At 44.9% G+C, this 57,671-nt stretch carries 54 protein-coding genes, 9 tRNA genes, 1 rRNA gene, 1 riboswitch and 1 other annotated feature; of the genes, 50 read left to right on the top strand and 14 right to left on the bottom strand.

The genetic code is table 11. The annotated features are described in order from the left end of the window. Window positions 1–71: 71 nt before the first annotated feature. From nikB to M3234_RS24545, 9 genes are all read left to right on the top strand, one after another. Entirely contained in the window at window positions 72–1,013 is a 942-nt protein-coding gene (nikB, locus tag M3234_RS24585; RefSeq protein WP_066321538.1) for a nickel ABC transporter permease, read from the top strand. 16 nt (window positions 1,014–1,029) lie between these two features. Beyond that, on the top strand, window positions 1,030–1,926 hold the full coding sequence (locus M3234_RS24580) for an ABC transporter permease (protein ID WP_262307233.1): 897 nt from the start codon (window positions 1,030–1,032) through the stop codon (window positions 1,924–1,926). A 60-nt stretch (window positions 1,927–1,986) separates the two neighbouring features. Beyond that, window positions 1,987–3,546, top strand: coding sequence for an ABC transporter substrate-binding protein (locus M3234_RS24575; protein WP_262307232.1), 1,560 nt, complete (start codon window positions 1,987–1,989; stop codon window positions 3,544–3,546). Between the two features lie 9 nt (window positions 3,547–3,555). After that, entirely contained in the window at window positions 3,556–4,533 is a 978-nt protein-coding gene (locus M3234_RS24570) for an ABC transporter ATP-binding protein (RefSeq protein ID WP_262307231.1), read from the top strand. Next, a complete protein-coding gene (locus M3234_RS24565; RefSeq protein ID WP_262307230.1) occupies window positions 4,533–5,558 on the top strand; it encodes an ABC transporter ATP-binding protein in 1,026 nt (341 codons plus the stop codon). The genes M3234_RS24570 and M3234_RS24565 overlap by 1 nt, the downstream gene beginning before the upstream one ends. Window positions 5,559–5,663: 105 nt before the next feature. Beyond that, window positions 5,664–7,268 (top strand): gamma-glutamyltransferase family protein, encoded by a 1,605-nt coding sequence (locus M3234_RS24560; RefSeq protein ID WP_262307229.1) that lies wholly within the window; start codon window positions 5,664–5,666, stop codon window positions 7,266–7,268. Next, the gene (locus M3234_RS24555; RefSeq protein WP_285858660.1) at window positions 7,262–7,873 is read left to right on the top strand and encodes a chromate transporter; all 612 of its coding nucleotides are present in this window, start codon (window positions 7,262–7,264) and stop codon (window positions 7,871–7,873) included. Before M3234_RS24560 ends, M3234_RS24555 begins: the two co-directional genes overlap by 7 nt. Further along, a complete protein-coding gene (locus M3234_RS24550; RefSeq protein ID WP_262307228.1) occupies window positions 7,870–8,400 on the top strand; it encodes a chromate transporter in 531 nt (176 codons plus the stop codon). Before M3234_RS24555 ends, M3234_RS24550 begins: the two co-directional genes overlap by 4 nt. A 267-nt stretch (window positions 8,401–8,667) precedes the next feature. Then, window positions 8,668–8,985, top strand: coding sequence for a hypothetical protein (locus M3234_RS24545; RefSeq protein WP_262307227.1), 318 nt, complete (start codon window positions 8,668–8,670; stop codon window positions 8,983–8,985). A 48-nt stretch (window positions 8,986–9,033) separates the two neighbouring features. Here the strand turns inward: M3234_RS24545 and M3234_RS24540 are convergent, their stop codons facing one another. Continuing rightward, window positions 9,034–9,876: an alpha/beta hydrolase gene (locus tag M3234_RS24540; RefSeq protein ID WP_262307226.1), complete on the bottom strand. Its 843-nt coding sequence runs from the start codon at window positions 9,874–9,876 to the stop codon at window positions 9,034–9,036. A gap of 748 nt (window positions 9,877–10,624) precedes the next feature. Next, entirely contained in the window at window positions 10,625–11,464 is an 840-nt protein-coding gene (locus M3234_RS24535) for a nuclease-related domain-containing protein (RefSeq protein WP_262307225.1), read from the bottom strand. A gap of 243 nt (window positions 11,465–11,707) precedes the next feature. Here M3234_RS24535 and M3234_RS24530 point away from each other — a divergent pair, with 243 nt between their 5' ends. From M3234_RS24530 to M3234_RS24495, 8 genes are all read left to right on the top strand, one after another. Continuing rightward, the gene (locus M3234_RS24530) at window positions 11,708–12,256 is read left to right on the top strand and encodes a DJ-1/PfpI family protein (RefSeq protein WP_262307224.1); all 549 of its coding nucleotides are present in this window, start codon (window positions 11,708–11,710) and stop codon (window positions 12,254–12,256) included. A gap of 116 nt (window positions 12,257–12,372) precedes the next feature. After that, a complete protein-coding gene (locus M3234_RS24525) occupies window positions 12,373–12,849 on the top strand; it encodes an SRPBCC family protein (RefSeq protein WP_262307223.1) in 477 nt (158 codons plus the stop codon). Window positions 12,850–13,056: 207 nt separating this feature from the next. Continuing rightward, window positions 13,057–14,124: a pyruvate dehydrogenase (acetyl-transferring) E1 component subunit alpha gene (gene pdhA / locus M3234_RS24520; protein ID WP_262307222.1), complete on the top strand. Its 1,068-nt coding sequence runs from the start codon at window positions 13,057–13,059 to the stop codon at window positions 14,122–14,124. Then, on the top strand, window positions 14,121–15,101 hold the full coding sequence (locus M3234_RS24515; protein ID WP_262307221.1) for an alpha-ketoacid dehydrogenase subunit beta: 981 nt from the start codon (window positions 14,121–14,123) through the stop codon (window positions 15,099–15,101). The genes pdhA and M3234_RS24515 overlap by 4 nt, the downstream gene beginning before the upstream one ends. A 66-nt stretch (window positions 15,102–15,167) precedes the next feature. After that, window positions 15,168–16,484 carry a dihydrolipoamide acetyltransferase family protein gene (locus M3234_RS24510; protein ID WP_262307220.1) on the top strand — a complete coding sequence of 439 codons (1,317 nt, stop codon included), beginning with the start codon at window positions 15,168–15,170 and terminating at the stop codon, window positions 16,482–16,484. A gap of 186 nt (window positions 16,485–16,670) precedes the next feature. Beyond that, entirely contained in the window at window positions 16,671–18,053 is a 1,383-nt protein-coding gene (locus M3234_RS24505; protein WP_262307219.1) for an FAD-binding oxidoreductase, read from the top strand. A 206-nt stretch (window positions 18,054–18,259) separates the two neighbouring features. Further along, window positions 18,260–19,177: a class I SAM-dependent methyltransferase gene (locus tag M3234_RS24500; protein ID WP_262307218.1), complete on the top strand. Its 918-nt coding sequence runs from the start codon at window positions 18,260–18,262 to the stop codon at window positions 19,175–19,177. Between the two features lie 100 nt (window positions 19,178–19,277). Beyond that, window positions 19,278–20,468, top strand: a complete 1,191-nt coding sequence (locus M3234_RS24495; RefSeq protein WP_262307217.1) for a M14 family metallopeptidase — start codon at window positions 19,278–19,280, stop codon at window positions 20,466–20,468. Window positions 20,469–20,896: 428 nt separating this feature from the next. On the opposite strand, the gene M3234_RS24490 is transcribed toward M3234_RS24495, so the two are convergent. Beyond that, window positions 20,897–21,814 carry a nuclease-related domain-containing protein gene (locus tag M3234_RS24490; RefSeq protein WP_262307216.1) on the bottom strand — a complete coding sequence of 306 codons (918 nt, stop codon included), beginning with the start codon at window positions 21,812–21,814 and terminating at the stop codon, window positions 20,897–20,899. Between the two features lie 170 nt (window positions 21,815–21,984). On the opposite strand from M3234_RS24490, the gene M3234_RS24485 reads away from it, so the two are divergent. Genes M3234_RS24485 through M3234_RS24475 form a run of 3 tightly spaced genes read left to right on the top strand, consistent with a single transcriptional unit; the run spans window position 21,985 to window position 24,551 of the window. After that, the gene (locus tag M3234_RS24485) at window positions 21,985–22,962 is read left to right on the top strand and encodes an ABC transporter ATP-binding protein (protein WP_262307215.1); all 978 of its coding nucleotides are present in this window, start codon (window positions 21,985–21,987) and stop codon (window positions 22,960–22,962) included. After that, window positions 22,959–23,762, top strand: a complete 804-nt coding sequence (locus M3234_RS24480; protein ID WP_262307214.1) for an ABC transporter permease — start codon at window positions 22,959–22,961, stop codon at window positions 23,760–23,762. The genes M3234_RS24485 and M3234_RS24480 overlap by 4 nt, the downstream gene beginning before the upstream one ends. A gap of 6 nt (window positions 23,763–23,768) precedes the next feature. After that, window positions 23,769–24,551 carry an ABC transporter permease gene (locus M3234_RS24475; RefSeq protein ID WP_262307213.1) on the top strand — a complete coding sequence of 261 codons (783 nt, stop codon included), beginning with the start codon at window positions 23,769–23,771 and terminating at the stop codon, window positions 24,549–24,551. Window positions 24,552–24,861: 310 nt separating this feature from the next. Here M3234_RS24475 and M3234_RS24470 read toward each other — a convergent pair whose 3' ends face one another. Further along, window positions 24,862–25,440: an undecaprenyl-diphosphatase gene (locus M3234_RS24470; protein ID WP_262307212.1), complete on the bottom strand. Its 579-nt coding sequence runs from the start codon at window positions 25,438–25,440 to the stop codon at window positions 24,862–24,864. A gap of 171 nt (window positions 25,441–25,611) precedes the next feature. Between M3234_RS24470 and M3234_RS24465 the strand changes: the two genes are divergently transcribed. Together M3234_RS24465 and M3234_RS24460 are read left to right on the top strand one after the other, a co-directional pair. Next, entirely contained in the window at window positions 25,612–26,478 is an 867-nt protein-coding gene (locus tag M3234_RS24465; protein ID WP_262307211.1) for an SPFH domain-containing protein, read from the top strand. An 11-nt stretch (window positions 26,479–26,489) separates the two neighbouring features. Further along, entirely contained in the window at window positions 26,490–26,672 is a 183-nt protein-coding gene (locus M3234_RS24460; RefSeq protein WP_262307210.1) for a type II toxin-antitoxin system antitoxin, read from the top strand. Window positions 26,673–26,714: 42 nt separating this feature from the next. Here M3234_RS24460 and M3234_RS24455 read toward each other — a convergent pair whose 3' ends face one another. From M3234_RS24455 to M3234_RS24440, 4 genes are all read right to left on the bottom strand, one after another. Beyond that, window positions 26,715–27,815, bottom strand: coding sequence for a GerAB/ArcD/ProY family transporter (locus M3234_RS24455; protein ID WP_262307209.1), 1,101 nt, complete (start codon window positions 27,813–27,815; stop codon window positions 26,715–26,717). Continuing rightward, window positions 27,812–29,002 (bottom strand): Ger(x)C family spore germination protein, encoded by a 1,191-nt coding sequence (locus tag M3234_RS24450; protein ID WP_262307208.1) that lies wholly within the window; start codon window positions 29,000–29,002, stop codon window positions 27,812–27,814. Before M3234_RS24450 ends, M3234_RS24455 begins: the two co-directional genes overlap by 4 nt. Next, window positions 28,999–30,516 carry a spore germination protein gene (locus M3234_RS24445; RefSeq protein ID WP_262307259.1) on the bottom strand — a complete coding sequence of 506 codons (1,518 nt, stop codon included), beginning with the start codon at window positions 30,514–30,516 and terminating at the stop codon, window positions 28,999–29,001. Before M3234_RS24445 ends, M3234_RS24450 begins: the two co-directional genes overlap by 4 nt. A gap of 205 nt (window positions 30,517–30,721) precedes the next feature. Beyond that, window positions 30,722–30,976, bottom strand: coding sequence for an alpha/beta-type small acid-soluble spore protein (locus M3234_RS24440; RefSeq protein WP_262307207.1), 255 nt, complete (start codon window positions 30,974–30,976; stop codon window positions 30,722–30,724). A gap of 108 nt (window positions 30,977–31,084) precedes the next feature. Next, window positions 31,085–31,299, top strand: a binding site (T-box leader). A 49-nt stretch (window positions 31,300–31,348) separates the two neighbouring features. Between M3234_RS24440 and argS the strand changes: the two genes are divergently transcribed. From argS to M3234_RS24415, 5 genes are all read left to right on the top strand, one after another. Further along, window positions 31,349–33,043, top strand: coding sequence for an arginine--tRNA ligase (gene argS, locus M3234_RS24435; RefSeq protein WP_262307206.1), 1,695 nt, complete (start codon window positions 31,349–31,351; stop codon window positions 33,041–33,043). 69 nt (window positions 33,044–33,112) lie between these two features. Further along, entirely contained in the window at window positions 33,113–33,580 is a 468-nt protein-coding gene (locus M3234_RS24430; protein WP_262307205.1) for a DinB family protein, read from the top strand. A 105-nt stretch (window positions 33,581–33,685) separates the two neighbouring features. Beyond that, the gene (locus tag M3234_RS24425; RefSeq protein WP_262307204.1) at window positions 33,686–34,870 is read left to right on the top strand and encodes an MFS transporter; all 1,185 of its coding nucleotides are present in this window, start codon (window positions 33,686–33,688) and stop codon (window positions 34,868–34,870) included. A 59-nt stretch (window positions 34,871–34,929) separates the two neighbouring features. Continuing rightward, window positions 34,930–35,083, top strand: a riboswitch (guanidine-I (ykkC/yxkD leader). 233 nt (window positions 35,084–35,316) lie between these two features. After that, complete coding sequence (locus tag M3234_RS24420) at window positions 35,317–35,658, top strand: DMT family transporter (protein WP_262307203.1); 342 nt, start codon at window positions 35,317–35,319, stop codon at window positions 35,656–35,658. Next, window positions 35,658–35,972, top strand: coding sequence for a DMT family transporter (locus M3234_RS24415; RefSeq protein ID WP_262307202.1), 315 nt, complete (start codon window positions 35,658–35,660; stop codon window positions 35,970–35,972). Before M3234_RS24420 ends, M3234_RS24415 begins: the two co-directional genes overlap by 1 nt. Before the next feature lie 94 nt (window positions 35,973–36,066). Here M3234_RS24415 and uptA read toward each other — a convergent pair whose 3' ends face one another. The 3 genes from uptA to mgtE all read right to left on the bottom strand — a co-directional run bounded on the left by uptA (window position 36,067) and on the right by mgtE (window position 39,516). Then, complete coding sequence (gene uptA, locus M3234_RS24410; RefSeq protein WP_262307201.1) at window positions 36,067–36,660, bottom strand: undecaprenyl phosphate transporter UptA; 594 nt, start codon at window positions 36,658–36,660, stop codon at window positions 36,067–36,069. A 176-nt stretch (window positions 36,661–36,836) separates the two neighbouring features. Next, window positions 36,837–38,021: an FtsW/RodA/SpoVE family cell cycle protein gene (locus M3234_RS24405; protein WP_262307200.1), complete on the bottom strand. Its 1,185-nt coding sequence runs from the start codon at window positions 38,019–38,021 to the stop codon at window positions 36,837–36,839. A gap of 136 nt (window positions 38,022–38,157) precedes the next feature. After that, window positions 38,158–39,516, bottom strand: a complete 1,359-nt coding sequence (gene mgtE / locus M3234_RS24400; protein ID WP_262307199.1) for a magnesium transporter — start codon at window positions 39,514–39,516, stop codon at window positions 38,158–38,160. A gap of 283 nt (window positions 39,517–39,799) precedes the next feature. On the opposite strand from mgtE, the gene M3234_RS24395 reads away from it, so the two are divergent. Further along, the gene (locus M3234_RS24395) at window positions 39,800–40,576 is read left to right on the top strand and encodes a hypothetical protein (protein ID WP_262307198.1); all 777 of its coding nucleotides are present in this window, start codon (window positions 39,800–39,802) and stop codon (window positions 40,574–40,576) included. A 38-nt stretch (window positions 40,577–40,614) separates the two neighbouring features. Here the strand turns inward: M3234_RS24395 and M3234_RS24390 are convergent, their stop codons facing one another. Beyond that, complete coding sequence (locus tag M3234_RS24390; protein ID WP_262307197.1) at window positions 40,615–41,277, bottom strand: sulfite exporter TauE/SafE family protein; 663 nt, start codon at window positions 41,275–41,277, stop codon at window positions 40,615–40,617. Between the two features lie 216 nt (window positions 41,278–41,493). Here M3234_RS24390 and M3234_RS24385 point away from each other — a divergent pair, with 216 nt between their 5' ends. From M3234_RS24385 to M3234_RS24365, 5 genes are all read left to right on the top strand, one after another. Continuing rightward, on the top strand, window positions 41,494–42,573 hold the full coding sequence (locus M3234_RS24385; protein WP_262307196.1) for a D-alanine--D-alanine ligase: 1,080 nt from the start codon (window positions 41,494–41,496) through the stop codon (window positions 42,571–42,573). A gap of 60 nt (window positions 42,574–42,633) precedes the next feature. Next, the gene (locus M3234_RS24380) at window positions 42,634–44,010 is read left to right on the top strand and encodes a UDP-N-acetylmuramoyl-tripeptide--D-alanyl-D-alanine ligase (RefSeq protein ID WP_262307195.1); all 1,377 of its coding nucleotides are present in this window, start codon (window positions 42,634–42,636) and stop codon (window positions 44,008–44,010) included. Between the two features lie 361 nt (window positions 44,011–44,371). Next, on the top strand, window positions 44,372–45,868 hold the full coding sequence (locus M3234_RS24375; RefSeq protein ID WP_262307194.1) for a degradosome RNA helicase CshA: 1,497 nt from the start codon (window positions 44,372–44,374) through the stop codon (window positions 45,866–45,868). A gap of 579 nt (window positions 45,869–46,447) precedes the next feature. After that, window positions 46,448–46,927 (top strand): PH domain-containing protein, encoded by a 480-nt coding sequence (locus M3234_RS24370; RefSeq protein ID WP_262307193.1) that lies wholly within the window; start codon window positions 46,448–46,450, stop codon window positions 46,925–46,927. Next, on the top strand, window positions 46,920–48,371 hold the full coding sequence (locus M3234_RS24365) for a PH domain-containing protein (RefSeq protein ID WP_262307192.1): 1,452 nt from the start codon (window positions 46,920–46,922) through the stop codon (window positions 48,369–48,371). The genes M3234_RS24370 and M3234_RS24365 overlap by 8 nt, the downstream gene beginning before the upstream one ends. Here the strand turns inward: M3234_RS24365 and M3234_RS24360 are convergent. Further along, complete coding sequence (locus M3234_RS24360; RefSeq protein WP_262307191.1) at window positions 48,368–48,964, bottom strand: rhomboid family intramembrane serine protease; 597 nt, start codon at window positions 48,962–48,964, stop codon at window positions 48,368–48,370. The genes M3234_RS24365 and M3234_RS24360 overlap by 4 nt on opposite strands. 91 nt (window positions 48,965–49,055) lie before the next feature. Here M3234_RS24360 and acpS point away from each other — a divergent pair, with 91 nt between their 5' ends. The 6 genes from acpS to M3234_RS24330 all read left to right on the top strand — a co-directional run bounded on the left by acpS (window position 49,056) and on the right by M3234_RS24330 (window position 55,552). After that, window positions 49,056–49,403 (top strand): holo-ACP synthase, encoded by a 348-nt coding sequence (acpS, locus tag M3234_RS24355; RefSeq protein ID WP_262307190.1) that lies wholly within the window; start codon window positions 49,056–49,058, stop codon window positions 49,401–49,403. 166 nt (window positions 49,404–49,569) lie between these two features. Continuing rightward, window positions 49,570–50,586 carry a LolA family protein gene (locus M3234_RS24350; protein ID WP_262307189.1) on the top strand — a complete coding sequence of 339 codons (1,017 nt, stop codon included), beginning with the start codon at window positions 49,570–49,572 and terminating at the stop codon, window positions 50,584–50,586. Window positions 50,587–50,712: 126 nt separating this feature from the next. Continuing rightward, the gene (gene alr, locus M3234_RS24345) at window positions 50,713–51,870 is read left to right on the top strand and encodes an alanine racemase (protein ID WP_262307188.1); all 1,158 of its coding nucleotides are present in this window, start codon (window positions 50,713–50,715) and stop codon (window positions 51,868–51,870) included. A 270-nt stretch (window positions 51,871–52,140) separates the two neighbouring features. Continuing rightward, on the top strand, window positions 52,141–52,422 hold the full coding sequence (locus M3234_RS24340) for a CopG family ribbon-helix-helix protein (RefSeq protein WP_066321588.1): 282 nt from the start codon (window positions 52,141–52,143) through the stop codon (window positions 52,420–52,422). A gap of 4 nt (window positions 52,423–52,426) precedes the next feature. Continuing rightward, on the top strand, window positions 52,427–52,777 hold the full coding sequence (ndoA, locus tag M3234_RS24335) for a type II toxin-antitoxin system endoribonuclease NdoA (protein WP_019156408.1): 351 nt from the start codon (window positions 52,427–52,429) through the stop codon (window positions 52,775–52,777). A 603-nt stretch (window positions 52,778–53,380) separates the two neighbouring features. Further along, window positions 53,381–55,552 carry a Tex family protein gene (locus tag M3234_RS24330; RefSeq protein ID WP_262307187.1) on the top strand — a complete coding sequence of 724 codons (2,172 nt, stop codon included), beginning with the start codon at window positions 53,381–53,383 and terminating at the stop codon, window positions 55,550–55,552. Between the two features lie 171 nt (window positions 55,553–55,723). Here the strand turns inward: M3234_RS24330 and cmpA are convergent, their stop codons facing one another. Further along, on the bottom strand, window positions 55,724–55,837 hold the full coding sequence (gene cmpA / locus M3234_RS24325) for a cortex morphogenetic protein CmpA (protein WP_156431412.1): 114 nt from the start codon (window positions 55,835–55,837) through the stop codon (window positions 55,724–55,726). A gap of 97 nt (window positions 55,838–55,934) precedes the next feature. Here cmpA and M3234_RS24320 point away from each other — a divergent pair, with 97 nt between their 5' ends. The 11 genes from M3234_RS24320 to M3234_RS24270 form a co-directional block, all read left to right on the top strand. Then, window positions 55,935–56,408, top strand: a complete 474-nt coding sequence (locus M3234_RS24320) for a SprT family protein (RefSeq protein WP_262307186.1) — start codon at window positions 55,935–55,937, stop codon at window positions 56,406–56,408. A 121-nt stretch (window positions 56,409–56,529) separates the two neighbouring features. Continuing rightward, a tRNA-Asn gene (locus M3234_RS24315) sits at window positions 56,530–56,604 on the top strand. 3 nt (window positions 56,605–56,607) lie between these two features. Beyond that, window positions 56,608–56,698, top strand: a tRNA-Ser gene (locus M3234_RS24310). Window positions 56,699–56,712: 14 nt separating this feature from the next. Next, window positions 56,713–56,784, top strand: a tRNA-Glu gene (locus M3234_RS24305). Between the two features lie 59 nt (window positions 56,785–56,843). Beyond that, window positions 56,844–56,918, top strand: a tRNA-Gln gene (locus M3234_RS24300). A gap of 8 nt (window positions 56,919–56,926) precedes the next feature. Further along, a tRNA-Leu gene (locus tag M3234_RS24295) sits at window positions 56,927–57,011 on the top strand. A 72-nt stretch (window positions 57,012–57,083) separates the two neighbouring features. After that, window positions 57,084–57,169, top strand: a tRNA-Leu gene (locus tag M3234_RS24290). Between the two features lie 58 nt (window positions 57,170–57,227). After that, window positions 57,228–57,304 (top strand) — tRNA-Arg (locus tag M3234_RS24285). A 15-nt stretch (window positions 57,305–57,319) separates the two neighbouring features. After that, window positions 57,320–57,396 (top strand) — tRNA-Pro (locus tag M3234_RS24280). A gap of 28 nt (window positions 57,397–57,424) precedes the next feature. Further along, window positions 57,425–57,498 (top strand) — tRNA-Gly (locus M3234_RS24275). Between the two features lie 105 nt (window positions 57,499–57,603). Continuing rightward, window positions 57,604–57,671 (top strand): 16S ribosomal RNA (locus M3234_RS24270); the annotation flags it as partial.

Raw genomic sequence — 57,671 nt, 5'->3', positions numbered from 1 at the left:
TATTATTCAGAACATTAAGTAATCAAAAATTAAAAATTGATTAACAAATGTCGTAAGGAGGAGGGTGCATAGTGATTTCAATGATTGTCCGCAGGTTCTTTCAGTTAATATTCCTCTTGTTTGGAATATCGTTTTTGGTTTTCTCATCCATGTATCTCGCTCCCGGGGACCCCGCAGCGATGGTTGGAGGACCTACAGCTACAGCGTCTGATTTGGAAGCAATTCGAGACAATTTGGGCTTGAATGATCCTTTCTTGGTCCAATACGGAAGTTACTTGGCTAATATTGCCCAGGGGGATTTTGGTTTTTCCTACCAAACCCGCCAGCCTGTTGCTGAAGCAATCGCTGTTCGCTTTCCAAACACTTTGAAATTGGCAGTCGCCAGTATGATTGTTGCGGTAATCATCGGGATATTCGCCGGTCTGATTTCAGCTCTTAGACATAACAGCTGGCTGGATGTAACCTCCACTACGTTTGCATTGGCAGGGATTTCAATTCCAAACTTTTGGCTGGGGGCATTGTTGATTTTAGTTTTTTCCGTCAATCTTCAGTGGCTGCCTGTAGCGGGATTATCAAATTCCTGGTTTACCGTTGAAGGGATGAAAGAAATGATCCTTCCGGCTATTACGTTAGGAACAAGTTCCGCCGCGATGATTGCCCGAATGGTAAGGTCATCGATGCTGGAGGTTGTCAGGGCGGATTTTGTCAGAACGGCCAGAGCAAAAGGGGTAAAAGAACGAAATGTCATTTGGATTCACACCTTAAAAAATGCGATGATTCCGGTTATCACCGTGATCGGCCTTAATTTTGGAGGGCTCTTGGGCGGAACCATCATTACCGAGAAGGTTTTCGCCATTAACGGGGTGGGCCGGTTGATGATTGATGCAATCGCGGCACGTGACTTTCCAATGGTGCAAGGATCCGTCCTGTTGGTGGCCACCTTGTTTGTACTAGTGAATTTAGTTGTTGACATTGTCTATACCTATATTGATCCAAGAATCAAATATCAATAAGAAAGGAGGGGGCACGATGGCGGAAACAGCAACAGTGGCGGCGGCCAATGTGAAAAAAGCACCAAGTAAAGAAAAAACGTATCAGGTCGTTGCAAAACGATTATTGAAAAACAAACTGGCGGTGATTGGCTTAATTATTATCGTCCTGCAAATTGGCATGGCCATTTTTGCACCGCTAATTACCTCCTATGATCCGGTAAAACAAAATTTAGATGCAAGTGAATTGCCGGTGTTTAGCGAGGGACATTGGCTGGGTACCGATAACTATGGCCGCGACGTATGGAGCAGAATTGTTTTTGGGGCCCGCATCTCATTGGTAGTTGGAATTGTCGCGGTTACCCTGGGCCTGTTAGGAGGCGTGACCCTAGGTTTGCTTGGCGGCTACTATAAAAAATTAGATGGCGTGATTATGAGAATAGTAGATTTGCTGTTCTCTTTCCCTGGCATCCTTCTAGCAATGCTGATTATTGCCATTTTAGGTACAAGCCTGATCAATGTCGCAATCGCGATTAGCATCTGGTCGATTCCGTCATGTGCGAGAATTGTCAGAGGCTCCGTTCTTTCCATTAAGGAAAAGGAATACATCATGGCGATGAAATCACTCGGTGCCTCAGATTTTCGAATTATGGTCAAGCATATCTTGCCAAATGCCTTTGCGCCAATCATCGTATTTGCGACGATGAGGATGGCAACCGCGATTCTTTCAACAGCATCGCTAAGTTATCTTGGCTTGGGGGCGCAGCCGCCGACACCCGAATGGGGTGCGATGATTTCACAAGGGCAGGCCTTCATGTGGAGCTCGCCGCACTTAACGGTCGTACCTGGTATCGCCATTATGCTGACAGTATTTGCTTTTAACGTTGTCGGCGATGGATTGCGCGATGCAATCGATCCAAATATGGATATTCAATAAGAAAAGCTACAAGCGCCTAGGCGCTGGAGCTGGACAAATAAAAACGAGGGGGAAATAATTATGAAGAAAAATTTGCTGTTGTTATTCACCATTATCACGGCGCTACTACTTGCGGCCTGTGGCGGAGGCTCAGCTTCCAAATCAAGCAATGAAGGAACTGACACTAACAAAGGAAAAGAAAAGAAAGAAGCGATTGAATCGTTTACCTATGCTTCACTTACCGATGCGGTTGGCTTATCTCCAATCATGACGAACGATTCCGCATCATCGAATGTAACCGAACATGTCTATGAAACACTGTTTAAGAGAAATGCAGATAGCAAGATTGAACCATTATTGGCAGAATCCTATGAAAACCCGGATGAAAATACATGGGTTATTAAATTGAAAAAGGGAATTAAGTTCCACGATGGCACAGATTTTAATGCTGAAGCCGTTAAATATACGTTCGATAAACTTCGTGACCCAGCAACTGCTGCACCGCGCGCAAGCTTGATGGCTCCTGTTGATACCATCAATGTCGTTGATGAAAATACAGTTGAAATCAAAACAAAATATCCATATGGACCGTTCTTGGCTGCTTTATCACACTCCAATGCGGCAATTGTAAGCCCAACAGCAGATAAGAAACAAGACTTAATGAAAGAGCCTGTTGGTACCGGACCGTTCAAATTTGTCAGCTGGACTCCTGGTGATCAAGTTGTTTTAGAATCAAATCCTGACTATCGTGACGGTGCTCCTGCCATCAAAAAGCTAGTTTTTAAAGTGGTTCCGGAAGTATCTACAGCGATTTCCATGCTCCAGGCAGGTGAAGTGCAATTTATTGACAGTATTCAGGCAGAGCAATTAAGCCGTGTTGAAGCGTTGAAAAATGTAGGAGTAGAAAAGATTCAAGGAACACCTCAATATTTCTTAACAGTGAATCATTCAAAACCGGAATTTGCTAATCCTGAATTCAAAAAGGCTCTCGCAAGTGCCATTAACCGAGATGCCATTGTGAAAAAATTAAATGGACTGGGCGTAAGAAGCGACAGCGTCATCGGACCAAAAGTATTTGGCCATAAAGATTCTGCCGATAAAGGCGGCACATCTTATAATTTAGAAAAAGCAAAAGAGTTAGTGAAGAAAAACGGCTATGGCGACAAAACCATCAAGCTGTTGGCAGCAAACCGCGGCACCTATCCATTAATGGCTGAACTGGTTCAAGCGCAACTGACGGAAGCTGGCTTTAAAGTAGAAATTGAATCAATGGAATGGGCAGCGTTTCTGGATACAGCACGCGCCGGAAAGTTTGACCTTACGTTCTTAAGCTGGTCGAATGTTACCGGTGATGGTTCCGAATTGTTATATCCTAACTTCCATAGTGCAAACGTCGGTTCTTCCAACATGACCCAATTAAAGGATCCTGAATTGGATAAATTGATTGAGCAATCAAGAACAACAACCGATCAAAAAGTACGGGAAGACTATTTGAATCAAGCCAACGAATTAATGCTGAAGAACGATTCAGTCGTTATTATGTACCATGGTGTTGTCACTGCAGCATTGAATAATGAATTCACAGGCCTTGAACTCTATCCGACTGGAAAATGGGATTTATCGGGCGTTACAAGAAAGTAGGGTTGAAAAATGGGAGAGACATTACTTGAAGTCAAAAACATTGTGACTGAATTCCGCACAGCAGACGGGCAGCTGCCTGCTGTGCGTGATGTCTCCTTTTCTATTAAAAAAGGGGAAACACTCTGCATTGTCGGTGAATCGGGGTGTGGGAAAAGTATCACTTCTCTCTCGGTTATGGGTCTATTGCCAAGCAACGGAAAAATTACTAGCGGTGAAGTCCTGTTTGAGGGGGCGCCGATTCATAACTTGCCGCAGGAAAAAATGCGGCAAATCCGCGGCAATAAAATTTCGATGATCTTCCAAGAGCCAATGACGGCGTTAAATCCTGTGTTGACAATCGGCTACCAAATTCGCGAGCCGTTAATGCTCCATCATAACCTGTCAAAGAGCGAAGCAACGAAACAAGGGATTGAGCTTTTAAAACAGGTCGGAATTCCCTATCCGGAAAAAAGAATGAATCAATATCCTCATGAGTTGAGCGGCGGGATGCGCCAGCGGGTAATGATTGCCATTGCTTTATCTTGTAATCCCGGACTGTTAATTGCCGATGAACCTACAACCGCCCTTGATGTTACCATTCAGGCACAAATCTTGGATTTGATTAACGATTTGAAAGAAAAATATAACATGGGTGTCATGTTAATTACCCACGATATGGGTGTTGTCGCTGAGGTGGCCGATCGTGTCATGGTCATGTATGCGGGCAAGAAGGTAGAAGAAGGAAGTGTGGAGGAAATCTTCAATAATCCGAAACATCCGTATACGATCGGACTGTTAAATTCAGTTCCTAATGTTGATGACCCTGACTTTGAACTAGAACCTATCCCTGGATCGCTGCCAAGCTTACATGAGCAGATTTCCGGCTGCCGCTTTCATGACAGATGCAAATTTGCGACAGACCGCTGCCGAACGAAAGAACCACAGGCAGCAAACGTCTCTGGCACACATAAGGTCAGCTGCTGGCTAATTGAGGAGGAGGTGCACTGATGGCCGTTTCAACAGAACAAATCGCTTCAAGCAAGAAGACAGAACCAAAGGTGCTCCTGGAACTTCAAGGTATTAAAAAATATTTCCCTATTAAAGGAGGAATCCTCCAGCGGAAACAAAGCGACGTCAAAGCAGTCGAAAATGTTTCCTTACAGCTTTATGAAGGCGAGAGTTTAGGGGTTGTAGGCGAATCCGGCTGCGGTAAATCCACTCTGGGGAGAGCCATTTTGGGATTGGAAGAATTAACAGCCGGAAAAGTGATTTTCCAGGATACGGAAATTCAGGATTTAAAGAGAAAAGAAAAGTTGAAATTTGTGAAGCAGATGCAAATGATTTTTCAGGATCCGTTTGCCTCATTAAATCCACGCCAGCGAATTGGTCACGCGCTTGAAGAGGTATTCACAATGCATACCAATATGTCGGCCAAGGAAAAACGGGAAACGGTCATTAGCCTATTGGAGGAAGTAGGCTTAAAAGAGGAGCATTTTTATAAATACCCTCATGAGTTTAGCGGCGGCCAGCGGCAGCGAATTGGCATTGCCCGTGCCATCGCCCTTCATCCTTCGTTTGTCATCTGTGATGAAGCCGTTTCCGCCCTTGACGTTTCCGTGCAGGCGCAAGTTTTAAAACTACTAAAATCCTTGCAGCAAAAATATAACCTTTCCTATCTATTTATCTCGCATGATTTAGGGGTTGTCCGCTACTTTTGCGATCGGGTTTTGGTTATGTATCTCGGGAATACGGTCGAGTTGGCTTCCGTAGGGGACCTATTTGAGCGGCCGTTGCATCCTTACACCCAGGCGCTGCTATCAGCCATTCCAAGACCCTCCGTCAATCGAAACCGGACCAGGGTTCGATTGCAGGGAGATCTGCCAAATCCGGCAAATCCCCCAAGCGGCTGTCCATTTCATACAAGATGCCCGATCGCAACTGACCGGTGTTCAGCAGAAAAACCGGAGTGGAAGGAATACGAACCGAATCATTTTGCTGCCTGCCATTTCGCCGGACAGTCCATACATCAATAAAATTCATCCTCCTACCTACTAAGTAGGGGGAATCTTGCTTTTCAGCAAATCGTAGACTAACACAAGAACTCTAACGGAATCCGAGAGTGTCGAGGAGGAAGACAAATGGATTATTTATATCACCCTTTTGCGTCAAAACGCCATACTGTTTTTGCCAAAAAAGGCATGGTCGCCACATCACAGCCATTGGCTGCTCAAGCAGGGCTTGAGATCTTGCAAAAGGGAGGAAATGCCATAGATGCAGCAATTGCAACTGCGGCTGCCCTGACTGTAGTGGAGCCGACCTCAAATGGAATTGGCGGAGATGCATTTGCTTTAGTTTGGGTAAAGGATGAATTATTTGGATTGAATTCATCTGGACCTGCACCCCAATCCATTTCTGTTGAAGCGTTAAAAAAATTAGGGCATGAGAAAATGCCTATTCATGGCGTCATCCCGGTAACAGTACCTGGTGTTCCCGCCGCATGGGCCGCATTATCAAAACGATTTGGCAAATTATCTTTGCTGGAGGCGCTCCAGCCTGCCATCCGTTATGCAGAGGAAGGATACCCGCTCACCCCGATTTTAGGGAAGTATTGGAAGCTCGCCTATAATAAATTTAAGGCGAACTTCACGACAGAAGAGTTCGAAGCGTGGTTTGAAACCTTCGCACCGGGGGGGGAAGCGCCTGAGATTGGCGAAGTCTGGAAGTCTCCGGATCATGCAGCAACTTTAAAGTCAATTGGCGAAAGTGAAGCACGTTCATTTTATGAAGGAGAGCTTGCCGAAAAAATCGATGCCTTCATGAAAAAGCACAATGGCTACCTTTCTAAATCCGATTTAAGCAAATATGAGCCAAAATGGGTAACGCCGATTTCAACGAATTACAGGGGGTATGATGTTTGGGAAATTCCGCCAAATGGCCAAGGAATGGTTGCCTTAATGGCACTGAATATTTTCGAAAAATTGTCTCCTCCTGCCTGGCAGAGCGCGGAAACGCTCCATCAGCAAATCGAAGCGATGAAACTGGCGTTTACCGATGGTCAAGCGTTCATCACAGAACCGGAAGATATGCCGATTTTGGCAGAGGTATTGCTGTCTGACGAGTTTGCCGAAGAGCGCAGCAAAGTGATTACCGATACAGCCTCTGACCCTGTTCCATATGAACTTCCTAAAGGCGGTACCGTTTATTTGGCGGCTGCGGACGAGGAAGGAAATATGGTGTCGTTTATTCAAAGTAATTATATGGGGTTTGGTTCTGGGATTGTCATTCCTGGCACGGGAATTGCCTTGCAGAATCGCGGCGCTGACTTCTCCCTCGATGAGTCGCATCCAAATGTACTAAAACCAGGGAAAAGAACGTATCATACCATTATACCGGGATTTTTAACAAAGGATGGCCAAGCGGTTGGTCCATTCGGGGTAATGGGAGGTTACATGCAGCCACAAGGACATTTTCAGGTGATTACAAATACGATTGATTATTTATTGAATCCACAGGCGGCATTAGACATGCCGAGATGGCAGTGGATGAAGGGAAAATCGGTTCACGTTGAACCGGAATTTCCTAACTATTTAGTCCAGGCGCTAGCCCGCAAAGGTCATGAAGTACATGTAACTCCAGAAGGGGGAAGCTTCGGGCGTGGTCAAATTATCTGGAGAGACAATAAAACAGGTGTGCTTCAGGGTGGCACGGAATCACGGACGGACGGAGCTATCGCGGCTTGGTAAATGCACTAGCGAAGGAAAAAACGTCTGATTCTTCATCCAATCCACGCCCGTATTGGAGAAGAAATTGGGATGTGATCGCAGCGTTTTTTCGCGTTGGCATGTTAGGTTTTGGCGGGGGACCATCCTCCATTCCACTTGTCCATCAAGAAGCAGTAAAGAAATATAAGTGGATGACAGAAGAGGAATTCGCGGATACCCTGGCGATTGCGAATACTATGCCTGGTCCCATTGCGACAAAAATGGGTGGCTATATTGGATATCGGGTTTGCGGTGTTATGGGCTGTATTGGTGCCCTGCTGGCGACTGTGGCCCCAACGGCATTGATGATGATTTTCTTGCTGCAATTATTGCAGAAATACAAAGATGTGCCTTGGGTTCAGCATATGTCGATGTCGGTCGTACCAGTGGTGGCGGTCATGTTGGCTACCATGACCTGGGATTTCACCAAGAAGTCGGGAAAAACACTTGGCTGGACAAAAGGAATTGCCATCATTATTGGGTCTCTCATTTTAACGGAAGGCTTCCAAGTACACCCGGCCATTCTGATTTTAGTCTTGATCATTTACGTATTTTTGCCTTTTGGAAATAGGAGGTCCGACTCATGATTTACTGGCAGATTTTCATGGCCTTCTTTATTCCGGGGATATTAGGATATGGCGGCGGGCCTGCCTCGATCCCATTAATTGAAAATGAAGTGGTCGGGAACTATGGCTGGATGTCAAGACAGGAATTCAGTGAAGTGCTGGCGGTAGGCAATTCTTTGCCTGGCCCTATCGCTACAAAACTGGCTGCCTATATTGGTTACACAGAAGGCGGTGTCATCGGAAGCTTGGTTGCGCTGTTTGCCTCCGTTGCCCCGTCCATCATTCTGATGCTCGTCTTGATGGCGGTATTGTTGAAATATAAGGACAAACCGCAGGTCAAAAACATCTCCAGCATTGTACGGCCAATCATCGCCGTTCTGCTTGGCGTCATGACATACCAATTTGCCAAGGACTCTTTCATCGGCCTCGGTCCCGTCTACACAATTGTCCTATTGATCGGAAGTTATTTGATGCTGGAAAAACTCAAGTGGCACCCGGCGCTCGTCATCGTCATTGCCTTGGCGGTCGGCGCTGTTACGGGGATTTGATATTCTCGAGATACTGTAGCGGGGGAAATGTCTATTTTATGAAGAAAACGGTTTAGGGGAGCGAAACCCTTCAAAATGATCCACCTTTATGTGATAATAAAGGTGGATATATTTTTTGATAGAAATAATTGTGCATGTTTAGGTGGAGTCTGTCGCTGTGGGATTAGTATGCCCTTGTGTGGCAGGCTCCTTATTACTTGGGGATGGGTACAAGTCATATATGAAGAGAGGGGCGAGACTGTAAATAAATAAAGGAGGAAGATAAAAATGAGTATCCAGTTAGCCATCGCTGGATTGACTTATTTCATTATTTTAGTTTTGGCCTATACGATTATTATTTTTACAAACCTCGGAGAAGAAAAAAGTGAGGAAATTATCAAGAGGGCATTTAATAATGCCTATTCGATTCTTGCCTTTGGGCTGCTTGTTATTTATGCCCTGATTGTACTCCCGCATATCACCGTAGACTATCAAACCACTTCCTATCTAATTCTGGCGAGCAAATTTATCTCTGTATTTACACTCGGTGGCAGTCTCTTTATTTTCACAAGAAAGAGATGCAGCCCAAAAACAGAGAGATTCTAAACTAATCAAAAACACGCGGCTCGATTTTCGACCGCGTGTTTTTGATTATTAGAAATTAACATTATGCAAAAAATCGGCCACGGCCTTTGTCATGTTTTTGGCTTCTTCCGGAGCATTCCCCGAGCCGAGCAGTTTTTTAATCTCCCCATGTGATAATGAATGAATTTCAAAAGTTGTGGCCTTATCACCGGTCCTTTCTATAAATGAAGATATAGAAGGCCTTTTGGGTGAAACAAGCAATATCGGCGGTGAATTTTGTTCGGTCGCATAGGTAATAGGAGATGCCTTTGTCCAGACTTGATCATCCTCACCAAAAACAGTTTTATATTTGCTGTTTCGTTGAAGAAATTCCGCCAGATCAATTGGTCCGTCCAAGTTTACGATTGAATGAATCGTACCTGGAGGCAGCCCGGCCTGTTCCAAATAGTTTTGGTTGGTGCCAATTAGGCTGACCAGATGCCCTCCGGCCGAATGCCCCATTAAATTAATTCGCCTTATATCAATTTGATACTGTTCGGCATGGTCAAAGACCCATTTCACCGCTGTCGCGACATCTGTGGCCATTTCTTCGTAGGCCGCATTTGGAAAAAGCCGATAATTAACAGAAACAAATACATAACCTTTATCGGTAAAAAAAGCGGGTTTATCCCCAACATCGGCTTTATCCCCCCGCATCCAGCCCCCGCCATGGACATAAATGATAACCGGGTTATCTCTGTTGTTTTTCGGCACATACAAGTCCAAAGCCTGTTTAACATCTGATCCGTATTTCATGTTCTTTTGATTCAGGTCCTGCCCGCTTGTATATTGTGTAAAGGACGCTGTAAAAGCAAGCAGCAGCAAAAAAAAGAATCCAACATACCGTGCCCCTTTATACCCTAACCATTTCAAGTGCATCACCTTTATCTTTTAAAAAATAGAGTACCCTTTATAAAAAGAATATATTGGATTTATTTCTGTATCAATGTAATAAATGTCAAAAATGTAATTTGTAAATTTATATTTTCAGAATATAGCCGGATGTACTGGCGAATGGCTGCTTGTAGGAGGTAAAAAGGCGAGGCGAATATATTTTGGAGCAGGGAAAAAATTCGGGTACGACTACAAGAATAAAGGTGATAGGTGTAGTGGAAGGGGAAAAATCCAGGTTCGACTACGCCAATAAAGGTTATAGGAGTAGTGGTCGGGGGAAAATCCAGGTTCGACTACGCCAATAAAGGTTATAGGAGTAGTGGTCGGGGGAAATCCAGGTTCGACTACGCCAATAAAGGTTATAGGAGCAGTGGGAGGTGAAAAATCCAGGTTCCACTACGCCAATAAAGGTTATAGGTGCAGTGGAAGGCGAAAAAACCGGGTTCGACTACGCCAATAAAGGTTATAGGTGCAGTGGAAGGCGGGAAAAACGGGTTCGACTACACCAATAAAGGTTATAGAAGCAGTGGAAAGCGAAAAAACCAGGTCTGACTACACCAATAAAGGTTATAGGAGTAGTGAAAGGCGAGAAAACCGGGTTCCACTACGCCAATATGATAAACCTGCACCACAAAAAAATGCGCCAACCTATTGGCGCACGAAAACATTATTTATACGCCCTCAATAGGGAACGAGCAAAATAAAAAATGTATCATCACTCGCCAACTCACTCGTAAAAGCACCATTTTCCATATCCCGTCGCCTTAAAGTGCTTCTTCAAAACATTTCTAATTACCCATTTTGACCAAACCCCACCACACCACTCATAAACCACATTAACCGTAATTTTCATTTCTGGAAAAAGCAGTTTAATCTCCCCAATGCCACGCAAAATCGCTGATTCTACCGTCTCCTGATGCCCGCAATTGTTACACGTCAAAATTCTGTCATTAAGCGTAATAGAAAACGACTGACACCGCCCGCAATTGTTACCTTTTCTCAGAGAATCAAAATCATATGCCGGTGAAAGATCATAAGGTGATTCAACGATATGAAGAGAAATTAATTTGTCGGCCAGCCGCCGATGCCAATCGTTCAATTTTAACTGGTTATTGTTCAATTTTTTTCGTAAGCTGTTTAATTGTGATGGAAAAATAATTGGATAGGTCCGAGGTACTTGGAATAAGGTGAATTCGGGGTTCACATGGACAACATAGGCCTCAATAGTCCCCTTGTATCCGAGGCTATAAAGCAATTGGCGGAAATGGGATACACATCGCTCCAACTGAACGAGCGGGTCATCTCGTTCGCTTCCATTTATGGCGTAGAACCGGCCCTCTTCGTAATAATATTCTCCTTGAAAGTTTTTAACATCAAAAAGCTTAATCGTGTCTTTAAAAATAATCGTTGTATCAATCTGAAAATAAGTATTATTAAATTTCAACAGCAAGTCGTTTATAACAAGACCTTCACACTCAAGTGGTTCGGTCACCACTTGGTCGAAAAACACTTCCCCTTCAAAGCCCTTTTTCTTGCCTTCAAAATACCTCTTTTCTTGTTCGGTCAAATTTCCTCTTGCATTTAACAACCTCAAAATCTTTATTATATCGGGTTCCAATCGGGGCTTATAAGCCATGCGGCACATCCTTTCTTTTTTCAAAGTCCAATTAAATCTTACCATTCAAAAACCTGACGATTCCTGAACATTTTGTTAACTTTGTCGACAATCATAAAAGGAAATTCTAACCAAATGATGAATATATAGATAAAGGGCAATTGCCCTATTTTTTCAAAGAGGGGAGTTTTAAAAATGACAAAAAAGGTTCTGATTTTGGCCGGTGATGCGGTGGAGGCGCTGGAGATTTTTTATCCGTATTTCCGCTGCCTCGAGGAAGGGTTTGATGTGCAAATTGCTGCACCATCGAAAAAGAAGCTGCAGACGGTCGTTCATGATTTCATCGGCTGGGATACTTATACGGAAAGTAAAGGATACTTAATTGAAGCCCAAACAGCCTTTGAGGATGTGAAACCTGAGGAGTACGACGGCCTGATTATTCCAGGAGGAAGAGCACCGGAATACATCCGTCTCAATGAAAACGTGCCAAGAATCGTGGCCCATTTCTTTGAAGCCAACAAGCCAGTTGGCGCCATTTGTCACGCAAGCCTGATTCTGACAACGGTTCGCCAGTATATGGAAGGACGCGAATTGACAGCGTATATCGCCTGCAAGCCAGATGTAGAAGCGGCTGGAGCGACCTATATCGAAAACCATCTCCATGTGGAAGGAAATCTTGTATCCGGTCACGCCTGGCCTGATCTTCCGGGCTTTATGAGAGAGTTTATAAAGCAATTAAACTAAACACCCTTAAGTGGTTGTTCGCGGAAAAGGACAGGGGCTTCGGCCTCTGTCTATATTTTTAAAAAAATGTTTGGATATGATAGTGTAGGGATATAAAGAAAGTTGGAGGTGAAAGGATGATAGCTACAATTGAAAAAGCGGCAAACGGATATACTGCCCGCTTCGAGCGGCAGCTGCAGCAGTCTCCTGAAGAAGTGTGGGTATGGCTGACAGACAATGACAAGCTGGCTCTTTGGTTTGACGAGCTCCGCGCCGGCGAGCTACGGGAAGGCGGGTACATGTCATTTCATATGGGAGAGGATATTTTTGAGCGGCTGGCGATTACCGATTTCAAAACCTTATCTGTATTGGAATTTTCTTGGTGGCAGGACAGTGTCCGTTTTGAATTAAGCGAGCAAGCGAACGGATGCCAATTAGTTCTAATCGAAAAAATACATGCCATTACCGACCATACCCCAATGGACCTCGCAGGCTGGCATGTTTGCCTAGATGTTATTGTGACATTGGCGGAGGGCAGAGATTTCGGGCCCCGGCAAGAACAATGGAAAAAGTGGTATGAGGAATACATAAAAGCAGTTGAAAAAGCTAAGTAAAACCATAACTCTTCGGATGCTATCAGCCGAAGAGTTCTTTTTTGTGCAAAACTAATACCATATGCATACATTTCTGAACCTTCTGTCAATTATATTGACAGAGCTGGGAAGGAAATTATATGCTATTGGCAAGTACGGGCAAATTGTCAAGAAGTTCCAAAGCGCCAGGTGAAGTGGAATCAATTTTTCAAAAATGGGGGGAATTCTATGTGGATTGAGCCGAGTGAATTGAAGATTGAGAGAATCCAAGTGTTGGACGAGAATGGAAAGCTTGTGGGGCCGGACCCGGATGTCAGCGATGCCGATTTAATCAGCATGTACAAATGGATGGTGCTGGCCAGGGTGTATGACCAGCGGGCGCTCAAGCTGCAGCGTCAAGGAAGAATTGGCACGTATGCCCCACTGAGCGGCCAGGAAGCGGCCCAGGTTGGAAGCGCATTCGCTTTGGAAAGGCAGGATTGGATCTATCCGAGCTACCGTGAAGGGGCGGCCTGTTTTGTTCACGGCTTCCCAATGAAAAACTTTTTCCTTTATACAATGGGTCATCTTAAGGGAACGGATGCCGAAGGGGCGAATGTATTTCCGGTTCAAATCATCATTGCCGCCCAGTGCCTTCATGCGGTTGGCGGGGCATGGGCAGGCAAATACAACGGGGAAAACAGCGTAAGTGTGGCTTATGTCGGCGATGGCGGCACATCCGAAGGCGATTTTCATGAGGCGCTGAACTTTGCCGGGGTATATAAGCTGCCGGTTGTGTTTTTCGTGCAAAACAACCAGTGGGCGATTAGTGTTCCGCGCTCAAAGCAGACCGCCAGCCAGACGATTGCGCAAAAGGCGCTCGCTTATGGGATGGCAGGGATTCAGGTAGACGGAAACGATATTTTGGCCGTTTATGTGGTAATGAAGCAGGCGTTGGAGCGGGCGCGCAATGGCAGCCCGGTGGTAGTGGAGGCTGTTACATACAGGCAAGGACCACATACGACAGCGGATGACCCGACAAAGTATCGTCATAAAGATGATGTGGAAAACTGGCTGGCCAAGGACCCGCTGAAGCGGATGAAGGCATTTATGGTTGAAAAGGGCATTTGGAATGAGGCATTGGAACGGCAGGAATACGAGGCTGCCGAGCAAAAGGTCAGTGATGCGTTTGAAATGGCTGTGAATACGCCGAAAAGCAGTGTGGAAGAAGTGTTCGAGGTGGTTTATGAGCAAAAGACCGCCCAGCTGACCGAACAGCAGCAAGCGGCGGGTTCCGTGGTGGGGGTGTTGAAATGAGCGCGGTGACGATGATTGAAGCGATCAATTTTACCTTGAAAAAGGAAATGGAACGGGATTCTAAAGTGATTTGTTTGGGGGAGGATATCGGGAAAAACGGCGGCGTGTTCCGGGCAACCGATGGCCTGCAAGCGCTGTTTGGCGAAGATCGAGTCGTTGATACACCGATTGCGGAGTCGGCAATAGTCGGGGCGGCAGTCGGCATGGCGGCCCGTGGGCTTCGGCCGGTTGCCGAAATTCAATTTTTCGGATTTATTTATGAAGCGATGGACCAAATGGCCGCACAGGCGGCGAGACTTCGCTTTCGGTCTGGCGGCAGGTTTGGGGCCCCGATGGTCGTCCGCGCTCCATATGGCGGCGGCGTCAAAACACCCGAGCTGCATTCTGATAGTTTAGAAGCTTTGTTTTTGCATTCGCCAGGCTTGAAGGTCGTTATGCCGAGCTCGCCTTATGATGCCAAGGGTCTGCTGGCGGCGGCGATCCGCGAAAATGATCCAGTGCTGTTCCTCGAGCCGATGAAGCTGTACCGTGCTTTCAAGCAGGAAGTGCCGGAAGAGGACTACCTAATTGAGATTGGCAAGGCCAATGTGCTGAAGCCGGGCGAGGATGTCACGGTGATTACATGGGGGCCGGCAGTGCCATTGGTGAGCAAGGTGGTCGAGCAGGTAGAGCAGGCCGCGGATGTATCGATTGAAGTCATTGACCTACGGACAATTTCTCCGCTCGATGAAGAGACAATTATTGAGTCTGTGCAAAAAACCGGCCGGGCCGTGATTGTCCATGAAGCGGTCAAAACCGGCGGAGTCGGGGCAGAGGTTTCCGCTCTGATCAATGAAAAAGCGTTATTCCACTTGTCCGCGCCAATTATAAGAGTGGCAAGCTTTGACACGCCCTATCCGGTGCCGTCGGTTGAGGATGACTGGCTGCCGAATGCCAGCCGAATTGCACAGGGACTGAAAGAGGTATTGACGCATTAATTTTTAAAAATTAGAAACTGGTCAAAGTACCCGCATTAATTTTTCGAATAGGGGTGTCATTCAGTTATGGCTTATGAATTTCGCCTTCCCGATATCGGAGAGGGTCTGCATGAAGCGGAAATCCTGGCATGGTTCAAGGCAGTCGGTGACCATGTAAAGGAGAATGAGAATATTGTTGAAGTTCAAACGGATAAAGCGGTGGTGGAAATTTCATCTCCGGTAAGCGGAATGATTCAGTCGTTTGGGGCTGAGGTTGGTGCAGTTGTGAAGGTCGGCGAGGTTTTGTTTACGGTTGAGCAGGACGCCGTTGCGGTGGGAGTTGCTGCAATTCCGGCTTCTGTAAAGAAGGAGGAGTCCGGGCTGCAGCACCCGGCAGCGTCAGGGCAGGAACCAGTGAGTGCTGTCTCTGTGGGCATCGCTTCGAAAAAACGGGTGATTGCGGCGCCGTCTGTTAGAAAATTGGCTAGGGAGTTGGGGATTGACATAACCGAGGTGACACCAAGCGGCAAAGGCGGCAAGGTGACGGAAGAGGATGTCCGAAACTTTAAGATGCAGGCGGAAAGGGAGGTCGCTGCGGCGGTTGCTGTGCCGCCTGTGGTATCTGAAGTTTCACCTCCAGCTACCGCTTCAACAGCTTCCGTTCAGTTGATGGGAGCGAAGGAAGAAGATTTTGACCCGGATGAAGATGCAAGAGAGCCAATCCGCGGCTTGCGGAAGAAAATCTATGAAAACATGAAACTGTCCATGTCCACTGCCATTCAGTGCAGTGCCATGGATGAGGTGGTGTTGACCAAGCTGGTGGAGCTAAAGAAGCAGCTGCAGCCCCACGCGGAACAGGCCGGCGTCAAGTTGACCTATCTTCCGTTCTTCGTCAAAGCGGCGGCGATAGCGCTTAAACGGAATCCCATCTTTAATTCGACAGTGGACGACGAGCGGATGGAAGTTGTTTATAAAAAGAGGATTCATATTGGTGTGGCAACGGCAACGAATGATGGACTGGTTGTTCCGGTGGTCAGGGATGCGGATAAAAAATCTATAATGGAAATTGCGCAGGAGATCCAGGACCTTTCTGGCCGGGCGAGAGAACGGAAACTCAAGCCTCATGAGCTATCAGGCAGTACTTTTACGATTTCCAGTACGGGCGGAAAGGGCGGCTGGTTCGCGACCCCAATCATTAACTACCCGGAGGTCGCCATCCTTGGTGTTCATAGTATTAAGAAGAAACCAATCGTCCAAGATGACCAAATCGTCATTGGTGATGTAATGGGCATGTCCATCACCTTCGACCATCGCGTCATCGACGGAGCGCCAGCAGGCGCGTTCATGGAACAAATCCACACCTTCCTCGAAAACCCAGAACTGTTTATCCTCCAATGCCATTAATTGGTTGGCTGGGCGGCAAGCACAGATAAGTGGGAAGATAGGGTGAATTGCAATATTGAGAGCATAGGAAATGTGACAGAGTAACAAATGGTGTCAGGCACCATGCGTGGACATTTGTACGCCACGCGTGGACACCCTGTGCTGAGCTGTGAGTGCAATTTATGTAGATGTGTGAGGTGGCCAGCGTTGAATTTATATAATGAGTTACTGAGTATTATTGGTGACGTTGAGCGGGTTTCTGTAAATGGGACGGTGATTGAGCAGCATAGTAAAGGGATGGCGTATCATACGCCGCGGAATCCGGATGTGGTGGTGTTCCCTGCCTCTAAGGAGGAGGTTAGCACGGTCCTCAAGTTTGCCAATGAGCACAAGGTCCCGATTGTTCCGTTTGGTGCCGGTTCAAGCCTTGAAGGGCAAATCATCCCGGTAAATGGGGGAATCAGCCTTGACTTAACCTTGATGAACCAGATTATTTCTATCCGACCAGATGATTTTCTCGTTACCGTTCAACCTGGAGTCACCAGAAATCAGTTAAACCAGGCATTGAAGCGGTATGGCCTATTTTTCCCTGTCGACCCGGGAGCGGATGCGACAATCGGCGGGATGGCCGCCACGAATGCGAGTGGGACTAACAGCGTCAAATACGGGGTCATGCGTGATCAGGTTCTTGGCTTAGAGGTTGTGCTGGCTGACGGCTCGATCATCCGAACCGGAGGGCATTCCTATAAGTCGTCGGCAGGGTACAACTTAACCGGCCTGTTTGTCGGCTCCGAGGGGACGCTCGGAGTATTTACAGAGCTCATTCTCAAGCTGCAAGGAATTCCTGAGGTTACCACCGATGTGAAGGTGACCTTCCCATCCATTGAGGCAGCCGGCAAAGCGGCGACGATGCTCCTAAAAGCGGGACTGCCAATAGGAAAAATTGAACTTGTTGATCAAATGACAATCCAGGCAGTTAATGCTTACAAAAATACGCGCTTTCGCGAAGAGCCCACACTATTTATGGAATTCAGCGGCAGCGATCCTGAAGTAGCCAACACGATCGAAATCGTCCAAGATATTGTCAACGATGAGGGATGCGTCTCCTTCGAATTTGAGAACGATTCAATTAAAAGGGCGCAGCTATGGGAAGCCCGGCATCAGGCGGCACTTGCGATTATTGCCGCAAACCCCGGAAAGGGCCATATGGTCACCGATGTATGTGTTCCGTTGTCCGAGCTATCCAATGCATTGCAACATACTAGGGAAGTTGTCGACAAATATGGAATCGACGCGGTGATTTTTGGCCACATCGGCGATGGAAACTATCATGCTGTCTTTTCTGTCGATGTAGATGATGAGAATCATATGAGGCGGGTAGGAGAGGTTCATACTCAAATTGTCCAGTACGCCCTGTCAAAAGGTGGAACCTGCACTGGTGAGCATGGTGTAGGTATTGGGAAAAAATCTTTCCTCATCGAAGAGCATGGGGATTCCTTGCCGATTATGCAGGGAATTAAAGCAATGGTTGACCCGAATAACATCTTGAATCCGGGGAAAATTTTTGATGTAAATACCGTAAAAGTGTAAAGCAGAGGAGTTATCATAATGAATCCGAATTATTTGTCGAATATGCGAAAAATAATTCGAGATAATTTAATTGACAAAATAATTTTTTCGTGTTATAATGAAATATTATAATGTTGACTATCGGTATAATTTGGATTACTATAAACTCCTGGCTCTGTTTTGGGCTGGGAGTTTTTTCTTTTTTTAAAAAGAAGGGGGAGTTTATTTTGGAAAAAGCGAAAGAAAGTTTAACCGCGTTGGTAAGCTGTTTTTCAAGAGGGTATCATGCATCAAGGTCCAGTCAGCCCGTTTTTAACGATTTTTTGGCAAATGCTCTTTTGAAAGAAGAAGAGAAGCAGCTAATTGCCTCCAACTGGGCAAATGCGATTGCCTTTTTTGACCCTGAAAAAAGTACGACTTTGAACAGCTTCGATGAAAAATTGGATTGGGTGATGAATACCCGAAACATTCCGCAATTAGTCAGCCGGGCCAGATATGCGGAAGATGGCTTGATGGCCGCCATCGAGCGGGGCGTCCGCCAGTACGTGGTTTTAGGGGCAGGCTTTGATACATTTGCCTTGAGACAGGAAACTCTTCCGGATGATTTTACGATTTTTGAAGTCGATCACCCGGCAACCCAAGCTTTTAAGCGGAACCGCCTACTGGAACTGGGCATCGAAATCCCTGCCAACGTTAAATTTGTCCCTGTAGATTTTAAGCATGATTCCCTTCAGAGCGAACTGAAAAATAGCGGGTTTAATGAACAACGGTTAGCTTACTTCAGTTTGCTGGGAGTGGTTATGTATCTCGAAAAAAAAGACTTCTACCAGCTTCTATCAACCGTTTCGGATATGTCTGCATCCGGAAGTTCGTTTGTTTTTGACTATCTCGATGATACTGCTTTTAACGATCAACTCGCCTCCAAGAAACTCACCCAAATGCGGTACATCACCGCTCAAACCGGTGAACCGATGATAACTGGCTTTGACCCGTTTGAACTCGACCGAGAACTTCAGGATTACAACATGTTAGTATATGAAAATCTGGCTCCTGCCAACATAGACGAAATGTATTTTGCGGGCCGGGAGGATGGTTTGCGTGCGTTTGACCATTTCCATTTTGCCCACCTAGTTGTCCATAAATAATCATTTTTCCACAGTCCCGAGAGGCTGTGGTTTTTGTTTTTAAAAAAGGAATGCCTGCATACATTTAATTGATACCATTTTTTAGCTGCAGGAGGCTTGCATGGATATATTCGTTAGGCGCGGGGACACGTTATGGTACTACAGCCAATTGTTTCATATGAATCTTCAGCTTATTATCGATTCGAATCGGGGGCTGCAGCCGAATCAGCTTTCCGCAGGGCAGCGGGTAAGGATTCCGGGATTTGTGGCCCAGGATTACCGGATTAGGCAAGGGGATACCCTTTGGGCGATTGCCCATAGTTGGAACTTGCAGCTTGATGTCTTGCTGTTGGCCAATCCTGGAATAAACCCGAACCAGCTTTATATCGGCCAGGCCATTAGGGTGCCGTTGCGCATTACTTGGAGACTGGTGCAAGGCAAACAGCATTATGATTACAGCCGGATGATGAGGGATATTTCGCGGTTGGAGACTGTTTATCCATTTATTCGCGTTTCAGGTATTGGAAACTCGGTGCTCGGCAATGAAATTCCAGAAGTGCTGATTGGAAATGGAACGAAACGGGTCCATTACAACGCTTCGTTTCATGCAAACGAATGGATTACTACCCCGGTGTTAATGACCTTTTTAAATGATTATTTGCTGTCGCTGACTAATCAAACGGCTCTTCGCGGGTTGGCGACGAACCGCCTATATCAGCAGACCACTTTATCAACAGTGCCGATGGTCAACCCGGATGGTGTCAGTCTTGTTTTGAACGGGCCGCCGGCGACAGAGCCTTGGCGAAGCAGAGTGGTTGAGTTTAATAAAGGCAGCACCGATTTTTCCGGCTGGAAGGCTAATATTAGGGGGGTTGATCTGAATGACCAATTCCCGGCCAGGTGGGAGGATGAACGGGCGCGCAATCCGAAAGTCCCTGGCCCAAGAGATTATGGCGGCGAGAGGCCGTTGTCGGAGCCGGAGGCGATTGCCATGGCAGAGCTGACAAGGCGCCGGGATTACGCCCGGGTGCTGGCATTTCACACTCAGGGCGAAGAGATTTACTGGGGTTATGAGAATATGGAACCGCCTGTATCGGAGACAATGGTTAATGAGTTTAGCAGGGTCAGCGGATATCGACCTGTTAAAACGATTGAAAGCTGGGCGGGCTACAAGGATTGGTTTATCCAGGATTGGCGCAGGCCGGGCTTCACCGTAGAACTTGGCCGTGGCGTGAACCCGCTGCCGCTAACGCAATTTGATGAAATCTACCAGAAAGCGCTAGGCATATTCTTAGCGGGGCTTTATCTATGATGTTTTAGGGGAAAGAGTGCAGCCGTTTTTAGTGGCACGGCTGCTTTTTCTTTTGAAAAATGGAAAAAGAGTCTAATAGAGCGGTTCTAAAAGACAAAAAGAGGCTGGCGAGGGGAAAAGTGTCTAATAGAGCAGTTCTAAAAGACAAAAAGAGGCTGTTCAGGGGAAAAGTGTCTAATAGAGCAGTTCTAAAAGACAAAAAGAGGCTGTTCAGGGGAAAAGTGTCTAATAGAGCAGTTCTAAAAGACAAAAAGAGGCTGGCGAGGGGGAAAAGTGTCTAATAGAGCAGTTCTAAAAGACAAAATAGTGGTGGGCCCGGTTGAGAATGTCAAATAGAAAGCACAAAAAGAAAAGCCCCCTAATCTATAGAGAGCTAAAAGTTCAAAAAAGCATTAAAGTACCTTTTTTGTAAAAACCTATAAATATAATCATCTTTTTTGCACAAAGTTTGTCCATCTTCGATCCCCGACCATATCAAAATTCCTTAATAAAATTCTAAATATAGTTTTTTTGGAAATCGCCCCCCCGCACCACTCATAAACCAAATTAGTCGTAATTTTCATCTCCGGAAATAGCAGAAGAATCTCCGCAACTCCGCGCAATACCGCCAATTCGACCTTTTCCTCGTGACCGCAAACACCGCATACACAACGCTGTCCATCTACCGACACCGAAAGTGAGAGGCAGATCCCGCAGGTAAGCCCTTTTCGCAAGGAACCAAATTCATATGCTGGCATCTTGTTGGTATATGGGGATTCCTCAACATGCAGGGATATTAATTTTTCAGCGAGTTTTTTATGATAGCCATTTAATCTAGAAGGAGTATGGTCCAATCTTTGCAGATATCTAGGTACTTGTGTTGGTAAAATGATCGGCTTGTTCCGGGGGGCTTGGTATAAGGTGAATTGAGGATTGACGTGGACAACATTCGCCTCAACGGGTAATTTGCAGCCGAGTTTTAGTTGGAGTTGCCTTAATGAAGATTCGCAACGTGTTAGCTGAACTAACGGATCGTTTCGTTCTTTTCCATTAAAATCATAGAATTTTCCACCCTCATAGTAATAATCGCCGTAAAAATTTTTCACTTCATTCATATTAAAGATATTTTGAAAAAGAATCAAAGAGTCAATTTGAAACGTGGTGTTACCGACTTCAAGTCTTAAATCGTTAATCACATAGCATTCACACTGCAGCTGATCTGTTAAAGATTGAAAATACAACTCGCCCTCATAACCAGCTTTTAAATTTTGATAATAGAGCTTTTGATCCGAGTTCAATTCATCCCTCACATTCAAAGAATGGTAGATCTTTAATTTCTTTGACTCCTTCAACGGTTTTAAATTCACATCTGCCCACATCCTTTCGAAAAAATAAACTCCAAGTCCATTTTATAAAAAAATCCAACTCATCCCACGCCAACACATGAAATTTCTGTGAATTTAAAAATTATTGACAATTTCACAATCACAATGGTATCATACCCCTCTATGACTCTACAAAAGGAGGGGAATCTGAAATGATCCAACTACAGGGCATAAACAAGTCTTACAAGGTGGCAAAACGCCAAACCGGCCTGAAGCAGGCGGCTAAGGCGCTGTTCTATCGGGAACATACTACCATAGAGGCTCTTAAAGACGTCACATTTGAAATTACCCAAGGAGAAATTGTCGGCTACATTGGACCGAACGGTGCTGGTAAGTCGACCACCATCAAAATTATGAGCGGCATTTTGGTGCCTGACACCGGCACCTGTACAATTATGGGCTATACACCGTGGAAGGACAGGGCCGCGTATGTGAAAAATATCGGCGTCGTTTTCGGACATCGGTCGCAGCTGTGGTGGGATGTGCCGGTCATCGATTCCTTTGAACTTCTGAAAGATATTTACAAAATACCGCAGCAAGACTATCAAACTACCAAGAATCTCCTCATTGAAACACTTGAACTCCAGGAAATTATCAATTCGCCAGTAAGACAGCTTAGTTTAGGTCAGCGGATGCGCTGTGAGATTGCGGCATCACTGCTTCACAGTCCCAAAATCTTATTCCTCGACGAGCCGACGATTGGTCTTGATGCCGTGTCCAAAATTGCCGTCCGCCAGTTTATCAAAACAATAAATAAGGAGAAAGGGGTCACAATTATCCTGACAACCCACGATATGAACGATATCGAGGCGCTAGCCGACAGGGTGATCCTAATTGGAAAAGGAAGCCTCCTGTACGATGGGCAACTGGGGGAGTTAAAGAAGCAATACGCGACACAAAAGACAATCACCGCCGACTACCAAAAAAACTCGACACCACTCCAAATCCCGGGCACCCAAACCCTGTCATGGACACCGGAACGGGCCATTATCACTGTGGATACGGATGTCACAAGCACATCCGAAGTGATTACCCAGCTATCCAATATAGTAGAGTTAAAGGATGTCGCAATTGAGGCGCAGCCAATCGAGGATATCATTATCCAGCTCTATAAGGAGTATCAAATATGAGGGTGTATCATTCGGTCCTAAAGCTCCGTCTCCTAATGGGCATGCAATACCGCGCTGCAGCAATCGCCGGGGTGGCGACGCAATTTTTCTGGGGTTTCATCATCATCATGGTTTTCCAAGCCTTTTATGAGAATGCCGTCACCACACCACCAATCTCATTAAAAGAAATTATTACTTACATATGGCTGCAGCAGGCGTTTCTTGTGTTCGTGACCATCTGGTTTCGCGATAACGAACTGTTCGACCTCATTACAAGCGGCAACATCGCCTATGAGCTGTGCCGGCCGTGCGAACTATACGGATTTTGGTATGCCAAGCTGCTCGCCCAACGACTTTCGAGCGCCCTATTGCGCTGCTTTCCAATCCTAATCGTTGCTTTTTTTCTGCCAAAACCGTATGACATGACCCTGCCGCCAAGCTTCACTGCATTCATCTTATTCATTAGTTCGTTAATTCTTGGCCTATTTCTGTTGGTGGCGGTTTCGATGTTCATGTATATATCCGTTTTTCTGACGATGTCACCGACCGGGTCATTATTAATCTTCAGCGTCCTTGGCGAGTTTTTTGCCGGCCTCATCATCCCGGTACCGTTAATGCCTGAATGGCTTCAAAAAATTGCTTACGTGCTTCCGTTCCGCTGGACAGCCGATTTTCCATTTCGCGTCTATTCCGGACACATCCCACAGAACGATGCCATCATTGGCATCGTGATCCAACTCGCGTACATCCTATGTCTTGTTTGGTTGGGCAGGCTCGCGCTAAACAATATCCTAAAAAAAGTTGTAGTCCAAGGGGGCTGACACACCTTGAGTCTTTATTTTAAGTATTTAAAAATTCTTTTTAAATCGCAGATGCAGTATCGGGCGTCCTTTTTGCTGCTAATGACCGGCCAGTTTTTCATTCCGTTTTCCGTCTTTGCTGGGCTGTACTTTTTATTTGAACGCTTTGGCCAAATCAGGGGCTGGGATTTTTTCGAAGTGGCGCTGTGCTTTGCGGTAATCCACATGGCATTCGCGATAAGTGAATGTTTTGCCCGCGGGTTTGACATGTTTTCCGGCATGGTTGTAAGGGGTGAGTTTGATCGGGTTCTCGTCAGGCCGCGCTCTACGTTCATTCAAGTCCTGGGCTCAAAATTTGAATTCACGAGATTTGGCCGGCTTCTGCAAAGCGCCGTCGTTTTGGCCTGGGCACTGGGGAGCCTGCCCCTCCAATGGAGCCCCGCCAAAATCTTAACCCTGATATTGATGATTACCAGCGGTGTGCTCATTTTTACCGGCATCTTCATACTCCAGGCGACGATGTGTTTCTGGACGGTACAGGGCCTGGAGGTAGCCAATATTTTTACCGACGGCGGCCGGGAGATGGCGCAATATCCGCTGAATATTTATCAAAAATGGGTGGCCCGTTTTTTTACTTATGTGATTCCATTCGGGACAGTCAACTACTTGCCGCTGATGTACCTGCTCGGAAAAAATAATGGCAATGACTTGTTATATATGCTGATTCCTGCGCTTGGCAGCTTGTTTATCCTGCCATGCGTTCTCTTCTGGCAATTGGGTGTTAGGCACTACCGGTCTACAGGGTCATAAAGCAAAGGCGGCCGGAATGAACACCTCCAGCCGCTCATTCATGAGCTAACCAAACGTTTGAATAACCTTCAATGGATATTAACCAAACGATTGATTAGTTTCAATAGACCTTAACCAAACGATTGATTAGTATAGTCCTATTTTTAATCAAACGTTTGAGTAGTATATCCTATTTGATGGCAAACCTTGAATTCTCAATACATGACTTTTTAACCAAACGATTGATTAGTACAACACATTCTTAATTAAACGTTTGAATAGTATACTCTAAAAAAAACACCCGGTTCGCCCAGGTATTTTTCGTAAAATATTATAAATGTTCAAACCTCGAATGATTTTGATCCTGTACTCCTGATAATTTCCGAATAAACCCCAGCTTCGGAACAGCCCGGTACACAATCACGGCCGAAATGATACTGAGCACTGCGCCGACAAGAACATCCCCAGGGTAATGAACCCCGACCCAAATCCGCGAAAACCCTACTAGCACAGCCAACAACACTAATAAAGAGCTCCGTCCTCTCTTAAACAGCCAAAAGGTCACACAAATTGAAAAAACCAAAATCGTATGGTCGCTTGGAAAAGAATTATTGACTGCTTTTTCAATCAGCTTATTAACAGCCGCCAGTTCGGCAAAGGGCTGCTGGTTAGAGTGAAGCATTCCAACCAATCTTCCAAGTAATTCTGCAAAAGTAATGGTGAAAATAGAACAAATCACCATTACCCGATTCCGTCCATTTTTGGAGAATCCGTAAAAAAGCATGCAAATAATTATTGCATACAGCGTATACTCGGCAATCGCTACAATGGTGGGGTTTAAAAACGTGTATTGCTTGCCAAGGTCATTAATTAGCCTGAAACCTTCGATATTTAATTCCATAAGTGTCATGCGGCTTACCTCCGAAATCCAGTTACAAGAATTATACTTTATTTCCACTGTGCAAAAAAGATTTACATCTAAAAATTGGTTGATGAAAACGAATTAACCCATTCCCTTTTTGATAACAAAGTGATATCATAATGATATAGAGTTAATATCTCGAAAAGGGAGTGGTTTACGATGAGAGAGAAAGAGATGTTTAAGCTTAACGGATTTTTAGGAGTTATATTGTTCCTGTTAATTGCTGCAGTAACAGTAATCTTTTTTAGAAATTTTGTCTTAACTGAGAGTTTCCTATCATTTGCCTTTGCCATACTGTGTGCAATCGTGCTATTTCTGTTGGTGTCCGGGTTCACGATTATTCAGCCGAACCAGGCCAAAGTGTTTACTCTGTTCGGCCGGTACCTGGGTGTCATCAAGCAAGAAGGATTTTGGCTGACGGTTCCGCTAACGTTAAGAAAAACTGTATCTCTCAGAGTAATCAACTTTAATAGCGATAAATTAAAAGTAAATGATTTGGAAGGAAATCCGATTGAAATTGCCGCGGTAGTCGTGTATAAAGTGTTTGATTCAGCAAAGGCAGTGTTTGACGTGGAGGATTACAAAGAGTTTGTCCATACACAAAGTGAAACCGGGCTGCGCCACATTGCCAGCCAGTACCCTTATGACAATGTCAATAATGATTTCGAAATTTCGCTGCGCCAGCACTCTGATGAAGTGGCGAATGAATTGACCAAGGACTTGCAAAAGCGTTTGGAACTGGCAGGCGTAGAGATTATCGAAGCAAGAATCATGCACTTGGCCTATTCCAGTGAAATTGCCCATGCGATGCTGCAAAGACAGCAGGCGAAAGCGGTGCTGGCCGCCCGGAAGGTCATCGTGGAAGGTGCGGTTACGATGGTTAAATCGGCAATTGACCAATTGAAGGAAGAAGGAATTGTGGACCTTGATGAAGAAAAGAAAGCACAGATGGTCAATAATTTAATGGTGGCAATTGTTTCTGAAAAAGGGAGCCAGCCGGTAATCAATACAGGATCGATTTACTAGGGTGTGATTTTGTGGCTGAAAAAAAACGATTCCTGCTGCGCATTGATCCCAAGGTATATGATGCCTTGGAAAAATGGGCGGAGGACGAATTCCGTAGTGTGAATGCGCAAATTGAAGTAATTATCAAAAAAGCGTTAAAGGATTCCGGGAGACTGAAAAAATCAGGGAAATCCAATGAAAACGAAGAAGATTAAAACCGGAGGTTAACACACCTCCGGTTTTTTCAGCATAACACGTTACTGTCCGGGTGGCGCTAGGGCCAGCTTTTTTCGGATGCTCCCTACAAGTAACAACAGCAGGGGAATACCTGCCATATTAATGGGTAATGCATAATAAACCCAATACGTTTTCATGTAACCAAACGTATAGGAGTGGCTTGGGACAAACATGGCCAAACAGAAAAAAAGTGGCGCGGTAAACCAGATGAGCGTCCGCCAGTTTTTAACTTTGAACAGTTGGGCAGTCCCATAATTTGCCGCAAAGAAATAGAGTGACAATTTTACAAAAACACTTAAAATCCAGACTAATACCGCAATAATTTCAAGGTTTTGGATAAACCCCAAGATTGAAATATAACTGGTAACATCAAAAGAGGGATGCCGCAGTTTAGCAGAGATATCTGGACCGAAGACCAACAGCACACAAACAGCAACAATCGTTACGGTTAAGGCAGAAAGTGTAATGCCCCACACTGCACCTTTTAATGCTTTATCTGGTTTGTCCGTGAAGGAAACCAGCATTAACATGATGACAGACTCACCAAGGAAGGCGAGTGGTGTTAATGCCCCATTCAAAATCGGCACCACGCCAGTATCGGTAAAAACTGGTAATAAATTTGCGGCATTAAAATCCTTCATCGAAAAAATCACCAGCATCACGACGGAGAACATGATAATGGGACCAAAAACTTCGCAACAGCGCCCAATTCCTTCGATTCCTCCTATATAGGTAATATAGACGAGGAGTAAAACCATGGTTAATAAAAGAACCCAAGACGGTGTGCGTGGGAGCAAAACTGTAATCGTAAAATCGGCAAATTCTCTTAAAATATTGCCAATGACCGAATACCATTGAACAAGATAAACAAGCACAATTACCGTCCCAAGCCATTTCCCCAAAATTCGTTTGCTGAAAACAATCAGGGTCTGACTGGGATTCTGAAGCGCCGTTTTAACCGCAATATAAACGATTAGCACCCCTAAAACGCTGGCAATTAAATAAGCAATCCAGACATCCTGCTTGGCATCCTTCATGACCGGACTGATTGTAAGCAAGATGATATTTCCTGTTTGAAACGTGTACATCAGCCAAAATATCTGCAGCCCTGAAAGCTTCATTTTTTAATCTCACTTTCCCTATATAATAAGGATGGCCCACTCATTCCAATTTGTTTTACTTTGATTTTCGCTTGAACTGTAATAGTGGTTCCCGGAAAGGTTTGATCCCAATTGGTTTTTAATTTTTTCCACCTATTAGGATGATGTCGATGGAGGATCTCGCCAAGACCAAGTATGTCCAAGCGGTATTCCTTTTGAACTTTATTTATCGTTTGCTGCACATGATCTTGTGCTTGTTTGGAAAATTCCTTTTCCAAACGTCTAAGATTATCAGCATACGTAACATCCAGCCCGGAATTGTTTTCGGTAAGGGCTCCTTCTCCTGTCAGGGTGACGGTAAAGCTCGGTTTTCCATTCTTATCAAATGTTGGTTTGATTTTACTGCGGATACTCCTTAAGTCAATGCTTTTATCGCCGCCTCCGTCTTTTATGGTAATGGTCATTTTTTTTAGGAATCCCATAACCCACAGGATGTTCCTATTTTCTTCGTTATTCAAAAAACCTTTCATCTTTAGCTGTTTATCAAATACACTGACACCTGCCAAGCGCAATAGTTTTGGGTTTGGTGATTTCTCTTTTCCGGCCGCTTTTCCTTCCAATGACTTGGTAATCTCTATAGATGGGATGGATGGGGTTATGCCATCACGGTTGGCGGCGGTAAGGAAGTTTAAGTAGGCCGTATCGCCTCTGCCGCCGCTTTCTTGATGTTCTTTTAATGTAGCAATTACAGGCGATTTCTCCAATGGATTCGCAATCGTTATGATCTCCTTGGCAGTACCGCCCTTTATCACAAATATATCTGTGCGAAGACTGACGTCGGCGGAACGGCCGTTAATGTCAAGTTTGTCTTTAACTCCACGCTTAGCAAGTTCTTCACCGAGGAATATCACGCGGCGCTGGCCGAAGAATGCCTCGCGCGGAAGCTTGGCCTGCATGTTTTGCAAGGCATCTCTGACGTCTTTTCCTTTTGCCGAAATGGCAAAAAACCCTTGCCCGGTTGCTCCGCCGCCGCCTCCTTGAGTTTGTACATTGGCGGGAATGACAATTTGGCCGCTAATTTCCACACCACCATCCTCGGCCACGTCCCAGCCTGTGGCCAGCCAGATAGACCGTTCATTTAATTCTTTGCGGTCCCAGCAGCCGGTAAGGATAACTAAACAAATGAGTAGGGAAAACACCTTTTTCATTGGTCAGCTCCCCCACGTTCCGGGCTGGGCATTTGCCCAGAGTCAACCCGCTGTTTATTCCTGCCAAAGGTAAAAATAGGGCCATACCTATCAGCCCATCTCGGTGCACGGATTAACACATCCTTGAGGTCACTAGGGATTTGCGGTGCTACCGGTGTAAAGTAGGGGACACCAAAGGACCTTAGGTTCACTAGATGAATCGTTAGCGCAATAAAACCGATGCAAATACCATATAGACCAAATATTCCAGCCAAAATTAACATTGGAAATCGGACAAGCCTTAGCGCTGTTCCAAGGTTATACCTGGGGATTGCAAATGAAGCAATGCCGGTCGTGGCGACAACAATGACCATTGGTGCGGAAACGATGCCGGCCTGGACCGCCGCCTGGCCAATCACCAGTGCCCCGACAATACTAACGGCTGAACCCACGGCTTTGGGCAGACGAATCCCCGCTTCGCGCAGCCCCTCAAAGACAAACTCCATAATCAGTGCTTCAATGATGGCCGGAAACGGGACGCCTTCCCGTGCGGCAGCAACACTGATCAAGAGCGTTGTAGGAATAAGCTTTGGATGATAAGTGGTCAAAGCAACATAAATAGATGGTAAATACATGGTTGTATTGAATAAGACATAACGGACGATTCGAATAAAGGAGGTGTACCAAAAACGTTCATAGTAATCCTCCACCGCCTGCAGCCCACTCCAAAAGGTCATGGGGACAATGAGGGCAAATGGCGTATTATCTACAAGGATAGCAACCTTGCCTTCAAGCAAATTTGCCGTGACAATGTCAGGCCGCTCGGTATTCTGTATTTGCGGAAAGGGAGTATACGGGACATCCTCGATAAATTCCTCTAAATACTCAGAGTCGAGAATCCCGTCTATTTCTATCCTGCTAAGCCTTGATCGAACTTCTTTTAGTAATGATTCAGGTGCAATCCCATCGATATAGGCGATTGCAACATCCGTCCGTGAAAGTTCCCCAATCGTAAGAAGTTCCAATTTTAATCTGGTACTGCGGATTCTTCTTCTTATTAACGAGCTGTTGACTCTTATGTTCTCGGTAAAGCCGTCACGTGGACCGCGAATGGTCACCTCAGTTGCCGGTTCAGCGACGTTTCTTTGCTCCATCCCTTTAAAATCTGCAAGTAAAGCATTTTTTTCACCGTCAACAATGATGCCTAACTCGCCTTTTAATACTCCTTCAACAAGCTTTTCAAGCTTCGAAACTGTCTTAAACGATGAACCGGGAATGAGATTTTGGTCGATAATTTGTTTGAGTGAAGTAATTTCTCCCAATCCTTCTGGCAATCCTTGAAAGAGCAATGGTTTTAACATGACAATTTCCAGGTTTTTCGTATCCAATAATCCTTCCAAATAAAACATTAAAATTTTTGGCTTACCGTTAATCTGGATCGGCCGGACGATAAAATCCCCGCAATTATGAAAGATTTTTGTTACAATTTTTTCATTTTCAGATAGGTCATCACTAAGCTCTTCATTAAATGGCATCGCACTCAATGTTTTTTGATGTTTTGGTTTTCGCTTCTTCTGGAAAACAAACATTTCGATACCACCCTTCACATGTCCTGTGAATATTTTTCCAATTCAAGTGCGGTATATACATTGATATGAGGGGAGGGCTTTAAAGATTTTTGCAGGGAACAGAGAAAGACTTGTGGGACCAAGTCGCACAAGTCTTTTTTAGTTCCCCTCGTTATGGCCGTTTCGCTAAATTTTCCTGCGCCATTTTCACTAGCTCGCGGACCATGCTGCCGCCGAGCCTGCCGCCGACCTTTCCGGCCTGCTCTGATGTCAGCTTGCCGTTATAGCCCTTTTTTAACGGAACACCGACCTCTTCGGCGGCTTCGAACTTGGCGTTTTCAGGACTTTGCGACTGGACAACCTTTGCCTTCAACTGGTCCAATCCTTGCCGCGCTTCGGGAACAAGAATTTTATTTCTTCTGGCCATTGCTTTTCCCTCCTTTAATACGTTAGGATTTCCTTATTAAGAAAAAAATCATCAGTGAAAACTGGATTATTCTCGAAGATTCCAGTATAATAACTGATAATCAAATTTTTAAAATCAATGAAAAAGAGAGTAGTTACCTGTAAAGTTGTTAGCGAGTCAGGGATGGTGGAAGCCTGATACGGAGCAGATAATGAAGCGCACTTTGGAGATGTGGACCTGAACATGAGTAGGGCCTGCCGGGGAACCCGCCGTTACGAGGGGAAAAGTTGGTTCATTAGAACAATTAGAGTGGTACCGCGGGAATAACAACTCTCGTCTCTTTCATTAGAGGCGGGGGTTTTTTGTTTTTTATACAAAAAGGAGGACTAAACCATGAATTTTAAAAAGGAACTTGCAGAAATTCTGCATACAATTTTGGAAGGCGAGATTGCTGTCGGTGATCTCGAAATGCTGATTGAAAAACCGAAAAACGCTGCGCACGGGGATCTGGCGTTTCCATGTTTTTCACTGGCCAAATTAAAGCGCAAGGCGCCAAATTTGATTGCGCAGGAATTGAGCGGGAAAATCGAGTCCCCAACATTTGAAAAGGTAGAAGTGGTCGGCGCTTACTTAAATATCTTTTTAAATAAAAAGCAGGCTGCCCAGCAGGTAGTCAGCGAAGTCATCAAACAAAAAGGCAATTTTGGCTCAATGAATTTTGGTGAGGGCGGCAATGTCACGATTGACATGTCATCGCCGAATATTGCCAAGCCGTTTTCCATGGGGCACTTGCGTTCGACCGTAATTGGGAATTCCATTGCCTTAATCGTGGAGAAATGTGGCTATAAGCCAATCAAAATCAACCACCTTGGCGACTGGGGCACCCAGTTTGGCAAGCTGATTTCCGCCTATAAGCACTGGGGCGACGAGGAAAAGGTAAAACAAAATCCAATCAAGGAATTATTGGCGCTATATGTGAAATTCCATGAAGTAGCCGAAACAAACCCATCTCTTGAAGATGAGGGCCGCGCCTGGTTCAAAAAGCTTGAAGACGGTGATGAGGAAGCACAAAACCTGTGGCAATGGTTCCGTGAAGAGTCGTTGAAGGAATTCGCCAGAATCTATGAATTAATGAACGTGGAATTTGACTCCTTTGCCGGCGAAGCTTTTTATAACGACAAAATGGAGCCTGTCGTGAAGATGTTAGAAGAAAAAGGGCTCTTGGTGGAATCCGACCAGGCAATGGTTGTGGAGCTGACAGAGGAAGAACTGCCGCCATGCCTAATTAAAAAATCAGACGGGGCGACACTTTATGCAACCCGTGATCTGGCGGCCGCGATGTACCGCAAGGAAAACTACAACTTTGTTCAATCATTATATGTGGTTGGCCACGAACAAAGCCTGCATTTTAAACAGTTAATTGCCGTGCTGAAGAAGGCCGGCTACGATTGGGCTGACAAGATGGTTCACATTCCATTTGGCATGATGCTAAAAGACGGTAAGAAAATGTCAACGCGTAAAGGGAAGGTCGTCCTACTTGAAGAAGTTTTAAATGAATCCATTGCGATGGCCCGTCATAATATTGAAGAGAAGAACCCAAGCCTTGAAAACAAGGATGAAGTGGCGAAACAGGTCGGTGTCGGCGCGGTCATTTTCCATGATTTAAAAAATAACCGGATGAACGATATCGAGTTTTCGTTAGAGGAAATGCTCCGTTTCGAAGGCGAAACAGGCCCTTACGTACAATATACGTTTGCGAGAGCATGCTCGATTTTACGAAAAGGCAATTGGCAAGCTAGCGCTGAAATTCCTGCATTCCAATCCACATGGGAAAAGGAATGGAAGGTTGTCAGCATGATGATGGAGTTTTCCAACGCCATTAAGCGCGCCTGCGTCAATTATGACCCATCCCAAGTGGCAAAATATATTGTTGACCTTGCCCAAGCCTTCAATAAATACTATGCCGAGGTAAAAGTACTTGAGGAAAGTGAAGAGCGCACAGCCCGCCTGGCGCTTGTATATGCTGTAACGGAAATCCTTAAAGAGGGCTTGCGTTTGCTGGGAATTAAAGCTCCGGTAGAAATGTAAGGCATTTTATTTAAAAATTGGCTGATTCTGGTATAAGATAGAATTAAATACGGGAGAGGCAGGGATAAAATGAGCGAGTTATTATTAAAGCATTTTGAGTTAACAAGAAAAAACCTTTTGAAAAATGTGGCGGCACTTGACGAAAGGATCGTTGATATTAAGCCGGAGGGTTTTAACAATACACTGCACTGGCATGTTGGCCATGTATTAACAGTGGCAGAGCAGTTTATGTTTGGTTACCCGAAAAAATCGGCACATTTACCTGCAAACTACTTAGAATTATTCGGAAACGGAACAAAGCCGGCAGATTGGCAAGGAGACGTTCCGTCTGTACAGGAACTATCACAGCAATTGGCAGAGCAGCTGAAAAGAATCAAAGAAATTCCGGCTGAAAGCTTTAGCGAAAAGCTAAAAACGCCATTTCTTGGCCAGGAGACCTTCGGTGAGCTCGCAAACTTCGGGATTTTCCATGAAACCCTGCATTTGGGGCAAATTCTGGCGATGAAGCGAGTGGTCCAAACGGCTGTTACAAAATAAGGTGTTTTAGAAAGATCGTTTCTGCCATGGTGCAGAAGCGGTTTTTCATTTTTCTGAAGGGAAGATGGACAAAATAGAAGAAAAGAGAGAGGAACTTTATTTTTTATGGAAAAACAGCTGGAAAGACCGAAAGAAAAAATTTGGACAAGGGATTTTGTACTCATATGTTTAGCTAATTTTTTTATATTTCTTGGGTTTCAGATGACGCTTCCGACCATTCCTTTATTTGTGAAAGATTTGGGCGGCAATGACCAGTTAATCGGACTTGTCATTGGGATTTTTACCTTTTCGGCACTGCTGCTCCGTCCCTATGCTGGAAATGCACTTGAAACGAAGGGCAGAGGTTTTGTTTATATCCTTGGTTTAGCGATTTTCGTGCTTTCCGTGGGCTCGTTCGGATTTTTGCCAAGTATCGTCCTGCTGTTTATGATGAGGGTTGTTCAAGGTGTCGGCTGGGGTTTTTCCACGACCGCATCAGGCACGATTGCCACGGATTTAATCCCGGCCACAAGGCGCGGTGAGGGCATGGGCTATTACGGCTTATCCGGGAATGTGGCGCTGGCATTGGGACCATCGCTTGGGTTAATTTTAGCGGGGAAGCTCTCATTTGACGTATTTTTCCTCATTTGTGCAGGGTTAGGACTGGCAGCCTTACTGTTGTCATTGAGAATTAGTTATAAGAAGGCGGAACCAAAGCAGGTAAAAACGAAAGGAAAGCACGATTTTTATGAAAAGTCAGCCTTGAAGCCTTCGGTATTGTTATTCTTTATTACCGTTACATTTGGTGGAATCGCCTCATTCCTTCCGCTGTACACTGCCCAAAAGGAAATTGAGGGCATTCAGTGGTATTTCTTGTATTATGCGGTTGCCTTAATGGTTACAAGGGCATTTGCCGGGCAATTGTATGACCGCAAAGGGCATCAGGCCGTATTTATTCCGGGAACATTCCTGATTCTGCTTGCGATGATCCTGCTGGTGTGGCTGCCGAACAGCCTGGTTCTTTATATCGCTGCCTGTCTTTATGGTTTAGGTTTTGGCACGGTGCAGCCTGCCCTTCAGGCCTGGGCAATCGAAAAATCGCCAATCAACCGGCGCGGAATGGCCAATGCCACCTTCTTCTCATTCTTTGATTTAGGGATCGGGATAGGGGCCATGATATTTGGCCAGGTTGGGCATATGTTTGGCTACAGCAGCATATACATAGGCTCGGCCATCTCAGTATTCATCACAATGATGTTGTATGTTTATTTTTTAGTAAAAGAAAAGGGCGGGGTCACTAAGCAAGGCTAATAAAATTTTCCACTCCCAATCGCCGCCTTTTGTGTTAAAATAAAAACCAAAATCAATATTGAAAAGTTTTCTAGGGTTCCGCGGCTTATTTAGGTAAGCCGGCCCGGTCCGAGAGAAAACGCACAGATTGGACTTTGGAAATTGTTCAGCTTGGCGCCTGGTCAAGGAGCTTCCGCTTTTCTGTGTACACGGAGGGATAAAAGCCTGGGAGATTACTGATGATACAGTTATCTCCCAGGCTTTTTGTATGGTAAAGGGGCGGAGCGCCGCATAAGTGCAATAATTTATATGCAGTTGAAGCAAATGATAAATTTTTGGATTTTTAATTTTGTTTAGTCTAGCTCTGCTCACACCGCCTTTATTGGCAATTATCGGTACACTAAAAAATTTCTTATATAGTATATTTGGGGTAATTTCCATTGGTATGAGGGAAAGGAGTAAAAGAAATGAATCTACAATGGATAAAAGTATTCTTTGCCGCTTTTTTTGAAGTGTTTTGGGTGATTGGTTTAAAGCATGCAGATAGTGCTTTGGAATGGGCCGGGACTGTTGTGGCCATAATTGTGAGTTTTTACGCATTGATTGCGGCGGGGAACAAACTCCCTGTTGGCACGGTGTATGCAGTCTTTGTTGGATTGGGTACCGCTGGAACTGTAATATCAGAGATTCTCTTTTTTGGGGGACGATTTGAAACGGCAAAAATCCTGTTGATTCTTGTGCTACTGGCAGGAGTAATCGGGTTGAAGTTGGTTACTAAAGATTCTGTTGGGGAAGGGGGAGATTCTTGATGGCCTGGATTTCATTGGTGCTGGCAGGACTATGTGAAATGTTCGGTGTGGTGATGATTAATAAAGTGCATCAAGACCGCAATTGGCAATCCTATCTATTGTTGGCGGCCGGTTTTGGCGCAAGCTTCTTATTCCTTGCTTATGCAATGAAAATACTGCCGATGGGCACGGCATACGCCATCTGGACGGGTATCGGTGCATCCGGCGGCGCGATACTGGGCATGCTGCTTTATAATGAATCGAGGGATTGGAAACGGCTCGTATTTATCTTTATGGTTCTGGGGGCAGCCATAGGGTTGAAGCTTGTTTCCTAATTGGATTGCCGACAAAATTGGCTAAAAATCAAAGAAAAGTGCCGCCAATAAAAATATGAAACAGCTTCACTAAAGCAAAAACCACCGGTCACAATTAATCGGTGGTTTTTCTTGTTTTTTGATATAGGAAATAGATAACGCCAACAATTAACGCACCGATAATGATCGGCATGACGTATGGTTGAGCAAATTCTTTAATATCAGCCCAGTTTTTGCCAAGAATTTTCCCTAAGTAAAGGAAGAGGATGGTCCATGGAATGATTGCTGCAACCGTATACAGCGTAAATTTCATTGCCGACATTTTAGCGATACCGGCAGGAATGGAGATCGCGTGACGGACAACGGGAATGAACCTCGCTGAGAAAATAACCCCGGCGCCATATTTGCGAAACCAAAGTTCAGCAATATCGATATGTTTCTTTTTGATTAGTACATATTTTCCGTATTTCTCCAGGAACGGCCTGCCGCCATAATAACCGGCCCAATATAAAAATAATTGGGCAAGCGTCCCGCCGATCGTCCCGGCAATGACTGCCCCAACCCAGCCAATTTTACCTTGCGAGATCATATAACCGCCATAGCCAAGCACGATTTCACTAGGAATAATCTCAATCATTAAACCTAATGCAATCCCGAAATAGCCCAATCCGGATAAGAAATCTAAAATCGTAAAAATAAACTCTTTCATAAATGCACCTTCACTTATGATAAATTAGTCGCTTTAAATAGTTTATAATAGTTTGTCTGATAATGAAATAAATATGGGTTTTGACATTCCCCGTAAAAAAGGCAGCGAAACCGCCGCCTCTTCCTAATTGGTCACTCTCGCCAGTCAGTTCCTGAAAACTGCTCAAGCCCCCAATCCTATGTGCCAATTGAATTGTCCGTCGAAAACATATAGTTGCGATGGTGATAGCGAATGCTGTAGACAAGGCCCATTGCAAACATATTGCCCATTAACGAGCTTCCCCCGTAGCTAATGAACGGCAGCGGAATTCCGGTAATTGGCAGGACCTGAATCGTCATGCCGACATTTTGGAACACATGGAACGTAATCATGCTGATGATACCCGTACAGACATATGTGTTAAACGGATCATTCGTATCTAGAGCGGTTTTGATTAAATGGTAAATCAACAAGAAATACAGGCCGATTACGACACTGCCCCCGAAAAAGCCATATTCCTCACCGATGACACTGAAAATAAAATCGGTGTGGGCCTCAGGGACATAGACTTCACCGTTTCCGAAACCCTTGCCGGAAATAAGCCCGGAGCCAATCGCGCTTAACGATTTCATCAAATGATAGCTCGAGCTGGATGTATGGTTAACCGGGTCAAGCCAGGAATAAATTCGGTTCAGTTGATAGGTTTTAGCACCGAGGAATTTTTCAATAATTTCCGGTTTTATTATTACAAGATAAAAGATTAGCCCTACAAATGCGGCTCCTGCACCATAGATTGGCAAAATAATCTTCCAGGAGATCCCCGAAACGAGTATCACACCTGTAAAAATGGCCATAACCACCAGCGCTGTCCCCAAATCCTCGACCACGATCATTCCGAGCGGTACCGCCGTTATAGCACCAAGTTTTATTAATAAAAATAAATCTGTCGTTAGTGTTTTCTCCAGATATTTCTCATTGTGGGCGGCAACAGCCCGGCTTAGCGCCAAAATTAAAAAGATTTTGACGAACTCGGACGGCTGTATTGTTCCTAACCCTTTAATCTGAAACCAGTTTTTCGAGCCATTTATCGGACGTGCAATACTCTCAGGGGCAACGGCCAGAAAAACTAATAATAAAATGCCAAACCCGTATAAAACCCAAGCCAGCTTGCGATATTGATAGCTGTCAAAAAACATGGATCCTAAAATAATCCCCGCTCCGACGCAATACCAGAAAACCTGCATAATCAGGAAGTTGCGGTCTCCATACTGCCCGGTCGCCTGGGCACTGTAAATGGCCGCGCAACTGACCAAGAAAAAGAGAAATAATAGTAAAGTTAATGACCAATCAAATCGATCCGATTTTTTTATGTATTTTTCCATCATCAACACCCAGTTTACCTTAAAGTTAATTCAAGACTAGCAGAGAAACCAAATCCTCACAACAAATTTTCTAGGCAAAATATGACATACCCATAAATACATAACGTTTATCACGGTCAAAAGGTTTCAAAAAGACTTACATTAAATGTGTTAAAAAGGCAGTGGCAATCCCAAAATAGGTGAGCAGTGAAAAAATATCATTTAATGTAGTAATCAGCGGTCCTGACGCCACCGCAGGGTCGATATTCAGTCGGTAAAGCACAATCGGGATGACGGTTCCGGCCAAAGTTCCAATTATCAAAGTAAAAAACAGCGAACAGCCGACGACAAAGCCTAAAATCAGGCTCCCTTGCCAAATATAAGCGATAACGGAGATTAAAATCGCACAAATCACCCCTATTGAAATGCCGACACCCAGTTCCCGCATAATCAACCGAAAAATTACTTTTTTATCTATATCATGCGAAATGAGCCCTCTGACGACAACGGCAAGCGACTGGGTGCCTGTATTCCCTGTCATCCCAGCGATCATCGGCATAAAAAACGTTAACGCGACAACCTGCTTCAAGGTATCTTCAAAACTGGAGATAATTCGGCCAGAAAGGACGCCAATAAATAAAAGCAGGATAAGCCAAGGGAGTCGTCTTGCTGCCGCGACAAGTGTTTTCGTTTCAAAATCGATCGACTTACCGGTTGCGGATAACTTTTCAATATCTTCATTGGCTTCTTTCATGACGACGTCGATCACGTCGTCGACTGTAATGATTCCAAGCAGGACATTATTCTCATCGACAACGGGCACGGAGATAAAATCGTAGCGCTGAACAGTTTTCGCGACTTCTTCCTGGTCGGTTGTATCCGTGACGGATATGACCCGCTCAAACATGATATTGTTAATTTTCTCATCAGGTTCCGCCAATAACAAATCGCGGTAAGAAACGACCCCGGCAAGCCTGCGCCCCTCATCGATAACGTATAAATAATTGAGCGACTCGGCAAATTGGGCAAAGCTTTTCAGCTTATCAACCGCTTCCCTGACCGTAAAATAATTACGAATCCAAACGAACCGGTTGTTCATGATCCTTCCGGCCGTTTCAGGCGGATATTTCATGATATCCTTGACCGCCTCTGATTCCTCAATTTTCATCTCAGATAGCAGCGAGTCGATTTTCTCGGGAGATAGTTCATGCAATAATGTTGCCAGGTCATCATTGTCCATTAAATTAAGGACCTTGCTTGATTTTTCAATCCCCAGCTTATTTAATAAATCCAGCTGTTCTTCTTTATCAAGCTCCTCCATCAGGTCCACAAGCAGATCCATTTTTAAAAACAGCAGAAACCGCCCCTTGTACTTTTCCGGCAGTTCCTTATAAATGGCGGCTACATCGTACGGCTGAAGCTCATCGATGATTGTTTCAAAGTCCGATTTTTTATTCTCGGTCAGCATAGTGATGATCATTAAACTTATTTCTTCATGCGTCATATCTTTTATCACGGAAGTCACTCCTTTCCGGCCGGGCCTGATCCCGAGGTGCCGTGCGAGGTTTACTATAAAAGGCTCTATACACCTGTTAATAGTATGCGATATTACAGCCGGAAAATCGACCGTAAAAAGTTACAGGAATATTAATCAAAGGATACTTTTTGTAAAACAATTGAAATAAGCTATTTGGCCTATTATTTGTTAAAATGAATAGGTGTGAAATAAAAGGAATTTCCAGTACGAGGAAACTTATAATAATATTTATTCAATTGTTGTTGATCGGAGGAGTTTGGCAGTGAAAAAGCATCATCAGGACATACGGGATCTAGTCTATATCCATTTAAATCAATCGGACCAGTATGTGCTAACCCATGGTATAGAATTCACTGAATTTGCTGCTGTCTTTTCGGGTTCATTAAATAACTTGCTTCTGCTCCAACACCGTTTTGATGATGCTGATTTTAATATGCATACCCTGCTCGAATATTGTCCGGATGATCGGATTGGCAAATTGGCTGCAGACGATGTTTATGGATACGGAAACTTCTGCTGGATTGATTTTCAGGAGGAAGAAGGGCTAAATGAACTGACAGGGCAGGAAATGGCGGAATTACTATACTTGGGCCACCATAAACACCATTTAAAAATGCCGTTCTATAATAAATTGGGCAATCGCTTTGTGTATTTGGCCCATGATGATGGCTGGTTCAACAAAACCTATTATCGCACGTTTAAGGATTTCTTTCAGCTATTAAGCGACACGATTGCTGCCAAGCTTGGCGAATTGAAGCCTGAAAAGTCTTTGCTTGGGCTCCGGAAAAAACGGACTTATCCGCCGGTGAATAAGGAAATTCTCCTGTCATTGACGCCGTTTTTTAAGGAAGGGCTTTGTCTAGCTTTAAAGGATGCAGATGTGCAACGGACAAAGATTGAAATACCTGCTTGGGTTCTTGGGGACTTTGCCAATATGGATGATATGTACGAGGAATATCAGGAAATGGCCGATAAACCATGCCATGCCAAAATTATTTATGACAAAAAGACAAAAGAATGGAAGCTGAATGTAATATAAACGGGGTGACTCAAGAGGGTCACCCCCAGGTTTTTCAATCATGAAAACCATAGCGAAAACAATCCCTCGTTAACACCCAGGTTATACATATAATAAAGGCCGAACAGAATACTGATAATTCCTGCCACATTATTTAACTTACGGTTAATTTGTTTTCCGGACGTCAATACAAAAGGCAGACCAATGATTGTTGAAAAGGAGAGCATGCCGACAACGGTGCCAAAGCCAAAAATCAAGATATACAAGGCACCCTCCCAGACGGTTGATACAGTGCTCATCGTTAACAGCACCATTGCGGCACTTCCGGCAAGACCGTGAATAAACCCGATAAAAAACGACTTCAACTGCGGCCGGCTTTTGCCATTTGACGTCTCATGAGAGTGACTGTGCTTATGCTTATGGGGAACAACCTTATGAAGGCTTGACATGCCCAAGGTGACAAGCATAACCCCGACTAAAAATTCCAGGCTCATGGCAAGCATATCTGTGATGGTATTTTTAGCGACAATCATAACCATTCCAAAAATGAATAGTGTGGCTGTATGCCCAATTCCCCAGTAGATTCCGGCAAACGTCGAACGTTTGATATTTTTTGATTCGCTGGCAATGGTGGAAACGGCAATAACATGGTCAGGTTCAATTGCATGCTTGATTCCAAGCAGAAATCCAAATAATAATACTGATAAAAACGTCCCCGACATTTTTTGGCACCTCCAAAATATGTGTCTACAAAATTATCTTACAGGAAAAAACAGCCACTTTTTGGCGAAATCTTGACAAATTTCCGAGAGATTGTTGTGAGGCAAGCACCATGATTCATATACTAGAAAAAAAACATTAAAACATGACCAGAGGTATTTCCTTTCTGATTTAATAAAGTGTTAAAATAGATTGAATGAAAAAATGGAGGCACTTGTATGAAAACAAAATTAGGTTTGTTATATGGCGGAAAATCTGCGGAGCATAAGGTATCAATGCAAACGGCTCTGGCGGTTATTAAGGCATTAAATCTTGAAAAATTCGATATTTATCCGATTTACATAAATGTTGATGGCCAGTGGATTAAAGGGCCGCAATTAACCGCTCCACCAGAAAATATTAGCCAGCTCGAATTTTCCCAAGCGGGCCAGCTGTCAACAGCCTCATTTACCCCGGCACTATTCCAGGCAGAGCAGCAGGAAAATGCACAGCTTGATGTCATTTTCCCGCTTTTGCACGGGCCTAACGGCGAGGACGGAACCGTACAGGGATTACTGGAGCTTTTAAACCTTCCGTATGTCGGTAATGGAGTTCTGGCCTCTGCAGCAGGTATGGATAAAGTGATGATGAAAAATGTTTTTGCCCAGGCTGACCTAGCCCAAGTTCATTACGTTTCGTTTATCAAAAGCGAATGGCAGAAGGACCAGGAAGCGGCCTGTGCCAAGGTTGAAGCGGCGATTGGTTATCCGTGCTTTGTCAAACCGGCCAATCTCGGATCGAGTGTTGGAATCAGCAAGTGCCGAAACAGAGCGGAACTACAGACGGCATTCGTGGAGGCATTCCAGTTTGACCGGAAAGTAATTATTGAAGAAGGCGTCGTGGCTCGTGAAATCGAAGTTGGCGTCCTTGGAAACGATGAACCGCAATGTTCAGTTGCCGGTGAAATTGTTCCGAAAAAGGATTTTTACGACTATAAAGCGAAATATGAAGATGGCGATACGGCCCTGATCATTCCAGCCGATGTAACAGAGGAGGAGTATAAGGAAATTAAAGATATGGCAATACGCTCCTTTAAAGCGTTGGATTGTTCCGGACTGGTGCGCGCTGATTTCTTTTTGACAGAGGAAGGGAAAGTCCTGATTAATGAGGTAAATACCATGCCTGGCTTTACCCCATTCAGCATGTTCCCGCTGTTGTGGAAGCATACCGGTGTCGAGTATCCGGAACTAATCGAGCGTCTTGTTAATCTAGCGAAGGAAAGGCATGCCGAAAAGCAGCAGATTAAATACACGTTCTAAGACTGACATGACACGGCTTGCTAATGCCGTGTCGATTTTATATTGAAGGAGGGTTAACCGATGATAAAACGATCATTAAAGCAGATTGCCGAGATGGTTTCTATACAAAATGACATTACCCCGTTTGCTGATATCGTCATATCAGGGGTTACGATCGATTCTCGGAAAATAGAACCAGGGAACCTGTTTGTTCCATTTCAGGGGGAGCATGTTGACGGCCATGATTATGTCATCCAATCGATTCATAATGGCGCGGCCGCCGCGTTATGGCAAAAGGATGTCCCGAACCCGCCGAAGGATCTGCCGATTTTGCTAGTCGATGACTGCCTGGTGGCACTGCAGGAATTGGCTCGCAGCTATCGCAGGGAGCTATCGGTAAAAGTCGTTGGCATTACCGGCAGCAACGGCAAAACGACAGCCAAGGATATGACGTCTAGCTTGTTGGCGTTAAAATATAAGGTGCAAAAAACGGAGGGCAATTTTAATAACCATATTGGCCTGCCATTAACTGTGCTGGGCTTACGGGAAGATACGGAAATTGCGGTTTTGGAGATGGGGATGAGCGGCAGGGGAGAAATTGAATTCCTGACCAAGCTTGCCTGTCCGGATGCTGTTGTGATTACCAACATTGGCGAATCCCACCTGCTTGACCTTGGTTCAAGAGAAGGAATTGCCGAAGCGAAGCTTGAAATTCTTCAGGGGCTTAAAGACGGCGGACTAGCTGTCCTCCACGGAGATGAACCGCTGTTGATGGAGCGGATTCACCGTTTTAAAGGCAATGTCGAGGTGCAGACCTTTGGCCGCAGTGAGACGAATAATCTGTACCCGACTGAAATCCATCAGCTGGATCAAGGAAACAGTTTTAAAATTAATGCTTCGGCTGAAACCTTTGAATTGCCTGTATTGGGAACACATAATATTCTTAATGCCCTGGCTTCGATGCTGATTGCCCGCCATTTTTCCATCCCCTTTGAAAAAATGAAGGAAGGGCTCCGCGGGGTCAAGTTGACAAATATGCGTATGGAACTGGTCGAAGGCAAGCATGGCGAAAAAATCATCAATGATGCCTATAATGCCAGCCCAACTTCCATGATGGCGGCCATTGAACTGGTGGCCAACCTTCGCGGCTATGACCGAAAAATCTTGGTTCTCGGAGACATGCTTGAGCTGGGGCCGCAGGAGGAACAGTATCATTATCAAATTGGCGAAGGCTTGGATCCTGATAAAATTGATTTCGTGTTCACCTATGGTGAACTAGGCAGCCATATTGCCCATGGAGCGCGCAAGACATTAGGGGAACAGCGGGTTTTTGCTTTTATGGAAAAAAGTGAACTTATTAAAGCACTGGATCAGCATGTCGATAATCATTCGCTTGTACTTGTGAAAGCTTCAAGAGGCATGAAGTTGGAAGAAGTGGTCAAAGCACTGCAAAGCTGACAGTTTCTGCCATTGTGAGTTTATTTTTAACAATAAATAGGGACAAGGCTGCAATTAAATGCCTTGTCTCATTTGCATATTCATCATGAAGATGGTATGATTATTTACAATGTGTCTAATGAAGATTAAATGAAAACTCTCGTATCGGCCGGCCGTTTTATGGCAGCTCGAGTGACGTAGTTGAATTTATGTGTACGGAATCAAGAAAGTTTGATTTTGTTTTGGTAAATGAGGGCATACTCCTTGGGAGGAATGTCTTTTTTTTGGTAAAATATATAATGTGAATTGAACCGTAACGGGAGAATAGATTTGGCACTGAATATCAAAAATATTCTTAAATAGATGAAGGAGATTGAAAACATTGACCAAGTTTGAAGATTTAGGTATAAGCCAGGCGACGTTAAAAGCTGTCCTGCGCATGGGTTTTGAGGAAGCCACCCCCATCCAGTCAGAAACGATACCATTGAGCTTAGAAAATAAAGATGTGATTGGCCAAGCTCAGACGGGGACTGGTAAGACGGCAGCATTTGGAATCCCATTGGTTGAAAAGGTTGATACGAGCTTAGAGGCAATTCAGGGGATTATCATTGCCCCAACACGGGAGCTGGCGATCCAAGTATCCGAGGAGCTTTATAAAATCGGTGCCGGCAAGAGAGTGCGAGTCCTGCCAATTTACGGCGGCCAGGACATCGGACGGCAAATTCGTTCATTAAAGAAAGCTCCGCATATTATTGTCGGTACACCGGGACGGCTTCTCGACCATATTAACAGAAGAACTATGCGTCTTGACAATATCCAGACTGTAATTCTAGATGAAGCAGATGAAATGCTCAACATGGGCTTTATTGAGGATATTGAATCCATTTTGGCGGGGATTCCTGAAGAGCGTCAGACATTGCTGTTCTCGGCGACAATGCCCGCGCCAATTCAGCGCATTGCGGAAAAATTCATGAAGGATCCTCAGATTGTCCGCGTGAAAACAAAAGAAATGACTGTACCTTTGATTGAGCAGTATTATGTGGAGGTTCAGGAAAAGAACAAATTTGATATTTTAACAAGACTTCTCGATATTCAATCACCTGAACTGGCAATTGTGTTCGGACGGACAAAGCGCCGTGTCGACGAATTATCAGAGGCATTAAACCTGCGCGGCTATACGGCTGAAGGCATCCATGGCGATTTGAGCCAGGCGAAGCGCTTGTCTGTCCTGCGCAAGTTTAAAGAAGGTTCGATTGATGTGCTTGTGGCAACAGACGTAGCGGCTCGCGGCCTTGATATTTCCGGTGTTACCCACGTGTATAACTTTGACATTCCTCAAGATCCGGAAAGCTATGTTCACCGCATTGGCCGTACTGGCCGTGCCGGCAAAACCGGTGTGGCAATGACGTTTATTACACCGCGTGAAAAGCCATATTTGTTCGTAGTGGAAAAAACCACGAAGCGCAAAATGGAAAGAATGAAGCCACCAACTCTTGATGAGGCATTGGAAGGCCAGCAGCGTGCAGTGGTTGATAAGATTTTAGCAACCATTGATTCGAACAACCTACAATATTACAGAGCGGCTGCTGAGGAATTACTGGAAGCCAATGATGCCGAGACTGTTGTTGCAGCAGTTTTGAAAATGCTGACGAAAGAGCCGGACACAACACCGGTGAAGCTGACGGAAGAAGCGCCGCTTCCAAATAAACGGGAAAGAAAGTCATTTGACCGTGGCGACCGTGGCGGAGACCGCCGCAGAAGGGACGATTCCCGCGGCTACAGATCTGATGACCGCCGGAAAAAGGCGCCCGTAAAACCGCGCGGCGACCGCAGACCTAGCGGCAGCAAGCCGAAGTCAAAAAGCTACAATCATCAATAAGATTATTTAAAAAGCATGGACCATCGTGGTCGGTGCTTTTTTTTGCTTTAGGGTGGAGATTAAGACAGGGAATGCTGTCTAAAAGACAAAATGAGTGTGGTTAGCGTGGAAAGTGTCTAATAGACAGCTTCTAAAAGACAAAATGAGTGCGGTTAGAGTAAAAGTGTCTAATAGACGTCCTCTAAAAGACAAAATGAGTGCTGTTAGAGTGAAAGTGTCTAATAGACGTCCTCTAAAAGACAAAATAGGTGGAGTTAGATGGAAAGTGTCTAATAGACGTCCTCTAAAAGACAAAATGAGTGCTGTTAGAGTGAAAGTGTCTAATAGACAGCTTCTAAAAGACAAAATGAGTGCGGTTAGAGTAAAAGTGTCTAATAGACGTCCTCTAAAAGACAAAATGAGTGCTGTTAGAGTGAAAGTGTCTAATAGACGTCTTCTAAAAAACAAAATAGGTGGAGTTAGAGTGAAAGTGTCTGATAGCGGGTTATCGATAGCAGTTTACCCCACATTTTGCGTACTAGTCCCCCTAATCATTTCCATGTATACTTATATGTGGTAAGCCGCAAAGGGGGTATACGTATGCTAACTGAACCACAAAATCGAATTTCGCCAAAAGCGTTAACGGTGTGGCGGATATCAGGGGTCATTAGAGCAGTTATCGAGTGGTCAATCGCTGCTACAGCGATCGTCCTGCTGCACATTTTCCAAGGGCCGCAATGGATATCCATCATACTCATCATACTTGGCGTTATTTTTACCATATTACATATATTAATCTTTCCGTCGCTAAGGTGGAAGCGCTGGCGCTATGAGGTCAGGGAGGAAGAATTGGAACTGCAGGAGGGAATCTTTATCCGCACCCGCACGCTTGTCCCGATGGTACGCGTCCAGCACGTCGACACAGTCCAGGGGCCCATTCTTAGAAAATACAAACTGGCTTCTGTGATTGTTCATACGGCAGCAACCATGCATACCATTCCCGCCCTCGATGAAACCGAAGCCGAAGAGCTGCGCCACTACATATCAAAATTGGCAAGGGTGGTGGAGGAGGATGTTTGAACCGAAACGGCTTCACCCGATTGCCAGTGTGATCAATACACTTAAAGGAATAAAAAACATGTTGATTCCTGTGGCTGCCATTCTCTTTTCGGCAGGCAGAGATGGCGGATTATCCATGATTTTTTCCTTGATAGCCGCTCTCGTAATCGTCCTTTTCACCTTTGTTTCCGGCATCTTGTCGTGGTACCGCTATACATATAGAATCGAAAATGACGAGGTTCGGATTGAATACGGGATATTCGTCCGCAAAAAACGTTATATACCTTTTGAAAGAATTCAAAGCATAGATTTAACCGAAGGTATTTTGCAACGATTATTTGGGCTTGTTAAAGTGAAAATTGAAACAGCCGGGAGCAGCGGTGACGATGAGGCGGAAGCCGTCCTATCAGCCATCTCCAAGGGAGAAGCAAGTCTCATTCAAGACTATGTCGCGGCAGCGAAAAATGCCGATACCCGGGACACGCAAGCCGAATCGGAAATCGAGCAAATTTTTAACATCTCCACCCGGCAATTGGTCATTCTCTCATTGACCTCCGGCGGCACGGGGGTGGTGATTTCCGCTCTCTTTGCCTTGCTGTCGCAGTTTGATGATCTCATCCCGTTTAAAAGACTGTTCAGGGGTCTCAAGGACTGGGCGATTCATAACCTAATAACCATCGCATTTTTCGTCTTTATCGGCTTATCCATCGCCTGGATGATCGGCCTCATCATCACGATGCTGAAGTATGCGAACTTTGCCGTGGTGAAAAAAGAAGGGGACCTCATCATATCCCAAGGGCTGCTGGAAAAAAAGCAAATAACCGTTCCTTTAAAGCGAATTCAGGCCATTCGTATCAATGAACCGATTATCAGGCAGCTGATCGGCTATGGTACGGTCTATATTGAAAGCGCCGGCGGCTCCTCGGCGAACGAGGAAGGAGCTAATGTCACTTTGCTTCCAATCGTAAAGGTAGACCAGATTCGGTCCATCATCGGACCTTACCTGCCGGAATATGCTCTAACAACGGACTTCACCCCATTGCCAAAGCGGGCCAAGCGGCGATATCTGTTTCGGAGCTGGTTTTTTACAATCCCGGTTGTCACAGCGGCCTTAATTTTTCTGAAAATCTGGGGCTTGCTGGCATTAATCCTTATGGCACTTGGATCGTTTTGGGCCATCGCCAAATTCAAGGCGGGCGGGTGGAGTATTCACCAGCGTCAGTTGAGTTTGAGGTATCGAACCATAGATCGCGTGACCGTTTTTATGTTGAAAAATAAAATTCAGAGCCTCGAAATGCAGGAAAGCTATTTTCAAAGGAGACAGGATTTGGGAACAGTCGGGGCGTCAGTATCCTCTGGATTTGGCGGGGCAGGCGGCACGGTGTCTGATCTGGAAATAAGTGATGTACAAAAAATTTATCAATGGTATTCAAGAGAAAAGCAAAAACAGGGCAGCCTAGATTAGCGGTTAGCCCTGTTTTTTTGCGGAACTGCCCCCAATATAAAACCGCCGAGCAGTCCAAACAGGTGGGCCGTGATATTAATATTCGGCTCAATAAATGTCATAATTAAGCTGATTACGCAAAGTGTGATGATGGTTTGCGAGTTTTGCTTGGAAAGTCTATCTTTATGAAAAACAATCATGGCGATATAATAGCCAAAAAGCCCAAAGATTGCCCCGCTCGAGCCGACGTGGGTGTAAGTCAGTGGCTCCAGCAATAAGGTGGCAACATTGGCAATAAAACCGGAAACTAGATACACCAGCAAAAATCTGGCTCCGCCAAGCATCCGCTCCAGCGCTGGCCCGAATAACACCAGAGAGAAACTGTTAAACAGCATATGCGAAAAACCGCTGTGCATAAAGGTCGGGGTAATGAGCCGCCAAAATTCCCCTTCCATAATATAAAGATTCACTCCGGATAGGTTTTCGATGAACCAGAAGTTTGGGAATACTGGTAAAATGGTTAAAAGATATAAGACGATATGGATCGCCACAATAATCGAAACAATCGGATAGAAGCGAAGAAACTCGTTGAAGCTTTCGGTTCTAGTGAACATGGCCAAACCTCCCCTCAATAACCATGATAGACTTATTTTAATACTTGTACACTAATATGCAGAGTGAATTTTAAATAGAAGGAAGATTGCAATGATTAAAGGAATTGGCATTGATATAATTGAACTTTCCCGAATCGAGGAGTTGATCAGCAGGCAAAAAAAATTCGTCGACCGAATCTTAACGGAAGCAGAAAAACAGCGATTTGAAGACTTGCCGGTGCGGCGAAAGGTTGAATTTTTAGCTGGGAGGTTCGCGGCGAAAGAGGCCTTTGCCAAAGCGGTTGGTACCGGTATTGGTAAGGACCTTTCCTTTCTGGATATTGAGATTGCCTCGGATGACCTCGGTAAGCCATACATTGTAAAGCCCGAAGCAAAGGGACACCTATCTATTTCACACAGTAGAGACTATGCGGTTGCCCAAGTCATTCTCGAGGATTAATTTTTTTAGGCTTGTTTACTTCATTAGCATATTCCCACGGGTTGTCTCATATATTCGTAGAGAATTAGGAGAGACAAGGTCAGCTATGGTCATTTCGGTTATCACTGCCTGATCCCTGCCTTTCTCTTCTCAATAATATGAAATGAGACAAGAAGGGGTTGAAGGAATGAGGAAAAAGTTGTTGCTGCTCATCACGGGGCTGATCGCCATCTTCATGCTCGCCGCCTGCGGCTCTAAATCGCAAGAAGATATAGTGAAGGAGCTGGACGGAAAGCAGAAAGACTTAACAAGCTACAAGGCTAAAGCAAAAATGACTTTAAAGATGGGGTCAGATTCACAGGTTTACGACGTGGAAATCTGGCATATGGATCCGAACTTCTATCGCGTTAATCTGAAAAATGCGGAGAAAGATCAAAGCCAAATGATATTAAGGAATAACGAAGGCGTGTTTGTGCTGACGCCAGCATTGAAAAAGAGCTTCCGCTTCCAAAGCGATTGGCCGCAAAACAGCAGTCAGGCCTACCTGTACGAGTCCCTGATCAATGATATTGTCGCTGACAAGGAAGCCAAATTCTCGACTACGAAACAACATTATGTGTTTGAAACAAAAACCCGCTATCAAAATAATAGTATGCTACCCATACAGGAAATTAAATTGAATAGAAAAGATTTATCGCCAGCTGTAGTAAAAGTGATGGATCCGGATCGCAATGCCCTGGTGACAGTTGAATTTGCCAAAGTAAAATTTAATGCCGATTTTGACAAAGACGACTTCGATATGAAGAAAAACATGACCCGTGCCGAGCTTAACATGCCGGCAATGGCAGGTGGCGGCGACCAATCCTTCACGATTAAATACCCGACATATGAAATTGCAGGCACCAAGCTTATCGGAGAGAAAGAAGTGAAGATTGAGGACGGCAAGCGTGTAGTCCTAACCTATGACGGCAAGAAGAAATCATATACTCTGGTTCAGGAGAAAGTAAAAGCAAAAGCCGCGGCAACGTCACCAACGTATGTGGACGGCGACCTGGTTGACCTTGGCGTCACAATTGGCGCAGTAACAGACAATTCCATCAGCTGGACACAGGATGGGGTCGATTATATGATTGCCTCGAAAAACCTGACACGTGAAGAAATGATTGAAGTGGCTAAATCGGTCCAAGGTGAAGCGGTTAAATAATTTCGTGCAAATACAGGCTCACATTAGTGGCCTGTATTTTGTTTGGCTGCTTTTAAAAATTGGAGACTGCCCTTGTTTTTTGCTAAAATGAAAAAATAATCATTTAAACATTTGGGAAGTGGAATTATGGAGGAGCAGGAATATTTCTATCGGGATACATGGGTAGAAGTCGATTTGGATTGTATCTCAGAGAATGTTTCCGCCGTAAAACAGCTTCTGCCTGCTGATGTGGCACTTTTTGCTGTGGTTAAAGCAAATGCATATGGGCATGGAGATATCCAGGTGGCAAAGACGGCGCTTGATGCCGGGGCAGTCTATTTGGCGGTTGCGTTTATGGATGAAGCGATTGCTTTAAGGAATAACGGAATCACAGCACCCATTCTTGTGCTAGGGGCAACGCGCCCGCAGGATGTGAAAGTGGCATCGGACTTTAACATCACGCTAACCGTATTTCAGGAAGAGTGGCTGCACGAAGCGGCCAAGCATTTGCCGCAGGACGCCAAGGTGACGATTCATATTAAGGTCGATACCGGAATGGGGCGGATTGGAGTACGAAACAGTGAGGAATTAAAGCAATTGGAGCGGCTGATTTCGGAGGACGGGCGATTTGTATTTGAAGGCATTTTTACGCACTTTGCCACGGCCGATGAAATGGATAACACATATTTTGAGCAGCAATTTGCCCGATTTGAAAAAATAATCGGCGATTTGGAACGCAGACCAAAATACATTCATTCCAGCAATAGTGCAGCTACAATTCGATTTCCAAAGGCCTATTTCAATGCGGTTCGGCTTGGGATTGCCATGTATGGTTTAACCCCTTCTCCGGAGATGGAAAAAGAAATACCTTTCCCGCTAAAGGAGGCTTTTGCGTTAAAAGCAAAGCTTGTCCATGTGAAAAAATTGCCAAAGGGCGAAAAAGTCAGTTACGGGGCAACCTATGAGAGCGGGGAAGAGGAGTGGATTGGCACGATACCGATCGGTTATGCCGACGGCTGGATTCGCCGGCTGCAGGGGCAGGAGGTGCTCGTGAACGGCAAGCGGTCGCCGATTGTCGGAAGGATCTGTATGGATCAATGCATGATTCGTCTCTCAGAGCAGGTACCGCTTGGGACGACCGTTACATTGATCGGCAGGGAGGGGAATGAAGAGATTTCCGTCAATGAGATTGCCGCCAAACTGGAGACGATTAATTACGAAGTACCCTGCATCATCGCCAAGCGCGTACCCCGACTTTATAAAAAAGGCGGGAAAATTGTCGAGTCAAAAAATTATCTTCTTTGAAAAAAGTAGTCGTTTTTTTTAAAACTTCAACATATTTATGTGAGGGCGGCTGATTTGTGCATAAAAGAACGAAAGATTGGCTTATAATACAATAGGAATGATATTTAGTCTATGCATCGGCTGTGTTTAGTGCTATTATAAAAGATGGTATAGATAATTTATTTTTTACTGCCCATTTTTGGGTAACAGTAACCATGGTTAAATTTTACGTGTAGAAAAAGAAAAAAGCATAAAAAAATTGGTGTGTAGTGATGGTGGAGGTGTATGTTTGTGTCTGAATCCAGCGCAACTACGGAAATCTTAGTAGAATTACCGCAACATCTGTTAACCGAGTTAGATGGTTTCGTTAAGCTCGAAAACGTAAACCGCAGTGAGTTTATCTACCAAGCAACAAAGATGTATTTACGCGAACGTAAAAAGAGACAAATTCGCGAGTCCATGAGACGCGGATACATGGAGATGGCGAAGATTAATCTATTGATTGCATCTGAGGCATTCCAGGCAGAATATGAGGCAGAGCATACAGTCGAACGTCTAGTTAGCGGAGGATAATCCCTTGATTGTCAAACGTGGTGACGTATATTTCGCGGACCTATCCCCAGTTGTTGGTTCTGAACAAGGCGGTGTCCGTCCGGTACTTGTCATCCAAAACGACATCGGGAATCGGTTTAGTCCCACAGTTATTATTGCAGCGATTACGGCTCAAATTCAAAAAGCGAAGCTTCCTACTCATGTTGAAATTGATGCGAAGCGCTACGGATTTGAACGAGATTCGGTCATTCTGTTAGAGCAAATTCGCACAATTGATAAGCAGCGGTTAACCGATAAAATAACCCATCTCGATGACGAAATGATGGAGAAAGTGGATGAAGCCTTGCAAATCAGCCTTGGTCTCATCGAATTTTAAGCAATATGCGCTCTTTATTTAAAGGGCGCTTTTTCATACATAATGCTGTTCTCATACTCAACTGCTCAGGCAAGCTTAACGGCTTGCTTTTCTTTTTGGGAAAAGGCTCCTAAACGACCGAAGTGGTGGATTTACAGGGAGTACGGTCGATAAGAAGGGTTCTAAACGACCGAAGTGATGAATTTACAGGGAGTACGGTCGATAAGAAGGGTTCTAAACGCCCGAAGCGATGGATTTACAGAGTCTACGGTCGATAAGAAGGGTTCTAAACGACCGAAGTGATGAATTTACAGGGAGTACGGTCGATAAGAAGGCTTCTAAACGCCCGAAGCGATGGATTTACAGAGTCTACGGTCGATAAGAAGGGTTCTAAACGCCCGAAGCGATGGATTTACAGGGAGTACGGTCGATAAGAAGGGTTCTAAACGCCCGAAGTGGTGGATTTACAAGGAATACAGTCGATAAGAAGGGCTCTAAACGACCGAGCCGTTGAGCTGATTAGTATGTAAAAGGTTTGCGATACCAAAGACTTATAAATGCCAATAGTAATGAAAAGACCGATTTAATTTGCTAAAATGTAAAGATGGATTGGAGGTTATTCGATTGACTGAAACATTGGTAAAAGACGAGCAGCTATTAGGCAAAGTAGCTGCTGAACTGGCTATATCCTTAAAACAGGTAAAAAGTGTAATAGGCTTATTAGACGAAGGGAATACCGTCCCGTTCATTGCCCGCTACCGGAAAGAAATGACCGGGGCCCTTGATGAGGTGCAAATTCGTTCCATCCAAGAGCGCTGGCAATATATCCAAAACCTCGAGCAGCGGAAGACAGAAGTCCTGAGGATTATAGCTGAGCAGGGAAAATTGACAGACGAACTCCAAAAAAGTATTGTCAAAGCGGATAAACTCCAAGAGGTGGAGGATTTATATCGTCCCTATAAGCAAAAACGCCGGACCAAAGCGACGATTGCCAAAGAAAAAGGATTGGAGCCGCTGGCGCAATGGCTGCTAACTTTTTCAAACGAAAGTATTGATGGAAAAGCAAAAGAATTTCTTTCCGAAGAAAAAGCGGTCCTTACAATTGAGGATGCACTTGCGGGGGCCAAGGACATTATCGCCGAAATGGTTTCCGATGATGCCGACGGCCGTAAATGGACCCGCCGTGAAACATTTAAATCGGGGGCAGTTGTCTCTGTTGCCAAGGATGCCGAGAAAGACGAGAAAAACGTATATGAAATGTACTATGAATACGAAGAACCGGTCAATAAAATTGTTCCGCACCGGACCCTCGCATTAAATCGCGGCGAAAAGGAAGACATCCTGCGGGTAGCAATTAAAATGAATCCCGATACTGTCATTAGCTATCTCTCGAGAAAATGGATCAAAAAACAGCATTCACCTTCCGCAGCCTATGTTTTGGAGGCGATAGAGGACAGCTATAAAAGGCTGATTCAGCCCTCGATTGAGAGGGAAATCCGTGGAGAGCTGACCGAAAAAGCGGAAGAACAGGCGATACATATCTTTTCGGAAAATCTTCGCAATCTGTTATTGCAGCCTCCTCTTAAAGGAAAGATGGTATTGGGGGTTGATCCGGCCTATCGGACAGGCTGTAAGCTTGCAGTAGTCGATGAAACCGGGAAGGTTTTAAAGATTGACGTTATTTATCCGCATCCTCCTGTTTCAAAAATGAAGGACGCCAAGGAGAAGTTTATCAATATACTTCGCGAGTTTAAAGTGGAAATGGTCGCTATCGGAAATGGGACAGCATCCAGGGAAACCGAGCAATTTGTCGCTGATATATTAAAAGAAGCCGGCAGAGAAATCTATTATTTAATCGTCAATGAAGCAGGGGCGAGTGTGTACTCAGCCTCAGACATTGCACGGGAAGAGTTTCCGAACCTCCATGTAGAAGAACGAAGTGCCGTTTCGATTGCCCGCCGCCTTCAGGATCCGCTAGCAGAGTTAGTTAAAATCGATCCGAAATCGGTGGGTGTCGGCCAATACCAGCATGATGTGTCACAAAAACGGCTGTCCGAATCGCTGCACTTTGTCGTGGAGACGGCTGTGAACCAGGTGGGAGTCAATGTAAATACTGCCTCTTCCTCGTTGCTGCAGTATGTCGCTGGCCTTAATAAAACCGCAGCTAACAATATTGTAAAAATGCGCGAAGAGGCCGGAAAGTTTACCAGCCGTTCGCAATTAAAGAAAGTCCCGCGCTTGGGAGCAAAAACGTTTGAACAGGCGATTGGATTCCTTCGTGTATTGGACGGAAAGCAGCCGCTTGACCGGACTGGCATTCACCCGGAAAACTATTCCGAGGTTGAAAAATTGCTGAAGAATCTTGGTTTTTCCGCTGCCGATTTAGGGTCGGAAGAGTTAAAAACCGCATTAAACGGGCTAAATCTTAAGGTTGTTTCAGAAGAGCTCACAATTGGAGAATTAACTTTAAAGGATATTGTCGATGCACTCGTGAGACCGGAACGGGATCCGCGCGATGAACTTCCTGCACCGCTATTGAAAAAGGATGTTTTAAAGCTGGAGGACCTCAAGCCGGGTATGGAACTGCAAGGTACAGTCCGAAATGTGGTTGATTTTGGCGCGTTCGTCGATATTGGCGTTAAGCAGGATGGGCTTGTGCATATTTCCAAGCTAAGCAACCGCTTCGTCAAACACCCGCTCGACATTGTATCCGTTGGGGATGTCGTCACAGTCTGGGTAGATTCAGTCGATATGAAAAAAGGCCGCGTCGCGTTGACGATGCTAAAGCCTTCCTAATGCACAAAACACTGCTCTTATTATCTAGCTCCAGCGCCCTAGCGTCTAGTGTCCTTCACTCTCCGCCCTACGATAAGTCAACGTCGAATCGCCTCCGGCTCTTCGTGTTTCCTTTATCTCAGTTGGAGAGCTCCAGGCCATACGCCGCTGACCAGGGCGCTTGCGCTTTTATTATTGGCAGTGTTTTTTTCTGTAAAAAAACCAGCATTGGTTTAACAGCTTGATCTGATAGCGGTTCTTTTCATAAAAGGCTCTTTTCATTTGGTTTTGAAACCAAGTGGGCATTATGAAAACCTCCCAAAAAGTTAAATCTCATAAGGGGTATAAACAATATATGCTATAATAGGTTGTCACGTTCGAAAGAAAGTGGGGAGACCAAAAAATGAAAGATGCAGAACTTCAAGTGCTCGTTGAAAAAATCTCGTTAGAATCTTTTGGCAAGCCATTTCGCCATAAGGCGACATTTAACCCGAGATTACGTTCAACCGGAGGCCGCTATTTGTTGGGAACCCATAATATTGAAATCAATAGAAAATATCTCGACCAGCTGGGCGAAACCGAATTAATCGGGATCATTAAACATGAATTGTGCCATTATCATCTTCACCTCGAGGGCAAAGGTTACCAGCATCGAGACCCGGAGTTCAAATTTCTTTTGAAAAAAGTAGGGGCGCCACGATTTTGCAACCAGCTCCCGGATGTGAAGAGAAAACGTACCGTGAAGAAAATTCTTTTATATAAGTGTTCAAATTGCAATGTTTCCTTTCAAAGAAAAAGAAGCATCAATACAAGCAAGTATGTTTGCGGGATTTGTAAAGGAAAGCTGGTGAAGGTAAAGGAATTTCATAATGGATAAGGATTTCCTTCATCCAGTTATTTCTATTAAAAATCGTATTGACTTTAGCATGCTACGTCATTATAATTTAAAGAGTCGAAAGGACAACAACCTGTTTTAAAGGTTGTGAAGTTAGTATTATTCCGCAGTAGCTCAGTGGTAGAGCTATCGGCTGTTAACCGATCGGTCGCAGGTTCGAATCCTGCCTGCGGAGCCAATTGGGGAAGTACTCAAGTGGCTGAAGAGGCGCCCCTGCTAAGGGTGTAGGTCGCGTAAGCGGCGCGAGGGTTCAAATCCCTCCTTCTCCGCCAGCTATATAAAATCCGGCCCCTTGGTCAAGCGGTTAAGACACCGCCCTTTCACGGCGGTAACACGGGTTCGAATCCCGTAGGGGTCATCAGGAATGGGGAATGAAAAGCAATTCATTTCCTGTTTCTTATCTAATTTAATGATTATTGGGCTATAGCCAAGCGGTAAGGCAACGGACTTTGACTCCGTCATTCGTTGGTTCGAATCCAGCTAGCCCAGCCATTTAACTCGCGGGTGTGGCGGAATTGGCAGACGCACCAGACTTAGGATCTGGCGCCGCAAGGCGTGGGGGTTCGACTCCCTTCACCCGCACCAAAAATTTCCTGTTGAAAAGAACAAGGAAATATGGTATGATTATTTTTGTCGCTAAATTAGCGATTTAGCAATGCGGTCGTGGCGGAATGGCAGACGCGCTAGGTTGAGGGCCTAGTGGTGGCAACACCGTGGAGGTTCAAGTCCTCTCGGCCGCACCAAAAATTATATTGACATAGCAAATTAGCTGTGATACAATATGAAAGTTGCATTAAATGAGCGCCCGTAGCTCAATTGGATAGAGCGTCTGACTACGGATCAGAAGGTTATGGGTTCGACTCCTGTCGGGCGCGCCATATAAATTATTGTTTCGGGAAATAGCTCAGCTTGGTAGAGCACTTGGTTTGGGACCAAGGGGTCGCAGGTTCGAATCCTGTTTTCCCGACCATTCTAAATGAAGTTAAAAAATTATATTTGCGGGTGTAGTTTAGTGGTAAAACCACAGCCTTCCAAGCTGTTGTTGTGGGTTCGATTCCCATCACCCGCTCCAATAAGATTGTTCTTTGAAAACTAAACAAACAAAAACGTCAACAATAAAACATTCATTTCTTTCGAAATGAAGCCAACGTAACTTTATGAGCTAATCAACTCAACTTTATTGGAGAGTTTGATCCTGGCTCAGGACGAACGCTGGCGGCGTGCCTAATACATGCAAGTCGAGCG

Source organism: Neobacillus niacini (assembly GCF_023715785.1).
Classification (GTDB): Bacteria; Bacillota; Bacilli; order Bacillales; family Cytobacillaceae; genus Neobacillus; species Neobacillus niacini_E.
This window is presented reverse-complemented; position numbering and strand designations above follow the sequence as displayed.

What these genes read in the sequence shown, in the direction of transcription:
- M3234_RS24580 (WP_262307233.1), top strand. Translation starts at nt 1,030, where the DNA reads ATGGCGGAAACAGCAACAGTGGCGGCGGCCAATGTGAAAAAAGCACCA.
- M3234_RS24575 (WP_262307232.1), top strand. Translation starts at nt 1,987, where the DNA reads ATGAAGAAAAATTTGCTGTTGTTATTCACCATTATCACGGCGCTACTA.
- M3234_RS24570 (WP_262307231.1), top strand. Translation starts at nt 3,556, where the DNA reads ATGGGAGAGACATTACTTGAAGTCAAAAACATTGTGACTGAATTCCGC.
- M3234_RS24565 (WP_262307230.1), top strand. Translation starts at nt 4,533, where the DNA reads ATGGCCGTTTCAACAGAACAAATCGCTTCAAGCAAGAAGACAGAACCA.
- M3234_RS24560 (WP_262307229.1), top strand. Translation starts at nt 5,664, where the DNA reads ATGGATTATTTATATCACCCTTTTGCGTCAAAACGCCATACTGTTTTT.
- M3234_RS24550 (WP_262307228.1), top strand. Translation starts at nt 7,870, where the DNA reads ATGATTTACTGGCAGATTTTCATGGCCTTCTTTATTCCGGGGATATTA.
- M3234_RS24545 (WP_262307227.1), top strand. Translation starts at nt 8,668, where the DNA reads ATGAGTATCCAGTTAGCCATCGCTGGATTGACTTATTTCATTATTTTA.
- M3234_RS24530 (WP_262307224.1), top strand. Translation starts at nt 11,708, where the DNA reads ATGACAAAAAAGGTTCTGATTTTGGCCGGTGATGCGGTGGAGGCGCTG.
- M3234_RS24525 (WP_262307223.1), top strand. Translation starts at nt 12,373, where the DNA reads ATGATAGCTACAATTGAAAAAGCGGCAAACGGATATACTGCCCGCTTC.
- pdhA (WP_262307222.1), top strand. Translation starts at nt 13,057, where the DNA reads ATGTGGATTGAGCCGAGTGAATTGAAGATTGAGAGAATCCAAGTGTTG.
- M3234_RS24515 (WP_262307221.1), top strand. Translation starts at nt 14,121, where the DNA reads ATGAGCGCGGTGACGATGATTGAAGCGATCAATTTTACCTTGAAAAAG.
- M3234_RS24510 (WP_262307220.1), top strand. Translation starts at nt 15,168, where the DNA reads ATGGCTTATGAATTTCGCCTTCCCGATATCGGAGAGGGTCTGCATGAA.
- M3234_RS24495 (WP_262307217.1), top strand. Translation starts at nt 19,278, where the DNA reads ATGGATATATTCGTTAGGCGCGGGGACACGTTATGGTACTACAGCCAA.
- M3234_RS24485 (WP_262307215.1), top strand. Translation starts at nt 21,985, where the DNA reads ATGATCCAACTACAGGGCATAAACAAGTCTTACAAGGTGGCAAAACGC.
- M3234_RS24480 (WP_262307214.1), top strand. Translation starts at nt 22,959, where the DNA reads ATGAGGGTGTATCATTCGGTCCTAAAGCTCCGTCTCCTAATGGGCATG.
- M3234_RS24470 (WP_262307212.1), bottom strand. Translation starts at nt 25,440, where the DNA reads ATGACACTTATGGAATTAAATATCGAAGGTTTCAGGCTAATTAATGAC.
- M3234_RS24465 (WP_262307211.1), top strand. Translation starts at nt 25,612, where the DNA reads ATGAGAGAGAAAGAGATGTTTAAGCTTAACGGATTTTTAGGAGTTATA.
- M3234_RS24455 (WP_262307209.1), bottom strand. Translation starts at nt 27,815, where the DNA reads ATGAAGCTTTCAGGGCTGCAGATATTTTGGCTGATGTACACGTTTCAA.
- M3234_RS24450 (WP_262307208.1), bottom strand. Translation starts at nt 29,002, where the DNA reads ATGAAAAAGGTGTTTTCCCTACTCATTTGTTTAGTTATCCTTACCGGC.
- M3234_RS24445 (WP_262307259.1), bottom strand. Translation starts at nt 30,516, where the DNA reads ATGCCATTTAATGAAGAGCTTAGTGATGACCTATCTGAAAATGAAAAA.
- M3234_RS24440 (WP_262307207.1), bottom strand. Translation starts at nt 30,976, where the DNA reads ATGGCCAGAAGAAATAAAATTCTTGTTCCCGAAGCGCGGCAAGGATTG.
- argS (WP_262307206.1), top strand. Translation starts at nt 31,349, where the DNA reads ATGAATTTTAAAAAGGAACTTGCAGAAATTCTGCATACAATTTTGGAA.
- M3234_RS24430 (WP_262307205.1), top strand. Translation starts at nt 33,113, where the DNA reads ATGAGCGAGTTATTATTAAAGCATTTTGAGTTAACAAGAAAAAACCTT.
- M3234_RS24425 (WP_262307204.1), top strand. Translation starts at nt 33,686, where the DNA reads ATGGAAAAACAGCTGGAAAGACCGAAAGAAAAAATTTGGACAAGGGAT.
- M3234_RS24420 (WP_262307203.1), top strand. Translation starts at nt 35,317, where the DNA reads ATGAATCTACAATGGATAAAAGTATTCTTTGCCGCTTTTTTTGAAGTG.
- M3234_RS24415 (WP_262307202.1), top strand. Translation starts at nt 35,658, where the DNA reads ATGGCCTGGATTTCATTGGTGCTGGCAGGACTATGTGAAATGTTCGGT.
- uptA (WP_262307201.1), bottom strand. Translation starts at nt 36,660, where the DNA reads ATGAAAGAGTTTATTTTTACGATTTTAGATTTCTTATCCGGATTGGGC.
- M3234_RS24405 (WP_262307200.1), bottom strand. Translation starts at nt 38,021, where the DNA reads ATGGAAAAATACATAAAAAAATCGGATCGATTTGATTGGTCATTAACT.
- M3234_RS24390 (WP_262307197.1), bottom strand. Translation starts at nt 41,277, where the DNA reads ATGTCGGGGACGTTTTTATCAGTATTATTATTTGGATTTCTGCTTGGA.
- M3234_RS24385 (WP_262307196.1), top strand. Translation starts at nt 41,494, where the DNA reads ATGAAAACAAAATTAGGTTTGTTATATGGCGGAAAATCTGCGGAGCAT.
- M3234_RS24380 (WP_262307195.1), top strand. Translation starts at nt 42,634, where the DNA reads ATGATAAAACGATCATTAAAGCAGATTGCCGAGATGGTTTCTATACAA.
- M3234_RS24370 (WP_262307193.1), top strand. Translation starts at nt 46,448, where the DNA reads ATGCTAACTGAACCACAAAATCGAATTTCGCCAAAAGCGTTAACGGTG.
- M3234_RS24365 (WP_262307192.1), top strand. Translation starts at nt 46,920, where the DNA reads ATGTTTGAACCGAAACGGCTTCACCCGATTGCCAGTGTGATCAATACA.
- M3234_RS24360 (WP_262307191.1), bottom strand. Translation starts at nt 48,964, where the DNA reads ATGTTCACTAGAACCGAAAGCTTCAACGAGTTTCTTCGCTTCTATCCG.
- acpS (WP_262307190.1), top strand. Translation starts at nt 49,056, where the DNA reads ATGATTAAAGGAATTGGCATTGATATAATTGAACTTTCCCGAATCGAG.
- M3234_RS24350 (WP_262307189.1), top strand. Translation starts at nt 49,570, where the DNA reads ATGAGGAAAAAGTTGTTGCTGCTCATCACGGGGCTGATCGCCATCTTC.
- alr (WP_262307188.1), top strand. Translation starts at nt 50,713, where the DNA reads ATGGAGGAGCAGGAATATTTCTATCGGGATACATGGGTAGAAGTCGAT.
- cmpA (WP_156431412.1), bottom strand. Translation starts at nt 55,837, where the DNA reads ATGCCCACTTGGTTTCAAAACCAAATGAAAAGAGCCTTTTATGAAAAG.
- M3234_RS24320 (WP_262307186.1), top strand. Translation starts at nt 55,935, where the DNA reads ATGAAAGATGCAGAACTTCAAGTGCTCGTTGAAAAAATCTCGTTAGAA.